This window comes from Methylobacter sp. BBA5.1 (genome assembly GCF_000746145.1).
Taxonomy (GTDB): Bacteria; Pseudomonadota; Gammaproteobacteria; order Methylococcales; family Methylomonadaceae; genus Methylobacter; species Methylobacter marinus.
Map to the genome: position 1 here is coordinate 1 of NZ_JQKS01000012.1, position 57,671 is coordinate 57,671.

45 protein-coding genes and 1 pseudogene (1 of these 46 running past the window's edge) are annotated in these 57,671 nt (G+C 48.3%); 35 read left to right on the forward strand and 11 right to left on the reverse strand.

Translation table 11 applies throughout. The annotated features are described in order from the left end of the window. Positions 1–289: 289 nt before the first annotated feature. The 3 genes from EK22_RS08285 to EK22_RS08295 form a co-directional block, all read right to left on the reverse strand. Positions 290–673 carry a hypothetical protein gene (locus EK22_RS08285; RefSeq protein WP_036249843.1) on the reverse strand — a complete coding sequence of 128 codons (384 nt, stop codon included), beginning with the start codon at positions 671–673 and terminating at the stop codon, positions 290–292. Then, positions 673–1,383, reverse strand: a complete 711-nt coding sequence (locus EK22_RS08290; protein WP_036249844.1) for a hypothetical protein — start codon at positions 1,381–1,383, stop codon at positions 673–675. Before EK22_RS08290 ends, EK22_RS08285 begins: the two co-directional genes overlap by 1 nt. A gap of 578 nt (positions 1,384–1,961) precedes the next feature. Beyond that, a complete protein-coding gene (locus EK22_RS08295; RefSeq protein ID WP_051961781.1) occupies positions 1,962–3,050 on the reverse strand; it encodes a hypothetical protein in 1,089 nt (362 codons plus the stop codon). Positions 3,051–3,429: 379 nt separating this feature from the next. Here EK22_RS08295 and EK22_RS24670 point away from each other — a divergent pair, with 379 nt between their 5' ends. From EK22_RS24670 to EK22_RS08395, 20 genes and pseudogenes are all read left to right on the forward strand, one after another. Then, on the forward strand, positions 3,430–3,570 hold the full coding sequence (locus tag EK22_RS24670; RefSeq protein ID WP_161786403.1) for a hypothetical protein: 141 nt from the start codon (positions 3,430–3,432) through the stop codon (positions 3,568–3,570). A gap of 73 nt (positions 3,571–3,643) precedes the next feature. After that, positions 3,644–4,066 (forward strand): single-stranded DNA-binding protein, encoded by a 423-nt coding sequence (gene ssb, locus EK22_RS08305; RefSeq protein WP_036249850.1) that lies wholly within the window; start codon positions 3,644–3,646, stop codon positions 4,064–4,066. A 125-nt stretch (positions 4,067–4,191) separates the two neighbouring features. Further along, a pseudogene (gene bet / locus EK22_RS08310) lies at positions 4,192–5,016 on the forward strand (phage recombination protein Bet); the annotation flags it as partial. Between the two features lie 622 nt (positions 5,017–5,638). Beyond that, positions 5,639–6,691, forward strand: a complete 1,053-nt coding sequence (locus tag EK22_RS08315; protein ID WP_036249852.1) for a YqaJ viral recombinase family nuclease — start codon at positions 5,639–5,641, stop codon at positions 6,689–6,691. Between the two features lie 88 nt (positions 6,692–6,779). Then, positions 6,780–7,133, forward strand: coding sequence for a hypothetical protein (locus EK22_RS08320; protein ID WP_036249854.1), 354 nt, complete (start codon positions 6,780–6,782; stop codon positions 7,131–7,133). A gap of 73 nt (positions 7,134–7,206) precedes the next feature. Continuing rightward, on the forward strand, positions 7,207–7,704 hold the full coding sequence (locus EK22_RS23075; protein WP_051961783.1) for a hypothetical protein: 498 nt from the start codon (positions 7,207–7,209) through the stop codon (positions 7,702–7,704). A gap of 100 nt (positions 7,705–7,804) precedes the next feature. Next, complete coding sequence (locus EK22_RS08330) at positions 7,805–8,275, forward strand: hypothetical protein (RefSeq protein ID WP_036249855.1); 471 nt, start codon at positions 7,805–7,807, stop codon at positions 8,273–8,275. Positions 8,276–8,361: 86 nt separating this feature from the next. After that, entirely contained in the window at positions 8,362–8,820 is a 459-nt protein-coding gene (locus EK22_RS08335; RefSeq protein ID WP_036249856.1) for a hypothetical protein, read from the forward strand. Then, the gene (locus EK22_RS08340; RefSeq protein WP_036249858.1) at positions 8,810–9,073 is read left to right on the forward strand and encodes a hypothetical protein; all 264 of its coding nucleotides are present in this window, start codon (positions 8,810–8,812) and stop codon (positions 9,071–9,073) included. Before EK22_RS08335 ends, EK22_RS08340 begins: the two co-directional genes overlap by 11 nt. A gap of 2 nt (positions 9,074–9,075) precedes the next feature. Further along, complete coding sequence (locus tag EK22_RS08345; RefSeq protein WP_152565038.1) at positions 9,076–9,309, forward strand: hypothetical protein; 234 nt, start codon at positions 9,076–9,078, stop codon at positions 9,307–9,309. A 92-nt stretch (positions 9,310–9,401) separates the two neighbouring features. Further along, positions 9,402–10,040 (forward strand): hypothetical protein, encoded by a 639-nt coding sequence (locus tag EK22_RS08350; RefSeq protein WP_036249862.1) that lies wholly within the window; start codon positions 9,402–9,404, stop codon positions 10,038–10,040. A 143-nt stretch (positions 10,041–10,183) separates the two neighbouring features. Continuing rightward, positions 10,184–10,552, forward strand: a complete 369-nt coding sequence (locus EK22_RS23080; protein ID WP_051961785.1) for a DUF6876 family protein — start codon at positions 10,184–10,186, stop codon at positions 10,550–10,552. 298 nt (positions 10,553–10,850) lie between these two features. Beyond that, complete coding sequence (locus EK22_RS08360; protein ID WP_152565039.1) at positions 10,851–11,828, forward strand: AAA family ATPase; 978 nt, start codon at positions 10,851–10,853, stop codon at positions 11,826–11,828. Then, entirely contained in the window at positions 11,828–12,568 is a 741-nt protein-coding gene (locus EK22_RS08365; RefSeq protein WP_036249865.1) for a hypothetical protein, read from the forward strand. Before EK22_RS08360 ends, EK22_RS08365 begins: the two co-directional genes overlap by 1 nt. A 78-nt stretch (positions 12,569–12,646) precedes the next feature. After that, positions 12,647–13,939 carry a DUF3150 domain-containing protein gene (locus EK22_RS08370; RefSeq protein ID WP_051961787.1) on the forward strand — a complete coding sequence of 431 codons (1,293 nt, stop codon included), beginning with the start codon at positions 12,647–12,649 and terminating at the stop codon, positions 13,937–13,939. Between the two features lie 75 nt (positions 13,940–14,014). Beyond that, entirely contained in the window at positions 14,015–14,560 is a 546-nt protein-coding gene (locus EK22_RS08375; RefSeq protein ID WP_036249868.1) for a hypothetical protein, read from the forward strand. A 79-nt stretch (positions 14,561–14,639) separates the two neighbouring features. Next, positions 14,640–15,137 carry a hypothetical protein gene (locus tag EK22_RS08380; protein WP_036249880.1) on the forward strand — a complete coding sequence of 166 codons (498 nt, stop codon included), beginning with the start codon at positions 14,640–14,642 and terminating at the stop codon, positions 15,135–15,137. Between the two features lie 95 nt (positions 15,138–15,232). Further along, a complete protein-coding gene (locus EK22_RS08385; protein WP_036250118.1) occupies positions 15,233–17,029 on the forward strand; it encodes a VWA domain-containing protein in 1,797 nt (598 codons plus the stop codon). A 105-nt stretch (positions 17,030–17,134) separates the two neighbouring features. Continuing rightward, positions 17,135–17,947, forward strand: a complete 813-nt coding sequence (locus EK22_RS08390) for a hypothetical protein (RefSeq protein WP_036249883.1) — start codon at positions 17,135–17,137, stop codon at positions 17,945–17,947. Positions 17,948–18,043: 96 nt separating this feature from the next. Next, complete coding sequence (locus tag EK22_RS08395; RefSeq protein WP_036249886.1) at positions 18,044–18,862, forward strand: hypothetical protein; 819 nt, start codon at positions 18,044–18,046, stop codon at positions 18,860–18,862. Positions 18,863–19,162: 300 nt separating this feature from the next. Here the strand turns inward: EK22_RS08395 and EK22_RS24675 are convergent, their stop codons facing one another. Continuing rightward, positions 19,163–19,306 (reverse strand): hypothetical protein, encoded by a 144-nt coding sequence (locus tag EK22_RS24675; RefSeq protein WP_161786404.1) that lies wholly within the window; start codon positions 19,304–19,306, stop codon positions 19,163–19,165. A 227-nt stretch (positions 19,307–19,533) separates the two neighbouring features. Between EK22_RS24675 and EK22_RS08405 the strand changes: the two genes are divergently transcribed. The 15 genes from EK22_RS08405 to EK22_RS08475 all read left to right on the forward strand — a co-directional run bounded on the left by EK22_RS08405 (position 19,534) and on the right by EK22_RS08475 (position 45,758). Continuing rightward, positions 19,534–21,141 carry an ATP-binding protein gene (locus EK22_RS08405; RefSeq protein WP_036249892.1) on the forward strand — a complete coding sequence of 536 codons (1,608 nt, stop codon included), beginning with the start codon at positions 19,534–19,536 and terminating at the stop codon, positions 21,139–21,141. Positions 21,142–21,224: 83 nt separating this feature from the next. After that, positions 21,225–21,593 carry a hypothetical protein gene (locus EK22_RS08410; RefSeq protein WP_036249894.1) on the forward strand — a complete coding sequence of 123 codons (369 nt, stop codon included), beginning with the start codon at positions 21,225–21,227 and terminating at the stop codon, positions 21,591–21,593. An 11-nt stretch (positions 21,594–21,604) separates the two neighbouring features. Next, positions 21,605–21,973, forward strand: coding sequence for a hypothetical protein (locus tag EK22_RS08415; RefSeq protein WP_036249896.1), 369 nt, complete (start codon positions 21,605–21,607; stop codon positions 21,971–21,973). A 37-nt stretch (positions 21,974–22,010) separates the two neighbouring features. Continuing rightward, complete coding sequence (locus tag EK22_RS08420; protein WP_036249899.1) at positions 22,011–22,238, forward strand: hypothetical protein; 228 nt, start codon at positions 22,011–22,013, stop codon at positions 22,236–22,238. Beyond that, positions 22,235–23,305 carry a DUF7146 domain-containing protein gene (locus EK22_RS08425; protein ID WP_051961791.1) on the forward strand — a complete coding sequence of 357 codons (1,071 nt, stop codon included), beginning with the start codon at positions 22,235–22,237 and terminating at the stop codon, positions 23,303–23,305. The genes EK22_RS08420 and EK22_RS08425 overlap by 4 nt, the downstream gene beginning before the upstream one ends. Before the next feature lie 13 nt (positions 23,306–23,318). Then, positions 23,319–23,585 carry a hypothetical protein gene (locus EK22_RS24175; protein ID WP_152565041.1) on the forward strand — a complete coding sequence of 89 codons (267 nt, stop codon included), beginning with the start codon at positions 23,319–23,321 and terminating at the stop codon, positions 23,583–23,585. Positions 23,586–23,822: 237 nt separating this feature from the next. After that, on the forward strand, positions 23,823–30,596 hold the full coding sequence (locus tag EK22_RS08435) for a hypothetical protein (RefSeq protein ID WP_152565042.1): 6,774 nt from the start codon (positions 23,823–23,825) through the stop codon (positions 30,594–30,596). Positions 30,597–30,620: 24 nt separating this feature from the next. Further along, the gene (locus tag EK22_RS08440; RefSeq protein ID WP_152565043.1) at positions 30,621–37,724 is read left to right on the forward strand and encodes an Ig-like domain-containing protein; all 7,104 of its coding nucleotides are present in this window, start codon (positions 30,621–30,623) and stop codon (positions 37,722–37,724) included. A 10-nt stretch (positions 37,725–37,734) separates the two neighbouring features. After that, entirely contained in the window at positions 37,735–38,214 is a 480-nt protein-coding gene (locus EK22_RS08445; protein WP_152565044.1) for a hypothetical protein, read from the forward strand. Positions 38,215–38,413: 199 nt separating this feature from the next. Beyond that, positions 38,414–38,764, forward strand: a complete 351-nt coding sequence (locus EK22_RS24180) for a hypothetical protein (protein WP_152565045.1) — start codon at positions 38,414–38,416, stop codon at positions 38,762–38,764. A 92-nt stretch (positions 38,765–38,856) separates the two neighbouring features. After that, positions 38,857–40,152 (forward strand): TolC family protein, encoded by a 1,296-nt coding sequence (locus tag EK22_RS08455; protein ID WP_036249915.1) that lies wholly within the window; start codon positions 38,857–38,859, stop codon positions 40,150–40,152. Continuing rightward, complete coding sequence (locus tag EK22_RS08460; RefSeq protein WP_036249917.1) at positions 40,149–41,624, forward strand: efflux RND transporter periplasmic adaptor subunit; 1,476 nt, start codon at positions 40,149–40,151, stop codon at positions 41,622–41,624. The genes EK22_RS08455 and EK22_RS08460 overlap by 4 nt, the downstream gene beginning before the upstream one ends. 1 nt (position 41,625) lies before the next feature. Further along, positions 41,626–44,763, forward strand: a complete 3,138-nt coding sequence (locus EK22_RS08465; protein ID WP_036249919.1) for an efflux RND transporter permease subunit — start codon at positions 41,626–41,628, stop codon at positions 44,761–44,763. 63 nt (positions 44,764–44,826) lie between these two features. After that, a complete protein-coding gene (locus EK22_RS08470) occupies positions 44,827–45,183 on the forward strand; it encodes a hypothetical protein (RefSeq protein WP_036249921.1) in 357 nt (118 codons plus the stop codon). 287 nt (positions 45,184–45,470) lie between these two features. Beyond that, positions 45,471–45,758 carry a hypothetical protein gene (locus EK22_RS08475; protein ID WP_036249924.1) on the forward strand — a complete coding sequence of 96 codons (288 nt, stop codon included), beginning with the start codon at positions 45,471–45,473 and terminating at the stop codon, positions 45,756–45,758. Positions 45,759–45,998: 240 nt separating this feature from the next. Here EK22_RS08475 and EK22_RS08480 read toward each other — a convergent pair whose 3' ends face one another. The 7 genes from EK22_RS08480 to EK22_RS08510 all read right to left on the reverse strand — a co-directional run. After that, positions 45,999–48,215, reverse strand: coding sequence for a heavy metal translocating P-type ATPase (locus EK22_RS08480; RefSeq protein WP_081917802.1), 2,217 nt, complete (start codon positions 48,213–48,215; stop codon positions 45,999–46,001). Between the two features lie 89 nt (positions 48,216–48,304). Continuing rightward, on the reverse strand, positions 48,305–51,499 hold the full coding sequence (locus EK22_RS08485; RefSeq protein WP_036249927.1) for a CusA/CzcA family heavy metal efflux RND transporter: 3,195 nt from the start codon (positions 51,497–51,499) through the stop codon (positions 48,305–48,307). Positions 51,500–51,553: 54 nt separating this feature from the next. Further along, on the reverse strand, positions 51,554–51,889 hold the full coding sequence (locus EK22_RS08490) for a YnfA family protein (RefSeq protein WP_200882577.1): 336 nt from the start codon (positions 51,887–51,889) through the stop codon (positions 51,554–51,556). An 86-nt stretch (positions 51,890–51,975) separates the two neighbouring features. After that, entirely contained in the window at positions 51,976–53,460 is a 1,485-nt protein-coding gene (locus EK22_RS08495) for an efflux RND transporter periplasmic adaptor subunit (RefSeq protein ID WP_081917803.1), read from the reverse strand. Further along, entirely contained in the window at positions 53,457–54,821 is a 1,365-nt protein-coding gene (locus EK22_RS08500; RefSeq protein ID WP_036249932.1) for a TolC family protein, read from the reverse strand. The genes EK22_RS08495 and EK22_RS08500 overlap by 4 nt, the downstream gene beginning before the upstream one ends. A gap of 99 nt (positions 54,822–54,920) precedes the next feature. Beyond that, on the reverse strand, positions 54,921–55,376 hold the full coding sequence (locus EK22_RS08505; protein WP_036249934.1) for a hypothetical protein: 456 nt from the start codon (positions 55,374–55,376) through the stop codon (positions 54,921–54,923). A gap of 532 nt (positions 55,377–55,908) precedes the next feature. Next, positions 55,909–57,671, reverse strand: partial view of a copper-transporting P-type ATPase gene (locus tag EK22_RS08510; protein WP_369798200.1) — the 3' portion only. The gene runs 445 nt beyond the window's last position; 1,763 of the gene's 2,208 nt are visible here — the last part of the coding sequence; its start codon lies off the right edge, out of view; the stop codon is at positions 55,909–55,911.

The following is a 57,671-nucleotide window of genomic DNA, read 5'->3' on the forward strand; positions in this document are numbered from 1 at the left end:
GTGGCACGCAATATTCAGCGTTTGGGCGCCATGCTCCGCGAGCAAGAACAACAAGAAGCCGCTCGACGACGAGGCCCTTACAAAAAAGCGGCCTAAAGGCACGACTGGTGGCGGAAAAAAGGACGAAACACGGGAAAGGTGCGGCCAAAATTCGCCCGGAATAGCGGATTTGCACCATTGAGCACCACCAAAAGAGGAAATTGACTGACCTGCGCCGAAAAATGGCTGGAGTTAGGCTCAGTGAGTTGGCAGAATCATGAAAAAAAGCGAGTTTTCTTTCAGGCACTAACTAGGAGTTTTCTAACTCACTCGTCGATTCTTTTGCGACCGGCAATGACGAATCTAACGAGCTTCGAATGACCGCTTCAGGAATCCTGAGTGCCGCCATGTTTTCAACGTCGCCTTCAGTAATCTCTGGGGAATGCGGAAAAACCACCGCGGCATGCGCAAGCAACAAGACCGTAAAAGCCGACATCCCGCCCAATAACATGAGTTTGACTAACCCATCAATGCCGTTAAATACGCCAATGCCCAAGGGTATGAGTCCGAAAACCATCAAGATTGCAGAACCAATGAACATAGTTTTGTGCATTCCATAACGTATTACAGCATCTCGGAAGGCTCTAGTTGCTCGCAATGTGATGACTGTTTCTTTACGCCTGTAAATTTCCATTACCTTGTCTCCTGCATTGGTTTTTCGTTTTTTTCCTTCTCGATGACGAAATCACAATCGAAGGACAATGGTCTCGACGCTGCTTTCTCGCACAGGCATTCGTCTGCTTTCATGTTGCCTTTTTCTTCGTCTGTCACTTTGTACAGCCATTCCTCGTCGAATAATCGAAGGCATTTCGCAATACCATCGCACCGGCATTTCTCGAAAACCGCCAAAGTTTTATCTTTTTCTGCTTCCTGTTCTTTTTTCTCTTCTCGTTCGACTCTTTCCCAGACTTCTCTGTAGTCAACCTCGGGCCCACTAAGATCGACGAGCAGATTGTCTCCATCCCGTACTTGCGCAAGCATCAATCGGCTCATGCAGGCTGAAATGATTTTTTCTGAAGCCTGATCTTGATCCCATTTTTGGTTTGTTAAGGCGGCGTAGTCCGTTCTCAACGGATTGAACAGCTCCCTTAACTCAACATCGTTGACACCAACATGCTTGTAATAGTTGGCTAATGCGTTGATAACGCAATCCACCATATCTGAGAGCCGGATGTGATTAACATACGCGCCTGAATACAAGGCTAGGGTAAAGCGGACATTGTCTTTATGCGAAAACTCAGGATCAGCTACCGCAACTTTCTTTGCAGCCAGCCAAAAAAAGCGGCCTAGTTTGGTTGGTTTATAAGGGATGTTGTTTAAGGATGAGGCGTCGTTCGATTGCATTTCAGATTCTCCTGATTGTGTCTGGGTGATGCTACAAGGAGAATTTGATTTGTATCGGGGTGAAAGGCGCTGTTTTTCTGCTTCTTTCGAGCAATCGGTCGCCTAAGCACGATAACTGGGGCGCCCGTCGGCACGGTCAATCGCCAGGATGTTTAAGAAATTGTGAGATTTTTTTCATTAATTATGAGATCCGACAACAACAATGACGGCAGGGATAATTTTTGGATAAAAATAAGGATAAAAGGATAAGAGCAAAAAAATTGAATTTTTATTCATAGAAATCATTGTCTTATATTTTAAGCCCGTACCCTATACCTACCGAGCAACCAAAAGTTATCCACAGATTTGGCCAAAATCAGACTTAAATTTGATCGGGTGTACCCTATACCTACCGCCTTTTTTAATACCTGTACCCTATACCTACCGCCTTTTTTGATGTCCGTACCCTATACCTACCGACAACTTTTTCAAAAAATGCCTATTTTCCCAACCATTGAACCCCTCCGTACCCTATACCTACCGAGGGTCGTACTCTATACCTACCGAAAAACGCGAGAACCCGTACCTTATACCTACCGCTATTTTTCCAACAATCGGTTCAGGTTTGCATTTGCCTGTTTGGACTCACTCGAAAATTTTCCCGCAGGATAGAGGGTGTAAATAACATCTTCGGTTTGGCCTCTTTCCCCAAGAATCTTGGCTTCTTCGAATGGGATTAGATTTTCTTGGCCGTCAATGCTCAAAAGTTTCGGTTCCAAAATCCCTTTATCCGCTAGTTCAGTTAGCGCTTTGCGCACGTATTGCATCGCTTTTCGATGGTTACCGAAACTTTCAAGCAAGCCGCTGTCACGTTTGATGGTGCTGTACCGGATCTCAAATTTTTGGCCTCTTCCTGCGTAGGTAAATTTGGCTATAAGGTATTTGTGAAGCCATCGCGTGAGCTGCGTATCATGCGACATCATTAATTCGTAATTGAACTGCCGGTAATCAATGGCCTTTAGGGCTTTTGTGATGAGTGGATGGAATTCAACATACCATCGCGCATGCGGGTCTTCTTCGATATCAAAACGAGAAACGGATGACAAACGGCTAAAATAATTACTTACATCGTAAATCTTGGTTTTGTTGTTATTCGCCGTAATCTCTATCGAACTGCGGGCCAGAATTCGTAGACTTAGCACTATTTCTTGGTATGACCGCGCATGCCCTCTGTTTTTCAGTTCTTTTCTAAGCTGATAAATTGAAAAATTAACGCCATACCTAGGAGTCGACTCGTCGTAATACCCGTGGTTTTGTATAGTGGCGATCTTTCGAAGGGCTGCCTCAATCAATTCTTCGTTTGCCCCAGGGTAATATTCAGTTACAACGCCGTTCTCCAATATCCTTGCCGGCTGAATTTCGATCCTGATTTTGCTCCCTTTGTACAGACTATCCCTTATCAATAACTGAGGAAAATTTCCTTCCTTCCTCATCTTGTGCGCCCATTGCCTTGAGACGGAATAAAGGGGTAGGCAATCCCATAGTGGAATCGCATTGGAAAGCTTTTCTCGCTGCTCATCTCTGTTGCACAAAAAGGTCTGAAATAGATCAATTTGTTTGCAGATGTAAGCATTTTGATCTGGTGGCTCGAATTTGATTTCTTTTTCAGGTTTATCGGGTGAAGTCATGACCAATCCGGTTGGCTCTATCATGCACCCAATACTATTTACATTTCCGAAAACGCAACGGGGCGAAAGACGCGGAAAAAACGCCTCTTTTGTATTGCGGCCACCGAAAGACGCGCAAAACAAGTGTCTTTCGAATGAAAAAACCGTGACAGTATTTGGCATAATGCCGGTACCGTCTTCCCAGATCGCTCTTGGTAGAGTGATTCGGAAAGACGATTTTTTGTAGTTCTCTAAGAGAGCTCAAAATCAAGTGCCAGTTCAGCACTCTAAATAAGGCAACCTGTTAAACGCTTCGGCGTGATTCTTACCTTACCCACCGGGGAAACAACTTCTCCCGGTATGGGCGTTGATGTTTCCCTTTCTTTTTAGGAGAAACATCATGAAAACGTTCATCGTCATTGCCGTATTCCTTTACGGCATCGGAACCGCATTGTCTGCAGCCAAGGATTCCTTGGACAACGGCAAATCCCTGCTTGCCAACCGGCACGCTCAAATCGAAGCTGTTTTGGCTTCAAATTAACCCTTTGGGAGACCCTGTACTCCCTGTGGGTATCTTGGTCTCCTTTTTAATTTTTTCCTTTAGGAGATTCATCATGTACAACAAATCTACAATCATCGGCCGTTTAGGAACTGATCCAGAAGTTCGTTTTACTCAAGATCAAAAGGCGATTGCCAATTTGAGAGTGGCTACTACGGAGACCTGGAAAGATCGCCAATCGGGTGAGCGTAAAGAAAAAACGGAATGGCACCGCGTCGTTCTGTTTGGAAAGCTTGCTGAAATTGCTCGTGACCATCTCAAGAAAGGCGCTCTTGTCTTGTTTGAAGGCCCGTCACGCACACGTAAATGGCAAGATAAAGATGGTAAAGATCAATACACCACGGAGCTTCACGCTGAAGAAATGAAAATGCTTGGTTCTAAATCAGGCTCCAATTCTTCTTCTGACTCATCTACATCAACCTCTCAATCAGCCGATTATCCGTCTAACTATGACGATTTCGATGACATTGATTTTTAGGTTACCCACGGCGTTGCTCCGTCTTTTTGAGCTTCGCTAATTCTTAGCTTTTCCCTCTGGGACACCATTTGTCCCATTTGACTCATGGTGTTCCTCTTTTTCTTTTCATTTTTTGGAGAAACACCATGACTGCTAATGCTAAAAATCAATCCAATACACTGGTCAAAAAATTCGCCGATAAATTCAACTTTCCGGACGAAAAAAAATTGATCGATACCTTGAAAGCCACCGCGTTCAAGATCAAAGATGGCGTTGTGACTGATGAACAAATGTCAGCTCTTTTGATCGTTGCCGATCAGTACGGTTTAAATCCGTTCACCAAAGAGATTTTTGCTTATCCCGATAAGCAGAATGGCATCGTTCCTGTTGTATCTGTTGATGGATGGTCTCGTATCATCAATCAGCATCCCGATATGGATGGACTTGAGTTCGTTTATTCTGACGAGGTCATCACCGATTTGCCTGACGCCAAATCTTGCTCATCTTGGATTGAATGTGTGATCTATCGTAAAGGTCGATCCCATCCCGTTCGAGTCAAAGAGTTCTTGGATGAGGTTTATCGTCCACCATTTGAAGGTACCAGTAAAAACAACGGTTCCCCCTACAAAGTCAGCGGCCCATGGCAATCTCATACCAAGCGTATGTTGCGACACAAGTCATTGATTCAGTGCTCTCGTATTGCATTTGGCTTCGTCGGTATTTATGACCAAGATGAAGCTGAGCGCATTATTGAAGGCCAAGCCGAAGTCGTTATTGATCCTGCTGCACCTCAAGAGCCCAGCGAAAATGCCAAGCGCATTCTTCCAAAGCTTGTCAAAAGAGCGACCGAAAATGCTTCATGGCAAGCGGCGCTTGATTATGCCGGCGAAAACTTTTTCGGCATCGATTTGAATTTCATTACGCAGGAACTCAATAAGGCCAAAGCTGCTGCTGATGCCACTTTGCTTCCTGCGCAAAATGAAGCCAAATCGCCTCAATCAAGTTCTGCGGTGCCTAATGCTGCTGAAACTGTGTCTGACAATGCAGCCAACAATGCTGCACCTGGCGCAACCGTAAATAACAAACCGCATAGACAACACTTGTCTGAAGCACGCGATGCTTTAGCTTGATTTGTCTGACTTAGTTCAACCCTAATGGGCATCATTTATGCCCATTTTGGGAATTCATGATGCCTCAACTTTTTTTGGAGAGTCATCATGATAAGAAACTTAATTTTGGCAATGTTTGGTTATCTGTTTTTCGCAATCGTTTTGCTGGCCGGCATGCTTGGCAAGCAAATTTGCACCGAACTTTGGAATGACATGTTCCATGTTTTGATGCAGTAAATTTAATTCACCCACTTGGGCGTCCCTTGATGCTCATTTGGGTTTCATGACGCCCTTCTTTTTCTATTTTGGAGGTCGTTATGAGTTCTATCGTTTTAAATTCGCTTTTCTATTCTCGGGATTACAGTGAATACGACAAGCCAGCTTTCTTGCGTAAACATGGCAGCGTATTCCGGGAAAGATTCTGGAAACCGATTCACCAGCCGCGTAAGAGCCGCTTTACTCGTACTCACTCCGGGGATCTTCAATGAAAATTGTGGATATTCCCCAGAGAACACCTGAATGGCATCAATGGCGAAATACAGGCGTCTCAGCTTCTGAAGCGGACATTGTTCTGGGGTTTAGTCCTTATAAGACAAGGTACCGGCTTTATGCTGAGAAAAAGGGATTGATTCTCCCTGATAACTTTGATCGAAATCCGCATGTTAGACGCGGCATTCGATTAGAACCGGTTGCTAGGCGTGCATTTGAAGGTCGTCACAACACGATGCTGTTACCCGTGTGTGCCGAATCCGATGGCTATCCGTTCATCCGGGCATCGTTTGATGGTATTGACGACAACGGTATTCCTGTTGAAATCAAGGCGCCAACGGAGAAAAATTTTCGTGACGCTCAATCTTCAGAGGATCAAGATGTTTTTTTATCTGAAGAAGACTTTCGCGATGTTCAACAAAATCGGACTGAATCCAAACTTTACAAGCGCTATTACTTTCAGATTCAGCAGCAGATATTGGTTGCCAATTCTGACCGAGCTTGGCTTTCGCTCTATCTCAATGAGCGAGAGTATCTGGACATTCCGATCCCTCGTGATGACGCGATCATCAACACGATCATTTTCGAAGCAAGAAAGTTTTGGGAATGCTTGAAAACCAATATGCCTCCTGAAAGAGACCCAGACCGAGACATTTTTATCCCCTCTGGTTTGCAACTTGATCAATGGAATGCATTGGCATCTTCATACCACCATGCCGAGGAAATGATTTTGGACTACAAGTCAAAAATCAAAGCGCTCGAACAAGAGCAGTCTCACGTTGAGAGCAGTTTTTTGCAACTGATGGGAGATTTTGCTCACGCTGAAAGCGCCGGACTTCGTGTCAGTCGCTATCTGCAGCAAGGCAGTATTGATTACAGGGCTGCCCTGAAATCTTTGGTTCCTGATCATGATCCTGCTCTTTTGGAACAATTCAGGAAAGCGCCAACCGAGCGATCGCGATTTACGCTCAAAGAGGAAGATAAGGCTTCTGTGCCGTATTCCATAGAAGACATTAAGTCTTCAGTCAAAGACGATTTTTGGTTTTAACGACCCAAGAATCACGCCTGTTAACCCACCGGGGAACACTGTCCCCGCTTGGGTGCATGTGTTCCTCATTTTCTTTTGGAGGTGCACCATGCGAAGAACCTATTACAAAGGACGCGATCGCTCGTTCAATCTCGATTGGATTGACGATTGGTCCTGGTTATTTGGACCCGAACCCATTATCGAGGAACTTCCGTCTTGGTCCGAACAAGACATCATGCACATTTGCGAATGTCTTTTAGAGGATTCATTACGGAATTTGTTTGATGGTCGATGCTCGTTGGAAACCGCTGTTGAAATATACAAGTGGATGAACGACATCAAAGATCCAAACCCTTTCAGCTTCATCAACTGCTGCAAGTTGAGTGGCCTCGATCCTGAAGAAGTTCGCGATTCGATTATCTTTCGGCTGCAAAAAACGCGTCGATTGAGTCTTTTACATTAACCCAAATGGGGAAACATCTTTTCCTCATTTGGAGGCATTGGTGTTTCCTCATTTTTGATTTTGGAGAAACACCATGTCTGATTCAAAAAAATTTGCAGTCACTTACACCATCGACTATCAACACCGTGTTGTTGTCGGCGTGACTGCTTCTGACCAAAACACTGCCGTTCAAATTGCCAGCAATGCATTTGATGAAGGTTTGATTTGGGACGATACGCCCGAGATGCCGTTGCTGTTCGATGATTATGAAGAGGTTGACGGCGAAACCCTGGAGTTTTCCGCTGAAGAAATTCGGTCGTTTCCAGAGCCTGATTCTTCCGTCAAACAGCTAAAGGCCAATCAGTTCGCGTTCTATTGCGCACAGGCCTTGTTATCCGGCGAAATGGATTCTGCCCTTGAGTTTGCGAAAAAGGCTTTACCTCAGTTTGCTGCATCTCAACCGGAAGAAACCATTTGGAGCGTTAAGAGCGATAACGGCTGCGATCCTTTTGAAGTGATTGCTGCTAATCGTGAAGATGCCCTTCGAGATGCCTTGTACGCGATTGGCTGGTCCGTTTCTCAAAAGGCGTAATTGGCTTTTTTCATTCCATCCTTGTTTTAGTGGCCCATCAAGGGAGATTCATGCTCCACTGTGGGCTTGCATCTCTCTTTCAATTTTTGGAGAGAAAATCATGCAAAACGAAAACAACGAAAACATTGAAAGCTCCAATGCGTATCGCGCTTGCCAATCTATTTTGGCCGGCGATCAAAAATCGGCCTTGGAATACGCTAAAAAAGCGTTCCCTTCATTGGTTGATGATCCTGAAACCTATTGTTTGACGACTCTGGAGTTGCTTGATCTTGCCAAAGATCATCATCTCGATATGTCATTGTCGATAAACGGAGGTTTTCGCACGGGACTTTATTTGGGTGCCACATCAACGCTTGGTCTTCATACCTATAGAGGATCTGATGGAAGATCTCATCAGATACTTCCGGTGGAGCTTTTGCGCTTTTATCCGAATTCTCTTGGAAAGGTCTGGCGTATTTATCGGAAAACGCCCGCAAAATCCGTTTATCGGACTTTTTGCAGTATCCGTAAATCCATTGTTAAGCAAATGATCAGCCTGTCGTATTTTTCACCGCTGGTTTATTTCAATTAACTGGATTGATTTTTTAACCCATAAGGGGGGATGTCCCATTCCCTCTTTGGGGAATTGGCATCTCTCTTCACTTTTGGAGAGATGTTATGTACAAAAAAGTATTGGTAACAGTAAGCGGTGGTGTACCAACAGTCTTTGCTGATCATGGTGTCAATGTCGTCGTTCTCGATTACGACGATGCGAAGGTCATGCATCCCGATGACATGGTTCCCATTCATCTTGATTTTTTACCTTTGAAGGAGTTTGCAAAGGCTATTGGTGAATGGCCTCTGACGGATGACGGCAGAATCAATGATGCCGAAAATCTTCCAGATATCACCTGGAAGCTTTTATCGAAAGAACGCCCGCCGATCGCTGTGCGTGTCGAATGCGTCATGAAGCCTGAGTTCGCTAATGGTTTGCTCGGTAGAAAATTCCTGTGGCTTCACAATGATGGGTATTGGAGTGGCGAAAGCATTTCCAATCAATCCCAGATATTTCCGATAGGAAGTGTTTTGGCTTGGGCGCCCATTCGTGACTTTTCAGGAGAGCATCATGTCGGTTAATACGCAGACTTCTGTTGCTTCAAAAACGGTCGGATCATTTCTCATTCGAAAAATACCCAGTATTTTTACGAATCGTGATGGCAAGCTCGATATCGTCATTCACAAGGAAACCGGTGAAAGCTGGGGTGCTTTGTATGATGGCAAGCACTATACCATTGCCATGATTCTTGAAGCCGATACCTATCGGCCGTTTCGCTCCAATCTCACCGTTCCGAAAGAATTGCTGGATAACCTCATTGCATGGGGATTTTGACCATGTTGGCCAAGTTAGAAGACGGCTCGATCGTTACCCTGGAAAAGGACTGTAGCTGCCTAGATCATGATGGACCTCATTGGCTTTATTCTGATCGTTTGTTCCACCAACTGAATCTTCAGTTGCTTGGCCCAAATAATCTTCAGACGCAGGCTTTTGCCATCGAAGAGCAAGCCAGGTTAACGTGCAAACTTTCGATCATGAAAGCCAAGCGTATCGCCGAACTGCTCCAATAATCGGTATTTCTTCACAGGAATATTTTTCAACCCTCGCGGACTCATTTCCGCAAGGGAATGAGTCCGCGAATTTTTATTTCAAGGAGTCATCCATGTCTCACACCATTTCTTACAAACATTTGGTTATCAAGTTCCCGCACCAATCGTTGCAGGAGCAACTCGCTGATTTCCCGCATTCATTTTGGCGGGATCAGTTCATCTTGCTCGAACTCTGCGGCCCCAGCAATTGCACAACCTTTCATCCGCTAACAGGACGAGAAGTCTACGCAAGAGGCTGGACTACCAGGGCCAAAGGCGATGCCACTGAAATCATCGAAGAAGCCTGTCGTTCTTCCGCATATTGCGAAGGCCGGAATCTACGATTCTACGGTGAACGGGACACCACCCCAGAGCGTTATATCCGTCGAGTTCGAAATGCATTGTCCGCACCGATTTCTGTTGAAGAAACGAACCATTGGGGATTTTCCTTGCAAGTTCAGATCGATCAGAAACTGGTCAAAGACTATCCGTATGCCATTGATCTCCTCAATCAGCATGCATCATGGGATGAGACCGAGACTGGCGAACGATATTGGCGACTACACCCCCTAATTTCCTTAAAGGATGCTGCCATTTTGTTCAAATTTAGGTTTCTACCTTTGTCGCCTTGGAGCTTCATAGCTACCAGCGGACCTTGTTTCGAGCATGAAGCACGCGGACTTTTGACACCCTCAAATTCACGCGCAGCCTGATGCTTGCGTTTTCAACTTTCTGTTTGACCCTATCAGGGATTTAGTCGTTATTTTTCACCCACGGGATCGTTGTGCTTTGCGCATCAATCCCGTGCATTCTTTTTTTGGAGCTATGTTTTTTTGCGGCCTTGCCAGGAGTTTCCATGCAAACCGAATTACTTGATCGTTGCCAATTGGTTTCTGAGTTGGCTGATTTCTGTGGTACCCATCATTGGTATCCACATCACCTGGTGAACGCCATGACCTATACCGATGGCGTTAAATATTTTGCGAATAGAACAGGCTGCTTTTGGCTGATTGATGTTGTCGCAACAGAGTTTTTTCCACTGCTGGCAGAGCAGCCATTTCTGTCGATCACCGTTACATTCGATGGCCTTTCTTCCGAAATCACAGTTACCGATGGTAATGACAACCAGATAACGGCAAGAAAATTTTCATTTTCAACAATGCCGGCCGGCGAATGGAAGTTCTATTTGACCGACGACGTTTTACTTTTGCCGTCTGAATACTAATTATCCTCCACCGAAAGACGCGCTAAAACAGGCGTCTTTCGAATGCAAAAACCTTGACGGTATTTGGCATACTGCCGGTACTGTCTTTCCAGAATGCTTGGTATGAGTGTTGTGGAAAGACGGAATTTTTGTAGTTCTCTAAGAGGACTCAAAAGCAAGTGCCAGTTCAGCACTGTAAATAAGGCAACCTGTTAAGCGCTTCGGCGTGATTCTTACCTTTACCCACCGGGGAAACAACTTCTCCCGGCATGGGCGTTGATGTTTCCCCTTTTTCTTTTTGAAAACCAGGAGAAACATCATGACTGCAATTGCAAAAAAATTCCCAATCAACATAACTTTTAACATTGCTGCTCCAGCTGCAATGATGGTCGAAGGATTCGAGGACGAAAACCACCCATCGATCCCAGCCAAAAAGGAGTATGTGTTCCGCAATGAGCATCTTCGTGATGTTCTTGCTTTCATTTCCAATCCGCTTGGCGATGCTTTTTATTTGACCGGCCCAACTGGCTCCGGCAAAACCTCACTAATCTGCCAAGTCGCAGCCCGTTTGAATTGGCCTGTTCACCAAGTGACCTGTCACGGTCGCCTTGAACTGAACGATCTCATCGGTCAATTTATGCTGGTCAATGGTTCTATGTCTTTTGTCCATGGGCCTTTGGCTCAGGCCGTCCGAGACGGACATCTTTTGATCTTGAATGAGATTGATTTGATGGACCCGTCTGAGTTAGCTGGTTTGAACGATATTATCGAAGGACAGCCTTTGGTAATCCCTCAAAACGGTGGCGAAGTCATTAAGCCTCACCCAAAATTCCGTTTGATCGCAACCGGCAACTCTGCCGGGCAAGGTGATCAATCAGGTCTCTATCAGGGGGTCATGCTGCAAAACCTGGCTTTCCTGGATCGTTTTCGCTTGATGGAGGTTGGTTATCCTGAAGCATCTGTCGAGCAATCCATCCTCAAATCTATTTTAACTGGAATGGGTGTCCCGTTCGATTCTGTCATGGAAAATTTGACAGAAAAGATGATCAACGTGGCCAACGAAATCCGTCGACTCTTTGTTGGCGGTACTGATAGTGCGGGCGAGTTGAGCGTTACCATGTCTACCCGGACATTGGTTCGCTGGACAAACTTGATGATTGCTTATAAGCGCGCTCCTAATGCGCTGGCTTATTCGCTGGATAGATCTCTTACCTTGCGTGCAGAGCCTTCTCAACGTGAAGCCATTCACAGGATCGCCAAAGATGTATTCGGTGATGCTTGGGGAGATGATGCGTAATGGCAGCATTTACCTTTGAGCTCTATCGCTTCACCAATCCGGATCGCTCAACCAAAGATTGGGCCGTTCGTGATAACGGTGATGGTACCTATACCTCTCGATGGGGCAAAACAGGTACCAGGCTACAATCAAAGACCTTCAATAAAAATATGCTTTCCATGAATGAGCATGTTCGGTCTAAAACCAATAAAGGGTACAGACTGATCGGCGAGGTATTGATTGATGACGATGGCAAGATCACATCTGCTTCTCAAACATCAAAACATCAAGGTCAAGACCCTCATCCTACCCAGGATGAATTGTGTATCTATTGGCGAGTGAAGATAAAACAAACTTCATTAGCCGATACTCAAGCGATTGGTACGTTTCAGTTGAACGCTTTGTCTATGAGCAAGACGATTCAATCATTATTGCCGGATCACGAGTGGATTAAAGGTTTTTCAGAGAAGATCGTCAAAGATCAGCTTCCTTTATCTGGGAAACTCTTTAAGGAATTTGGCGTTTCTTCATTATTGCTGTTCATGGCCATGATGAAAGTATCACCTGACCAAATCAGCATCTATTTATCGCATGATGATGGAGTTGAAATCAGTAACAAAATCAAACTCGAACCTAAAGCCCTGTCATTTTTTGACACGGATCTTGAATCAGTGAGACCAGTTGCTGAAGAACTTGGCCTGATAGAGAAGCGAATCGATTTATCGATCATTGCGTCTTCTCAGGACGATTTTTATTTTTAATTTTTCCTAACCCTAAAGGGGCAGTCTATCGCCCCTTGGGTCGTGTGCTGCCTCTTCTTTACTTTTTTGGCGGCTTTTATGTCACACAATGCAGAAATGATTTTGGACCAAATCGATGTTGTCAAACTCGACATCAACCTTTGGACAAGTTCAAAAAAATTAAGACCCGAGGATCTCGTTTTAGCTGATGGTTCCAAACTTCCACCGGAAGATTTAGCCTATCTCGGCACCAAAAAAACCATTGATCCCGACAAGTTGAAAGAATTCAATCGCATCAAAAAAGAAGCGGAAAGAATTTGTCTTCAATCCGGAACACGCTTTATCGGTGGTTTTGCTAATCCGCGGGCGGAAATTCCTTGTATTACGCAAGAGTTGGATGCGTTATCGAAGACCTTTTACGAGGCTCGCGATCAACTGCTGAATACTTATTATGAGGATACCGAAGACTGGATTGCTCGCCATGCTGAATTTGGCGATGCCATTCGTCGTGCGATTGAGCCTGTTGAATCCGTAGCAGCCAAGTTGCGATTCGATTACGTTGTTTTTCGCGTAACCGTTCCCCAGGCAGATACCACATTGCCTGATGCAACACCGGCCGCCGTCGATTCATTGGCTCGTCGCACCAATTCCATGAGTGAACAGCTTTTCCATGAAATCGCTCAGGAAGCAAGTCAACTTATCGATCGATCTTTCGTTGGTAAGGATACTGTGACTGGCCGATCCCTCAATGCTTTTCGGAGAATGCGGAATAAGCTCGACAGTCTAGGTTTTCTTGATCACCGGTGCATGCCGGTTGTCGATAAGATCGATGCTGTTTTGGACGCCTTGCCCAAACAAGGTCCCTATAACGGTATTGCTTTCAATAGCCTGTTCACGCTTGGTTTGCTGTTGTCTGATCCAGACAAAATCAAACGTCATGGTAGTGGTTTGTTGCAAATGGAATCCATCTCGGTTTCAGATGCTATAGCCGCAGTTGAACCTGATGATGAACAAGATGACGATGCAGCAATGCCCGACTCATCGACCGCTGTAGTTGTAGATGAAGTGCCTGTTGAAGCACCTGTTGCTGATACATCTCCTGTCAATACCGATGACGACAATGATCTTCCCGGTTTTGACGACTTCCTCTCGAACTACAATCCTGCACAGGATGTATTTGATGCAACGCCTTCTGTTGATGCTGGTATAAGTCTCGACAATGTTGCTCAAGATGTTCTGAATCCGGTACTTGAAGCGAGCAGCTTTATGGCTTCTGTTATAGAAACCGTACAAGTTGCCGCTAAAACCGCTTCAATGTCGATTCCTGTTCAATCTGAGGACGATGCTGAAGCTGCAGCTGCTGCAGAAGTAGTTGAGGATTTCTGGTTCTAATTTTCTTACCCGGCGGGAGCAAATTCATCCCGCATGGGATGTTTTGCCTCCACCTCCATTCTTTTTGGAGGCTTTATGGCTAATAAAAACATTATTTCCCTTAGTCCGGAAAAAGCTGTTTCCTATTGTGAGATCGTTCTTTCTGAGCTTGCTTTAAAACCAAGCGATGAGAACTCCATTATTTCACCAACCTATATTCACTTTGGATTTTCTGGTGTTTCGATGCCAGTTATTCAATTTAGTGACTTGGTTAATTTGGAGATTTACCCTCCAGTACGGCCGATTGTCATAATTGATAGTCCATTTTCTTTCGAACAACTTGAGTTCATTGAAAGACTATTTCAGAACAATCGTGATTCTAGTATGTCTCGCTTTGCGAAACTTTTGGGCCATTATCGACGTAAGATTTCAAAATGTCTTAATTCCAGGACTCTTCATTACAAGCAGCATGCTTGGCGGATGGATACTGCCAATGCTGAAGTTGATTTTACCCTAAGCCCGCACGCGATTACTGAGGAACGATTACATAAATGGGCTAAACGAGCTTCAGATAGGTCCGTTCCAGGCCTTGTAGGTAAATCTTATTCGGAATATCTGGACGGCCTTTTTGTTCGTCTTTAACTTTTAATTTATTTAACCCTTGAGGTAAACCTTTGCCTCTCGGGCTCATGGTTTGCCTCTCATTTATTGGAGAAAAACCATGAAAAAAGAATTATTTGAATCAAAACTATCAAACGGCAATGTCATTAAATATATCAGATTGCCTTCTGGTACTTGTTATCACCAAGAAACACCTGAAAAAGTCATTCGCATTTTGGAGCAACTTCGAAACCGCGGTGCTGAAATCAGGATTTTTTACGGTGATACTCAAACAGGCCAGTCCTGGCATGATGAGTTTGATGTCGTTGGTCGTATTGGCCGTTCTACCGGAAGCATTAAAATTCCGTTGTTAGTGCCAATGGGCGATTGTGGTGGACCCGGTTTGTTGGATCATTGCATCATTCGCATTGATTCCCACGACGGAACGCTTTATCAGCACAAGAAATTTCGTGTTGGTGATATGGCCCTAAGCAAAGGCACTACCAAAGGTTATCCATGGGAAGTTTTCATCGATAACGTTTTGCATGCCCGTTTCAAATTAAATTCGCAAGCAGTGAAATTTATGGATTTTATGCAAGGCGATTTGTTCGCCATGTAAAAATCCAGAACCACTGACTTCTTATATTCTTAACCCTTGAGGTGAACCATTTGCCTCTCGGGCTCATGGTTTGCCTCTTCTTTGGAGAACAACCCATGAAAAATCAAACCTTGAATAACGCTTTTCCAATTGTTGCTGCAGCATTGGGCAATAAGTTTGGCGTCAAAATCTCGGTAGGTGGTGACGATGCCTATACTACCGGCGACCGTATTCACCTTCCGGCATTAGACACCGATGATTCCAATATCAAGGATGTTGCCTGGGGCTACCTGGCACATGAAGCATCTCACGTTCGGTTCACTGATTTTGGTGAATTTCGCAATGCTGCTACAAGTCCTCTACGGAAGCATATTGTCAATATCCTGGAAGATATCCGTATCGAGAAAGCGATGCAGGAACCCTATCCAGGTACAAAACGGACGACAGAGAAAGTTACTGAATACTTGGTTCAAACGGATGCTTATGCTTTTGTCACAAAAGATCAAGAACCGCATCCTGCCAGTGTGCTTTCACAATTTCTGTTATTCCGTTTGAGAAACGATGTTCTTGGCCAAAAAGCCTTATCGTCGTTTGCGGATTCTGCTGAGTCTCTGTTGGAAGATACTTTTCCCGCAGGTGCCATTACACGCTTATTTGGTCTTTTATCCGATGTGCCTTCGTTGCGTGAAACCCGTGATTGTGTTCGGCTTGCCGATCAAATTTTGCGGATGATTCAGGAAGAGCAGGAAAAAGCTGAAGAGCAAGCTCGGCAACAATCGTCAAATGGTAATTCTGGCGGACAATCAGATTCGTCTGATGACGCCGGTACAGATGATCAAAGTGATGACTCGTTGTCTGGTACCTATGATTCTCAACCGAATCAATCGACTCAACCCGATGATGCCAAATCACAATCCAATACGTCTGATGCTGATGACGATAATGCCGATCAACAATCTGGACAGGGTGCAACGTCATCCCATTCCGGTGCTAATGATCAATCTCAGGATGCCGAGCAATTGGCACAAATCTTGTCTTCCGTGCTCTCAGCACACCAAGATGATTTGCCTGATGATTTATTTGAAGCAGCTCAAGAGTTGTTGGGACAGCAGCCAAGAAATAGTTACGATTCCGAAATTCATTTGCCCTTGGCGATGGAACCGAATCGTAATCCATCGACTGGTAATGCGATATTGAGCAGGGCTCTTTCGGAATCCGGCAAAATCCGGGCTTCGTTACAAGGCCTGATTCAATCCAGCCGTTATGAACGTCCTGTTAACAAGCGATTTGGTAATCGTATTGATGGTCGTAAATTGGTTCGTTTGTCTCAAGGGGATTCTCGCGTTTTCGAACGTAGAACTCACAAACAGGCGCCAAATACGGCTTTACACTTGTTGGTCGATGCATCGGGTTCTATGAACAACCGCATCAGCCAGAATTCCCCAATTACCTTGGCTCATATTGCCATGGATTCGGCGGTTGCTTTGGCTTTGGCGCTTGAAGGTATTTCGGGTGTCAATCCGGCGATTACACGTTTCCCTCATGGAGATACCAATAACGTCAATCCATTGTTGAAACACGGCCAAAAGGTTCGCCCTAATGCGTCCGCGTTTTCTGCAATTACCAATGGAGGCACGCCGCTTCATACTGCAATTTGGTATGCCGCAGCGAGCGTTATGGCTACCAAGGAAGATCGCAAGGTCATCATGGTTCTCACCGATGGTGAGCCAGATGATTACGATGCCGCCAAGTCAGTAATCCGCCGCTGTGAAGCAACCGGCATTGAATTGGTGGGTGTTGGAATCTGTATCGATACCAGTCATCTGTTTGACAATTCGATTTGCATCAACAATGTGTCAGACCTGCGTTCTGAGCTATTCAGAGTCAGTAAAGATTTTTTGTTGGCTGCTTAACTAAACCTTTGGCGATTCTTCGGGATCGCCATTTTTTCTACCCAGACAAGGAGCATTTCCCTCTGGGGATGCTCCTTGTCTTTTTTTCTTTTGGAGATTATTACAATGAGCAAAGATAAAAAAATGATTCAAGATTTGATCAACGTTTTACAGGAAATGGTTAACGATTATGGCTATAACCGTTGTAATGAAAAGCGTTTGGAAACGATTGGTGATGCCAAGAAATTGATTGAGGATGTCAAATCAAGCCTCGATCTTTACGGTCCTAATATCCATCCTTCTTTGAAGTTGATTACCCTGTCATCAGGTGATTGCGGATTAGTTCTTAATGATCGTGTCATTATGACGGCCGATCCCAATTTTGAACCCGTTGACCAGGTTCAAACTGCTGGTTTCAATTTGGCTAATGCATTTGCTTGCGATATCAGTGTCATCAGTATGCTAACGCCGCCCAAAGATGACTGGAACTGGAGTGATGTTTTGATGCTTCTCCTCAATCCTGACCTCAAGCTTTTCCGCGTTTCTTATCATGATAAAGCTGGTGACAAAACGAACTTGCATTTCGATTGTTTTGCAACGTGTGTTGAACACGCTATGGAACAAGCCGAAGACGCTTATCCTGGTGCAGAGATTCTTCACGCTACGACTTTGGGTGGAAATACTTCTCAATGGTCTATTCGTGAAGCGATTGAACAAGCACGCGCAGCTTTGCCTGATTGGTCTTTTGCAAAGTCTGAAGGGGTTGATCCAGCTTTAATTCAACGCATCAATGATGCTTTGTCGTCGGATGTTTCTGATGATCAACAGCTCAAATCTTTGTTGATTGAATGCAGAAGCGCATTGCCGATTGCTTGGCAAAATCACGGTGGTTGTTCTGAAGAGTTGCTTAATTCAATTGATTTGGCGTTCCAAGGCTAACATCCACATCACTTTTTCTTTCATCCTTCCGGGAAACACTTATCCCGGCATGGGCTTTGTGTTTCCCGTTTAATTACTTTTATTTGGAGAAACACCATGACTACCAGTCAAAAAACCATCAATTTGGTCGTTCACGTTGAAGGCGGTTTAGTTCAAGCCGTTTACACCGACTCACCTCTCAATATTCGTGTCGCTATACAGGACTTCGATATTGAGGGCGCTGATTTAGACGAATTGGCGACTTTGCCCAATGGAATCGAGTTTCTCGGGCACATTGAGCAGGCCATTACCGATAATCAGCATGTTGATGAAGTGTTTGCTGCTTTCGATCAAGCTATTGAGTGTGATCGTAAAGAAGATTCCGCGCAGGAAAATTACCTAAAAACGCACGGTAAATTCTGTCCAAACTGCGGTTCTATGAACATTGAGTCTCCCGGCTCGATGGAGGCAGATGGCAATCTTGTTTGGTCGTTCGTGACCTGCATGGATTGTTCATCTACCTGGCAAGACAATTATCGTCTCGAATCATTTTCTGATCTCGACGCTACGACATTAAAGGTCATTAAATCTGATTCTGAGCGTGGTTATTGGTCAAATCAAAATAGATGGGGTTTTGATGTTGCTTCGGCTTCCAAGTTTTCCCTTGCCGGGGTTCTTGCTGCCAATCTTCCCATGTCATTAGGCAATGATGCCGAATTCATCGATCTCGCTGATGCTCAGGACTATTTGTCCACTGAGCTAAGCGTTGGTGACGAGGTATTTTGGAACGATCTTGACCAGGGAATAAGCATCGGCATCTACAAGATCCATGCTATCCATACAGAATCAGGCAAATTGCATCATCCAAGCGATGTCTGTTTTCTGAAAAATGCTGCTGGTTCAGAGGCTGAGGTTTTAGCCCATGAGCTAAGCTAACCACCAAACGAAAGACGTGCTAAAACAGGCGTCTTTCGAATGTAAAAACATTGACGGTATTTGGCATACTGCCGGTACCGTCTTTCCAGAATGCTTGGCATGAGTGTTGTGGAAAGACGGATTTTTGTAGTTCTCTAAGAGAACTCAAAAGCAAGTGCCAGTTCAGCACTCTAAATAAGGCAACCTGTTAAGCGCCTCGGCGTGATTCTTATCTTTACCCACCGGGAAATCTTTATTCCCTAGCTGGGCAATGATGATTTCCCTCTTTTTTAGGGAGATTGTCATTTGTAAATTCTATTTTCAAATTTCGCCCGCCAATAGCGGCGACAATATCGATGTCGGACTTGTTCTTAACGAGGACGAATCCAGTTCCTTGGCCAAGGTATTTTCTGTTTCGGATGATTCCGAATTCATCAATACCACCGACCATAACACTTGCCGCATTATTCTCACGTCATTGAAAGAATACGCGCAAACCCGTAGATTTTTTAAGTTTGAAAGCTTTCTTCAGGACTGCCTCTTCAGCTTGAAAGACTGCAAACCGTCAGGATTAAGTTACTCGCTTAAACTGATCCAATTCATTAAGACATACCTTACTTAACCCAACTGGGAACAAAATTTCCCATTGGGATTGTTTTGTTTCCGGTGATTTTCTTTTTTGGAGACAAAACATGAAACAAGTTGCAATGAAAGTTAACCAATCCAACCTGGTCAAAAGCTTGAAGTTCAGCTTTACCAATAAGACCACGGTATTGGGTGAGCTCATGCAAAATGCCCGTCGTGCCGGCGCAACTTCGGTAAATTTCGAATTTGCACCCAAGACCAAGATTCTTCGCGTAACTGACAATGGCTGTGGTATCGATTCTATCGAGACCTTGCTTACTGTAGCTGAATCCGGTTGGGACGCCGATGTGGTTGCACAAGAGCATCCTTTTGGCATTGGTTTTTTGTCGGCGTTATTTGCCTGCCGTCATATCACTGTCGTCAGTAAAAGCGGAAGAATTTCCGTCGATACCGATGATGTTCTGTCATTCAAGCCGGTCAATATTACGCCTGTCCCAGAATGGGACAACGTAACAACCATTACCATGGTTGGCGTTGACCTTGAATTGGGTCGCATCGAACATGAACTAAAACGTCTTGCCTCGGCATTTCCAATTCCAGTTCTGTTCAATGGTGCCGAACTTGATCGTCCTCATGCGATAGATTCAGGTCTTGAATTTGTGAATACTGAGGTTGGCTTGGTTTCTCTTGCCGGCTTTGATAAGCCGACTTTGAACAACTATGCCTATGTGATGTATTTGCAGGGCTTGCCAATCTACAAGTCTTCTAACTACGGTTCCTTTGGGCAAGCTGGTTTTCATATCGTTCATCTTGACTCGTCTAGATTCTTCGGACGGTTACCGGATCGTGATGAGTTGGTCGATAAAGATGACGCAGCAAGTCTGGTGAAGGCCGTTTTAAGATGCGAAATCGAGAAACGTCTGACCGAAATGAAGTCCAGGATGTCTTCTGAGGAATTTGTGGGCTATTACGACATGATCAGTGAATGGGGTTTATTACCTATTCTCAACGATGTGCCTGCCATTCCCATTAAAGCGTTAACAGAATATTCAACCTATCCAAATTGTTCTGAAGAGAGCTTTGGAGAATTTGAAGCTCGCCCTGAAAAACCAGTTCATCAGGAAGATGTCATGTCTGGCCGAGCCCGGTTAGTGACTTTCGACGAGTATATTCAAGATGAAGGCTCTGCTTTGTCGATGTATGTATTCAAAAATGGCTTCTACGTCTACCCAGCAGGCTCTAAAAAGTTGGATGACGGTCACTGGATGCACAACCATCTTCGTAATTTGAATAAGGAGTCGGTTCGAATTGAATTCATCAATGAAACTCACCGTGCTTGTTTTGATGGCCAGTGGATTTCTCTTGATACGCTTTTCTGCCAATCTTATCGAATTTGGGTTGGCGATGATTCAATTGAAATTGACGATGACTCCATGTTTGATGGAACCAAAGCCATAGTTCCCCAAAAGGATGGCTCTGGTTCGGTTGTTACGCAGGCTTCTTCATTTAGGGATGAATACGACTTTCAACAGTCAGTTTACGACACAGATGAGTATGATTATTCGCAATTTGTGGTTGCGAATACATCCTCTGATACTGCTGAAGCATTGAAACGATTGCTGCCTAGTTTTGGTGGCTGTCCTTCTCTGTATGGGAAGTCATTCGTTATCACGCTTGATGAAAATGGCCGTGTTGCTTCTGTAACTTCAGCCTGATTCATTTTTTTCTAACCCGACCGGGAAACTCATTCCCGCTCGCGGATTGTGTTTCCTGGTCTCATTCTAAGAGGAAACATATCATGTCTATTGGACGACCTTATCAAAACCCTAACGGCGATACCCAATGCGATGCCAAAGGCATTTTGGGTGATTACGTCATCCGCAAAACGGCTGACCACACCTGGATTGCCATTCAGTTATTCGGTGCGGTTGGAAGCATTGCAGCAACTGCATTAACACCGGAAGCCGCTTTCGAACAAGCTGAAAATCATTATTCAGCCAAGAACCAAAAGCGCCTGAAAATGACGCTTGAGATTGAAGGTGTCGAGACCTTTGATCTGGAATTGGCTTTGAATGAAGCTCTCAAACTGGTTTCTGAAGGCTATACATCCGGCTTTGATCGTAATGACACCGGTAGGTATCAGTTCTCGATAACTGCTATCAATTAAGTGGTGGTGGCATGTGTGAGGCTGATGAAATCAATACCGAAGATTTGGAAACTGCTGCCGAGTATTTTGGCCAGTTAACTTCTGGATCATTGCCGCAGCAAGAAGCTTGTAGGATTGCTCAAGAGCAATTTGGTATATCGATTCAAGGTACGGTACTTCTGGACCGTATTTTGATGAGTTATGCCACGACGTTAGCTTCGATAGAAAGCTGTGTTTTAGGTACCCTGAAAAAAACAGGCTACCAACCTTTAGGCATTTTTTTACCCCATCTGGGAGAAAACATTCTCCCAGATGGGGCTTGGTTTCTCTCGGGTGGTTTTCTTTTCCATCCCGCCTGCCGGGACTTCCTCGATTCTCTCCCGGACTGGTGGGGCATCTAGTAAGTCCCGGCGGTCGGGGCATTACTAGGAGAAAACCATGTTTGCTGTAAAAGTTAAAGTTGGAACCAATGTACGTCCCGTTTGTGAAGACGCGCTTCCTGATGTGACCAAAAACTCTTTGGGTCAAGTTGTCAATCTCAAAGAAGTCGGTCGTTATGGCAGTGATTTTTATGTCACTATCCGCTGGGACAATGGCTGTGAATCTTTCTTGAATGCGCTGTTTTTCGTCAAGACTGTAGCCATTGTTGATGAGGTGCTCGCATGAACGCCTCAGCCATTGAATCTGACGTTGTAAGAAATGCCGCTCGCGGTTCCTGGTTATCCGTTTTGGATGATTTGGCGCCCGAGATTGACAAAGCTATCGAGAAACCGGGTCAAAGGCATATCGCTTGCCCTGTCCATGGTGGAAAAGATGGTTTCCGTCTGTTCCGTGATGCCAATCTGTCTGGTGGAGGCTGTTGCAATACTTGCGGCCCCAAGCCTGATGGATTTTCGTTGTTGATGTGGTTGAGAGGCTGGACATTTCCAGAAGCGCTTTCAGCGATTGCTGGCGTCCTGGGATTATCCTCTGATTCTCATCAGCCACAGCGGATCGTTCACAGAAAAGCGCACTTTGATCAATGTAAATCGTCGATCAATGACGATAAGATCAGAGCGCTTTTAAGAACCGTTTGGCAAGAGTCAAAATCGATCCATCATCCCGATGCCGAACCTGTAAGGCTTTACTTACAATCGCGCGGTTTGGATGGTTGGCTTCCCAATTGGCCAAGCCTTCGTTTTCACCCGAAGATGCAGTATCGAAACGAAGACAACCAAGTGATTAGTTACTTTCCGGCCATGTTGGCTTTGGTCGAAAAGGACAACCGAGCCATTACGATCCATCGCTCGTTTTTGACGGGTGATGGTCGCAAAGCACCGGTTGAGTCTCCAAAGAAGTTAATGCCAGTGCCCGCGGATCATTTGATTGTGGGATCTGGTATTCGTCTTGGAAACCCCGGTCGTGTTCTCTCTGTTACCGAAGGCATCGAAACAGCTTTGTCTGTTATCGAGGCTACGGGAATGGTGACATGGCCATTGATCAGTTCCACGTTGATGAGTCACTTTATCATTCCGCAAGGGGTGGAAAAGCTCATCATTTGGTCAGATCTGGATCGAACGCATGCAGGAACCTTCGCGGCTCAAAAACTTGCCGAACGTGCCAAAACGCAAGGCATTCAAGTTGAAATCCGTGAACCGTCAGGACCGTTACCCATTGACGCCAAAAGCATCGATTGGCTGGATGTTCTCAATCAAAGCGGGCCAAATGCGTTTGTCTTTCGGTCTCTAAGTTAGGCAGGAGGTTGCTATGTGTCAGTATGTTTTCGACGCCAGTCGAATTGATACATCTCCTGGCAATCCGCTGTCTCCTTTTTCACCACCCCAGGGATGGGACGGCGGAAAGGAACATTATCGCGACTGGCTCCGCAGCGAATTCCGTGTCAATCCGAATCTTCGGCAAAGACTTGGAATTGCTTTGCGCGCCAGAAGCTTGAACAGAGAGATCAATATTTTCGGCAGCTTCAGAATGGAACTGCTTGAGATCATCGAAACTTTCGGACAAAAAGGGCGTTAGCTGCAATGTTGACGCCAATTCCAACCAAAAACCGAACCTGATTTTTTTCAGTGTTCGGTTTTTTCTTTTTTTCACTGAAGTTAGACATGGATGTTTAATGTCACCGCCGTAAAGTATCGATCACAACAAGCTTTCATAATGGCTCGTTCTTAGTGGATATCTGGTCTTTCCACCGAAGCGAATTAAAAGACACGCCTATTTTGCGGCCTTTTGAAGTTATCAAGCAGGCTTAATTTTGTGTTAATGATCAGAAATTCTGGACGGATCATTTTCATGCGCATCTATACATTTTTTACGTTATTTTCATTTTTCTTGACCGCATGGGGAGCCCAGCCTGCTCCGTCTCAGGTAACAGGTGTAACAGCAACTCAAGGCACATTATTACAACGCGTAACGATTTCATGGTCATCGGCGCCGCGGGCTAATGCCTATGATGTCTATCGCTCTACATCATCCGGAACAAAAGGCACTCTCCATGCTTCGAATTTAACAGTACTCACCCTGGACGATCCCACCTCTGATACGACCCACTTTTTCTATACGGTAGTTGCTAAAAATGCAACGGGGGATTCACCCGATTCTGCTCAAGCTGAAGGATGGGGGAATATAGTACCTCCTGTGGGCACATTAACCGCCACTCAGGGTACTGTAGTTAATGCTGTTCAATTGACATGGAGCCCAATTGTTAATGCAACAAGCTATAACATCTATCGAGCAAACAGCTCAGGTGGAACGCTGAGTCTTGTTGGTGCATCAACAACACCTTCTTATAATGACACATCGTCAGGGTTTGGAACAGCCTATTATTACAAAGCAACGGCAATTGTCGGTGGAGCTGAGGGGGCGCTGGGTAATGAGGCAACCGGCTGGGGTAAGCAACCCGCTCCACAGCAAGTCTCAGGAGTCACTGCTTCACAAGGTGCTTTCTATGACAAGATCAGCGTTTCATGGCCCACCTCTAGCGGAGCGCTAGTTTACGACCTGTATCGCTCTATAAGCTCTGGCGTCAAAGGAACTGCAATTGCAACAGATTTATCAGGACTAAGCTACGATGATTTAGCTGCAACCGGTGGCACTCACTATTTCTACACAGTCGTTGCAAAGAATGCCATGGGCAATTCACCAGACTCCACCCAATCCGAAGGGTGGATGAATGTTCCTGGTGCTATCAGCACACTCTCGGCGACGGAAGGTACCGGACTCAACGCGGTCAACTTGTCTTGGTCGGCTGTAATCGATGCGACAAGTTATAACATTTATCGCGCTTCCAGTTCAGGCGGTACATTAACTCTGATTGGAAATTCACCAACACCAAGCTTTACAGATTCGACATCTACCTTTGGTATTGCCTTTTATTACAAGGTCTCAGCTATGGTTGATACCGTTGAGGGTTCTAAGAGTAATGAGGCAGTAGGTTGGGGACAGCAACCCGCTCCTATCCAAGTCACGGGGGTTTCTGCAACTCAAGACACTTTCTATGACAAGGTAAGGGTTTCCTGGTCTTTTTCCCTCAATGCGGGATCCTTTGATCTTTTTCGTTCGACGGCTTTAGGCGCTAAAGGGACTCTAATCGCATCCAGCCTATCTATCCTTGCCTACGACGATACAACGGCAACGGGTGGCACTCACTACTTCTATACGGTTGTGGCTAAAAACGGCACCGGCAGTTCTCCCGATTCTTCCCAAGCCGAAGGCTGGGGTAAGCTTCCGGCAACCATCAACACGCTTACTGCTACGCAAGGCACAGTCATCAATGCCGTCCAATTATCCTGGTTAGCCGTGCCCGATGCGACTAGCTATAAAGTTTATCGTTCGGATTCTTCAGGTGGCGCATTCACTTTGCTAAGTGCTTCATTAACAGCAAGCTATACCGATTCCACATCAGGATTTGGTAATGCTTACTATTACAAAGTGACGACCCTGGTGGGCACGGTTGAAGGTCAGGCTGGTAACGAAGCCGCGGGTTGGGGGAAACAACCGGCCCCAGTTCAGGTAACCGGACTCACAGCCTCACAAGGCACCTACTATGACAAAGTGACTGTCTCTTGGTCCTCGGCCACCGGTGCTCTTAATTACGATGTCTATCGATCATCGACCGCCGGTACCAAAGGCAGCGTTATCGCTGTAGACCAAACAGGCAATAGCTACGATGACGGCTCTGCATCTGGTGGCACTCACTACTTCTATACGATTGTGGCCAAGAACGGCACCGGTAGCGCTCCCGATTCTTCTCAAACCGAGGGTTGGGGTAAGTTGCCCGCGGCAGTCAATACGCTTTCTGCCACACAGGGAACTTTAACTGCCAAGGTTAAATTAACTTGGGTCAGCCTTCCTGATGCAACCGGGTATGAGATTTATCGAGCAACCTCTTCCGGAGGCGCCAGCTCTCTAATAGGAACCGTCAGTACGACTACTTCCTACGATGACAACAATGCGCTCCCTGGAAGCGCCTATTACTACACCATCAAGACAAAAGTTAGTGCGCTTGTTGGACCCGCAGGAAATGAAACTGCTGGGTGGTCCAAGCAGCCAGCGCCAATTTCCACATTAACCGCAAGCCTTGGGACCGTCACTGGTGCCATATCATTAAGCTGGACAGCAGATCCAGAAGCTTCGAGCTACGAAGTTTGGAGAAGTACCGCAAGTGGTGGTTCAGCGTCTCTGATAGGCAATCCAACATCGTCAAATTTTGTTGACTCAACAACGCAGGGTGTTGCGTATTACTACTACACCGTTAAAACGAAGGTTGGAGAAGCCGTTGGGCCAGTAGGGAATGAGGCAAAGGGATTCGCAAATGCAGCCCCAACATCGGCATCAGTCACTCTATCCACAACATCCTATGTTCCCAGCACGGAAACATCGCCCATCGTCGTCGACCCTAATATTGATGCTGGACAAGGCGAAAATCTTTCGTTCGCTATTACTGAACAAACTACTTCCGGAATGGTAAGTATTAATAATGGGAAATTTAAATATACACCTCCTGTGGATGGTTTTTTTTCAGGCACATTGTCGTTTAAGTTCGTTGTTACTGATCGAGGTGGTCAAACTTTTACCGCGAATGGTTCTGTAAATGTTTCGTGTACAGCGCCTTCTATTTCAGCGCTTTCACCAACAACACCTGTTCTGATTGCAACGGAATTTTCTTCTTCAATAACTTACTCAATCCCGGCATGTTCAAAAACAAAACAGATTGATATCAATATCCTTGATAATAATAATGTTTCCGTGTCGTCTACGGTTTTACAAAATATAACCACTGGCATAGGTAATGTTGCCTTATTCAATACTAAAGGCTTATCTAAATCAGGTACTTTTTCCGTTAAGGCTCATATATCAACAGATATAGGTGAAGACGTAAAATCCGCTCAACTGGTTGTGAAACCGGTTAATTTGCCGGTTATGGGAATATTGCCGTCAACCTCCGTAATTGATGGCCAGGATACTATTGATGTTTCCTTGCAGAACCCATCAGTTGTTAATTGCCAATTTACAAATGATAAAAATACTGCTCTGACAGATGCATCGAAATGCGGGGTTGAGTTATCAACTCCGCCTGATGGATTAACGCTAGATAATTCCGGCGCACTCCCTTCGCTTCATGGCATTATTCAAAACTCAGGTCAATATGCTATTGATGCCACGGTTAGTAAGTTCAACGGCCAAGAATTATTGGTCGTCGGCAAGGTATCAAAAACTATAACTGCTTCGTGTCCTCAGCCAACAATTAATTCATTTTCCACGACATCCAACTTACTGCCATATATAAAACCTACCTATAAATTCAATTATGATGCGCTGGCTTGTAATGATGCTTTATCCGCTAATTTTGTCCTAACAGCCAATAAGGATGGAAGTACAGTTGAGTCACGTCCAATTACCCTCACAGAATTTGGTAGTGATCTTGATTATTCATTGATTGGTCAGGGTTTGCCAGAAGGTGGTTATACCGCTAACTTATCAATTCAAGGTGCAGAAGGAGCTGCAACGAAGACATTTGCTTTCAATGTTAAACAAACCCCATTGCCATCTATTTCAATTTCGCCTTCACTTATTGATCAAGGGGAAACCAAAATTTCAATCGGGGTAGTTCCTTCTCAGGACAAAAGCTGCCCGCTTACCTCTACACAAAGCGATGCGGAAAACGATCCGAGAAAATGTTTTGTTTATTTCAACTATTCGGTTCCAGGGCTTCAAACTGTTATCGATAGCAATGGGTTGCCGTCAGTAATTGGATACACTTCGCAGTTGGGGAGTTTTGATATTGGCTTGAATGTGTCACGTTGGGTTGATGGTCAACGATACGATTCAAAGCCTGTAACAAAAACGCTTGTAGTTAGAGGTTATAGCATTCCAGTCTTTGCATTTTCTGGAGCCACAGAAATGTTTACTGGCGTTTCCAAGTCTGATTTAGAGCTTAAACAGACTGACGGTACCAATTGTTATTTGTTTTTGAACTATAACGATGCATTAAAAAATGCCATTGCTGGCAAGAAATCTTGTCTCGCAACATTCACCATTCCTTATGATTTAAAGCCAACAGTTAATTTAAACTCTATTCAACTGAATGGGACTTTTGCGGCAGTCGGCGAAAAACTAATTTCTTATTCAGTAAGCAGAATATATGCGGATGGAATGGCTCTTCAATTGGGGACTGGTTCTCATACTATTCAGGTGACAGAACCACCAGCTCCTGGAATGGCTTTTTCCAGAGGTGCCAAAATTGCTGAGGACAAATATTTTCTTCAGTCCGGTTCTGCCTTCACACGCCTAACCGTATCCACAAATCCAATCCTTTCAGCCAAGGTAAAAATTACTTCCGATGATGGCGTTCAACCCATCACTAGAAATAACGTAACTAATGGCAGTTCCTTTTGGTTAGCCACAGAAAATCTACCGTTACTTCAGGAACGTGAGGTCAAAGTTCGAGTTGCATGGATGGATTACCCATCTGTCTTCAGTGAAAAGTTGTTAAAAGTTGTTGGTGGGCCACAAGGAACTCCGAAGCTCCATGTCGAAGTTCCGCAGAGAGCCAATAGCACAGACGAATTAGTAGCCAAGGTAAAAATTGGGCAATACACCGCTGCCGGATTTGTTTATGACAAAACAATGCTGAGTGATTGGAAAGGTCAATTATTCGTTGAAACAAATAATTCAGCTAGATCACCTGTATCTGATGTCGTTGATTTAGTGAATGGCGAGGCCGAGTTCAAATTAAATCCAGCTAATAAACTGTTTATGAAGATATCAGCGTCAGCCGATATTGTCTCGTCAATCGATGGATTACATTACCCAATTCAGTCACCAACTAAATATGTTGGCATAGTCAATACTGCGCCTTTGGTTGGAATCATTATCGCGAAACAACTCGAAGCGCCTGCTCCGAAGGTGTTCACGCTCGATCTTGATTTGTCTGTCGATAACAAGGTCGCATTAAAAGAAACCCACTGGGAAGAAAGTATAGATAACGGCGACACGTGGCAAGAAATTGAAGCGTTGAGCCCTGTTAGAGTTAGAGTCAGTATCGGAATGCGAACACCCGGCCGCAAATTGATTCGGGTAAAAATGGCCAGTAAAACTGGCATTGAAAGTTACACCACACCTGTAGAGGTTTGGGCATACTCTAAGCTCGACGTAAACATTATTGGCCCAAGCCATGTTGCACCTGGTTACCCAGTAACAATTGGTGCTGAACTCTATCGCGATGGAAAAGCAACCGCCGCCGCAATTTATGACTGGGTTGTTGAGTATCACGATAGAGCCGAAACAACGTCTGGACCAACCGTAACCATCAATGACAGCACTGAAAATAAAATCCTTATTTCGTTAAGAGCCAGACCGTCTGATACCAATGCAAATGATAAATACGCATGGACTATTGATCGCCACGTCATAACGACAAAAATCCCCAGTTATCCCTCTGTTTCAGCAAGTGGTCCACGAGATGTGGAAGTTGGAAAGACCTATCACTATGTAGGTACAACACGTCCTTCCTGGGGCAATGTTCCTAGTGTTCACACGATCGGGTCGGAATGGGAGTTGCCTGATGGTCGCATAGTTACTGGTAATGAAGTTGATTGGTCGCCTTCGCAATCTGATTTGGTCGATCCAAAGCCTTTGAAATTTAGAGCTTGGGTTAATGAATTCAAGGAATCCACAATCAGGGAATCCACCGTTTCCTATGTGCCTTGGGAATATGTTTGGCCTAACTTCTCGGTTGCGCTTAAACAATTAACTGTCCAGGCGCCGGCGGATTTGTTCTTCATCGTAAGTCATGATCGTCCTGAAATGAATAGGCGCTTTGAGGATTTGAAGTATGAATGGATTTTCCCTACCAATGTCAATGCCCGCCAAAACGAAGCATTCCCAAACCGTGCGGCTGGGCAGGCGGTATACGCAGGTGAATATGACATCACGATCAAGATTAGCGATTCCAGAGGGAACCAAACTCAATTGACCCAACATGTCGTTGCAGAGCCAGCCGTTCCCTATGCACCAACAATTAAAGTTGGAAAGTCCAATTACTATGATCGTGTACCAATGACTGTAACAGTCCGTCCAACCATTTATGGAGGACATCCTCTTGATTCAGTTGTTGGCCAAATATGGAAAGTCGATGGCTTGCAGATTGATGATTACACCAATCGAAGCTATATGGTCTCCACCATTACCGAACCAGGTGATCATACCATCAGTTACACGCTGAATAGCAAGATGGGTGAAACAGCTACCGTGAGCCACTCGCTGCATTTAGTCGCCAACCAAAAGCCCTCCTGCCAATTAACTGCCATTCCAAACGCCTATGTGGTTTATGCGGAGGCCAAGTGCACGGATGCGGATGGAAAGATTGTTGGCTATGCCTGGCGGGTCAATGACCAGCCAATCAGCGCGACATCTTACCGAATAAGCTTTGGCAAAACCGGTACGCCTCAATCAGCCAAAGCCACTATTACCGCCATTGATGATGCGAAAGACCCATCGGTCCCAGTATCCATCACTATCGACTACTAATTTCTCATCAAAGGTTTATCGGCTATGCCATCTAAAATCAGAAAAGTTTTTTCTGCTTTACTGCTACTGTTTGCAATACTGTTTGCTGGGAATGCAAAGGCGATTATTAACTCCACTGCGACTGATGGAACCCAGATTAATAAGGTTATTCATTCGTTTGTTTCAGGAGGTAGTTGTACCTATGTAAGTTACAACCATTATGAGTTGCATTATAGGAAGCTCCCTACAGCCTCTACGTGGACGCTTTATTTCTCTAGATATGTTCCCGGTGGATATTATTACCTGTATGCGGAAGATACCGGTGGAACTCCTGGTCAAAGTTACGACTATTACATGGAAGTTGCAAGTCCATCACTCTATTTATGGTGCAATGGCTATACCGACCGTGGCTGGGCCAACAATCCTCCAACGGCATTAAGTGCCTCAATGCCGGGGTCTACTATTGGTGGCGGCACGGTATGTACTACGATAAGCGTCTCTGATCCAAACCAGTACCAACCAAACACTTCAGTTCCAGAAGTCCTTACTTACTCTTTGGTTTCTCAACCGGCCGTTGGTAGTGCATACGTATCCGGCAATCAGGTTTGTTATACCCCTCCCGCTTCAGGCCCAACACAGAGTTACAGTTTCACCATCAGGGTCACTGATAAAGCGGGTAGCGTTTTGAATGGAACGGCTTCCGGAACGGTGACCAATCCAACACCGCCACCCTCGCAAATCTCAAATCTTAGTGCGACTGACGGAACAATTACCAATGCGATCAATTTGTCGTGGTCACCATCAACTTCGACTACAAGCTATGACATTTATCGCTCGATAGCATCTGGGACACTTGGGGCTCTGATTGCAAATACGACTACCAATAGTTACTCCGACACGCAATATACAGCTACGCTTTACTATTACACCGTTATCCCAAAGAACATTAATGGCCCCGGCCCTTGGAGTAATCAAAACGTTGGCCATGCCAACCTTGCTCCAACCGCATCTTCTGCAAATATTTCCACTGTGGTCGGCGGTGCACGGCAGTGTGTGACACCATCCGTCACGGATGCTAATACTTCGCAAGGCGATACATTCACATTCTCGATTATTACTCAGCCAACTGTGGGTACGGCTTCAATTGTTTCAAACAAGGTTTGCTACACCCCTATTTCGAGCGGTACCGGCGGCAGTTACTCATTTACCTACCGCGTAACTGATATGGCAGGTGCTACATTTGTTGCTTCTGCGACCGTTAGCGTCCTTGGCCAACCTCAAAATGTAACCGCAACCCAAGGTACGCTTTACGGGAAATCAACGGTTAGCTGGACTGCCGTTGCTTCTGCTACCAGTTATGACATTTACCGGTCTACTTCGGCTGGAACCAAGGGCAGCATCATCAGCGCCGGCTTTACTGGAACGGCATACGACGACACGACCGTTTCTGGATCAACCCATTACTTCTATACGGTTGTAGCAAAGAATGCTTTGTTCACGTCTCCTGACTCGGCTCAGACAGAAGGTTGGGGGAAAGTTCCAACCAACATTACCGACTTAACGGCCACAAAAGGCATTTTGCAGAATAAGGTTGGTTTGAGTTGGTCTAAAAATCCAGATGCCACCGGCTATCAAATCTGGCGAGCAACAACGTCAGGCGGTGTTGCCACTCAAATTGGCACAGTCGGTGCTATGGCTGTTGGTTATTACGAAGACACGACGACTGTCGGAATGACGCGCTATTACTACACGGTTAAAGCCGTAGTTGGGACTACGGTTTCGGCTCCAAGTAATGAAGCGATGGGGTATGCGATCGTCCCAGTCTCACAAGTAACCGGCGTTACGGCAACACAAGGGACTCTCTACGGAAAATCTACAGTCAGCTGGAAAGCCGATTCCGCTGCGGCAAGTTACGACATTTACCGTTCTACAACCTCGGGTACCAAAGGGACACTTTTTGTTACCGTTGGGACGAATACCTACGACGATACATCCGTCTCCGGATCAACCCATTACTTTTATACCGTCGTTGCTAAAAACCTGATCAGTACAGCGCCCGATTCCGCCCAGGCCGAAGGCTGGGGGAAAGCTCCAACAACAATTACCGATTTGACGGCAACGAAAGGTACGCTTCAATCAAAAGTTGGGTTGACTTGGACTAAAAACGTCGATGCTACCGGCTATGAAATCTGGCGAGCAACGTCGTCCGATGGAACCGCAACGCTGATCACTACTACCGGTGTCCTGGCGACAGGTTATTATGAAGATACCACGACTGTTGGCATGACCCAGTATTTCTATACGGTTAAGACTGTTGTTGGTACTGTCAAATCACTACCCAGTAATGAGGCCATGGGTATTGCGGTAATTCCGGTTTCTAAAATTACCGGGGTAACGGCTACTCAAGGTACTCTGTATGGCAAATCGACTATTACCTGGAATGCTGATTCTGCCGCATCAACCTATGACATTTACAGGTCTGCTTCTGCCGGAACAAAAGGCTCTCTCATCGGTTCTTCCACATCGCCAACCTATGATGACACGACCGTTTCAGGTATTACCCATTATTTTTATACGGTAGTAGGTAAAAACATCTTGGGTGTCTCGCCTGATTCAGATCAGGCCGAAGGCTGGGGAAAAGTTCCTGGTGTTGTATCGGACTTGGTGGCAACTCAGGGGACGGTTACCGATCTAATTAAATTGGATTGGTCTGCCGTTGCCGATGCTACATCCTATGAAATTTGGCGTTCAGCAACATCAACAGGTGCCACTACTAAATTAGGCACTGTCACCGCGCCATCCATCACCTACGCTGACAACAGCGTATCCGGTGTTTCCGTTTATTACTACACTGTAAGAGCCACTGTTGGAGCTCTAGTCGGCGCTGACAGCAATCAAGTATCTGGTTATGCCAATCGAGCGCCAACAGTGACATCGCTGATATTGACATCGCCAACCTCGACCACTGCAAGTTCAGCTCAAGTGCCTGCAGTAACAGATCCTAATAAAGAGGCGGGACAGGATGATAATTTCACTTTTGCAATTCTGACGCAGCCCAGTAAGGGGCTAGTGTCCATAAGTGGTGGCGACAAATTTACCTATACCCCGCCAAGTGATGGTGCAACATCAGGTCACTTCACATTTACTTATAGTGTCAGTGATAAAGTCGGGGCAATGCTTAACGGAACTGGGGATATTTATATCTACTGCAAAAATTACATCAACGGTGTCAGTCTTGCCTCTAGCAATTTAGAGCAAACACCCATAAATGTCATTGTCGACTATAGTGTTCCGCAATGTGCTACGGGCGTTACTACTAATCTGGATATAAAAGATGGAAACGGTACCCAAGTTTTCTTGATTGATAATCTTTTCTTGCCTGGAATTGGGAATAACCTTACCAAGACGTTTACGATCAATCCTTTGCCTGTTTCGGTGGGTGGGCCATATATCTTTAATCTGAATATGGTTAATGATGTGATTACCTATGCAGATGGTGATTCATGGCAGCAAAGTTTTTCTGTCGATCCAGTGGCTTTGCCGATCTTAACTATTACGCCTAGCCTAAATATTACAGTAGGCCAGGATACTCAGGTTAAGGCTTCGCTTTCTAATCCTCCAGCGGCTAATTGTCCATTCACGACCGATCTTGCTGCAGCCCTAGCCGATCCAAGTTTGTGTTATGTCAAGTTCATGAGCATTCCTCCTGGAATGACCGAGAATAATTCCGGTTCCTTACCTTATTTGACGGGCATTATCACCGACGGTGGCAGTTTTCCTGTCACTGCGGAAATCCAAAAATCGAATGGAACGCAAATGCTCAAAATGGGCGTAGTTACTCAAACCATTGAAGTTGCATGTGTCCCAGCTGTTATCGCTTCCCTAAATGTCCCAAGTGTCTTGTCATATGAGGACATAACCTTTGATACAACCTATAAGGGGTATGGTTGTAATGCGCCAATGACTAGTTCCCTGGTCATAAAAAAAGGAACATCAGTTGTTGATACGAAAGATCTCGGTTCGCTTGTTCCAGGCCTCGATCTGCCGATATCAGTTACCACAAATGGTTTGCCTGGAGGTTATTACACTGCAGAGCTAAGCATTACAGGAAACAGCGGCACGAAAGTTCAAGCCAAATCATTTTTGGTCAAAGAACCGCCTATGCCTAATTTGATGGTTTCCCCAACTTCTGTATTCCAATCTGAAGGTCGTGTCGATGCATCATTACAACCATCAGCAGATACGGCTTGTCCTCTCACTGTTATACAAGCAGAAGCAGAGGCAAACCAGAGAAAATGCTATGTGGTTATGACCACGACTTTATCAGATATGGCGCCGGGGATAGACACCAACGGATTGCCAACGTTATCAGGTCATCCTGGTACTCCAGGTGATTTTGAGGTCAAGGTCATAATATCGCGTTGGATAAAAGGGACTCGTTACGATTCGGAGCCTTTGGTTGAAACTGTCCATGTTGATCCCTTGATCCAGCCGACATTCAAATTTACAGGCGATACCAACATTTATGTTGGCGTTGAAAAGCTAAGTCTTGTTTTTACCCAAGACTCGGGGACTACTTGTACCTTGTATTCTGATGTATCAGCTGCACAAGCTGAAGCGGCAAAAAGTAAAAGGACTTGCATCGCCGAGTTCCAGGATGACTTCGGATTAACGAAAACTTTGGCGTTCAATCAGTACAAAGTTACCGGCACGATTGGGACAATTGGTACTCAGACCATTTCATACGCTGTCAGTCGTGTTTTCGCCGACGGCCTGAAGTCTGCTGTTGTATCAGGCGAACAGCTCATCACTGTCAATGATATTCCTCCGCCTACCATCAAGCTGAAGGGTGGATATCCGATCAGCGACGGCAAATATTACGTTCCGTTAAATCAGCCGATTACCAGAGCCACAATTTCTGCCGGTGTGCCGACAAACGCCAAAATTAAGCTTACGGTCACTGATACGCAACAAGACTTTGTTCGTAACGATATTGTTAGCGATAGCTCATATTGGATCTATACGCCAAACCTTGGCCTACTGGAACAAAGGCCGGTTACGCTTCGGATTGCCTGGCAAGATTATCCGTCGGTTTACACCGAAAAAGTGATCACCGCGGTTGGTGGCGCCGAGAGCAATATGAAGTTAACCCTAGATGCGCCTAAAGTTACTCCGGATACCGAGAACATCACAGTGCGCGTCAATGTCGGTAAATACATCAATAACGTGATGAGTTATTCCGCTGCTACGATGGGCCAGTGGCGTGCCCAAATTGTTGCTCAGACTAATACGCAAAGCGTAAAAGTCCCTGTTACAGACATGCTGGACTTAACAGATGGGGTGGCGGAGTTTCAAATCAATCCTGCCGGCAACCTCTTTATGAAGCTGACAGCTATAGCCGAATTAGTGACTAATGTGAATGGTCTGAATACTACATTAAGCTCACCAACTCGCTATATTGAAGTTGTTAAGGGTTCACCAATCGAAGGTCAAATTACCAGCACGTCGCTGGATGGCCCAGCCCCAAAAACTTTTACCTTGAACCTTATCCTGACTCAGGACAACCGCGTTGCCTTGAAGGAGATCGCCTGGGAAGAAAGTGAAGACGATGGTTTGACCTGGACAGCGATCGAAAAGTCCAACACGACTCGCAGAACGGTGTCCATGCAATCACCGGGCAAACGTCAGGTTCGCGCCAAGATGATCAACAAGAACACACAGGTGGAAAGCTACACCACTCCTGCAGAAGTTTGGGCTTATTCGAAGCTGGAATCAGCGATAACAGGGCCTCGACACGTATCGCCAGGCTATACCGCATTGTTGACAGCTGAACTGTTTCGAGATGGGCAGCTTACAAATGACACTGTCAATGAATGGATCGTTGAAGCGCCAAGCGGCAAAACCACAACCGATGGTTCTTCTGTTGCAATTACCGAGGAGTTGGAAGGCAAAGTAAATATAACCTTGAGGTCTAGACCTTCAGATACGCGTGCAGATGACAAGAATGCCTGGTCCGTAGCTCGACATTACTTGGTGGTTAAAACCCCTGTTGCGCCTGCAGTAATGTTAAAAGGTCCTCGTGATGTCGAAGTTGGAAAAACCTACCAATACGAAGGCGTTGTAAAACCTTCCTGGGGGGCGATGGAAAGTGTTCACGCCATTAAGTCAGAATGGCAATTACCCAATGGCAGTACCGTACCAGGGGATACTTTAAGTTGGTCTCCTTCCCAATCTGATTTGGCCAATCGCAAGCCCCTCTTGTTCAGAGCTTGGGTTGATGGGTTTAAGGACACAACGACCAAGGAAGCCACGCTCAACTATGTCCCTTGGGAATACGTATGGCCGAATTTCTCGATTGCGCTCAAACAGCAAACGATACAGGCTCCATCGGATATCAATCTGATCGTTACACATGATCGGCCTGATATGGGACGTCGTTTTGAAGGTCTAACTTATGAATGGTCTTTCCCGCAAAATGTAGATGGACGCCAAAACGATGCATTCCCAAATCGTGCAACTGGACAGGTAATCTTTGCCGGAGAATATGATGTGACAGTAACGATTCGCGATACTCGTGGACATCAAACCCTATTGACCCAGCATGTCATTGCAGAGCCTGCCGCTCCTTATGCGCCAACGATTAAGATTGGGAAATCGAACATCTATGAACGTGCCCCAATGACTGTGACTGTTCGCCCGACCATTTACGGTGGACACCCGTTGGATTCGGTAGTAAATCAGATTTGGAAGATCGATGGTACAACGATCGACGAGTACACCAATCGAAGCTATATGGTCTCCACCATTACCGCGCCAGGTGATCACACCATCAGTTACACGCTGAATAGCAAGATGGGTGAAACAGCTACCGTAACGGAGCAGTTGCAACTAGTGCCGAACCAGCCACCTTCCTGCCAGTTAACTGCCATTCCAAACGCTTACGTGGTTTATGCGGAGGCCAAGTGCACAGATGCGGATGGAAAGATTGTTGGCTATGCCTGGCAGGTCAATGACCAACCGATCGGGGCAACATCTTACCGAATAAGCTTTGGCAAAACCGGTACACCTCAATCAGCGAATGTCACTATCACAGCTCTTGATGATGCCAAGGTAGAGTCAACCCCAGTTTCAATTGTCGTTAATTATTAAGGGGATGTTGATGAGCAAAAACTTGTCCTTCTTGATTCTATTGTCAACAGCCTTAGCCTTGGCTCCTGATTGTGTTGTTTATGCGGGCTCATCGAAATTGGTTATTCATGAAACTAAGCAAGACGTTGGTTCGAACAATAGCTGGGGAAAGAATGCCCAAAATCAAAATCAGGGCGAAACTGGAAATCAATTTGATCCACCGGGCAAAAATGCTCAGGGAGAAATAGAGCAGGCCGCCGAAAGTTTTGATGCCTTTGCCTTACTCTTGCCAAAGGTAATTAGAGCAAGATTCCAGGCGTTCATGACACACGGATTTAAGGCTGTACTTTTGCCAAATAACGAAACAGAACCCAATGAAACTCGGATGATTGATGCGCTAATTAGAGGCCTGCAGGCATTGGGCAATTCATTGGCTCAGGACATGCCTCCAAAATCTCAGCCGCTAGATGAGCAGCATTCTGCTGAAAAACAGATTCGAGCAAGACATTAATAATAGAGGTCCCCTGAATACAATCCAGTTGCGAAGGATAGCTTTAAAACAATATGTTTGATGTCAAAAGGCCGATGTGGTAGTGTAGATCACTCAGTTTTCACGGTATGATTCCTTTGTGCTGATTCGGTTGCGTTCCCCCAAAAACCGACCTTATTTGGTCTCACTCATCCTCGTATTGATGGTGAGCTGGCTTTCTATGCTGATCTCGAATACCTGCATGATGCCGGAACCGGTCTTCAAAAGTTCAGTCAGTACTATGCCTGCGGGATGCGGGGAAATGGACCATTCTGCTTTACAACATGGCGGACATTCAGCCATGCCCCATCAGGATTGCTCTTTCAAACCCTGTCTTGATTCTCATCCTAATCCGGTTTTTGAGGTTAAGATCGATAAACCGCAAATACCGATCTTCGTTCTCTGCCTGATTGGGCTGATCGGCTACCTTTTTCAGTGCCTTTTTTCCACTCCACTTATTCCGCGCGCGAAAGCGCCGCCGATCGGCAGACGCGTTCTGTTGATCTATCGTTTCTGTACGCTTCTGAATTAGCCTTTCACTCAAAATCAAACCGCGCTTTTTAAAGCGTTAGGGCGGTTCCGCGCCGTGCGGGGCCTTATTTTCGTTTGTGAAAGGAAAATCTCATGGTTTCCGTGATATTTCGGCGACTGCGGCGCATCTTGGTGATGCCGGTAGTCTGCTGGTTCGTACTATTTTCAAATTCCCCCTTGGCCGATGAGCCCCTTACGCCTGAGCGGGCGGTCGGCATTGCTCTGGAAGACAACCCTGGTCTTGCCGAGATCAAGGCACGCGCCGAAGCAATGGCGGCAATTCCTTCGCAGGAAGGCAGTTTGCCCGATCCGACAGTCAGTTTTGGAGCGCTCTGGCTGCCGGTCGCGTCCGGACTGAATCTTCACAAAGACGATTTCACCATGATGGAGGTCGGCATCAGTCAGGCCGTGCCGTTTCCGGGCAAATTGGCGCTAAAGGAAAAAGCCGCGGTCTTCGAGGCGGAAGCGATAGCGGAAACGGCGGAGGAAGCGCGGCTTCAACTCGTTCGCGAGGTTACCCTGCAATGGTGGCAACTACTTTTCATACACCGTTCGTTGCTAATTATCGACGACGCCGAACACCTGCTAAAGCAACTGGCCGAGATTGCCGATAGTCAATATCGGGTGGGAAAAGGACTTCAGCAGGATGTTCTGTCGGCGCTTCTGGAACAGACCAAACTGGCCAAGGAAAAGGCGCAGCATATTGGCATGCATCGTGCGGCAATGGCGCGCCTGAACGCCTTGCTCAACCGGCCTGCGGATCATGGTATTCGGCTGCCTGACGAGGTAGCGACTGAGTTACCGGATATCCGATCTGCCGGGGACTTGCAAAAGCAAAGCGAGCAATCGCGTCCTCTGCTGGCCGAGCGCAAGAAAGCCATCGACGCCGCACAAACCCGGCTGGAGCTGGCTAAGAAAGATTATTATCCGGATTTCACGGTGGGTACTGCCTATTCGTTCCGGCAAAACAATCCGAACGGCCAAAGCCGCAGCGATTTCGCTAGTTTTCAGATCGCTGTGACGTTGCCGATTTATACCGACCGTAAACAAGCCAAAGCCGTCGATCAGCGGCAAAGCGAATTACTCAAGGAGCGATATGCGCTGAATGACGCGGAACGGAAAATCCAGACCGAAATCAACGCCTCGCTGGCGCTTTACCAGGGCAGTCGAGAACAGTTTGAGCTGTTGAAGAATAGCGCTCTGCCGCTCGCCGAACAGACGATCACCGCCGCTGTTGCCGCTTATCAGGTCGGAAAGACCGACTTTCAGAGCGTAATACGGGCTGAAAATGCTTGGTTTGACTACCGGAATCAGTACTGGCAGACGCTGGCCGAAGCACATCAGGCATTGGCGCAATTAGCCGCTGCCGTCGGCAAGGAGGCATTGTGAACAAAACCATACTATGGACAGCGCTCGTGGCCTCCGGCCTGGGCGTCCTCGGCGGTTATTGGCTGACTTCAAGGCTTGCTCCCTCTACCCCGCCCCCGGTGGTACAGGCCGAAAAGAAACCGCTCTTTTACCGCCATCCAATGAACCCGTCGATCACTTCGCCGGTACCGGCCAAGGATGAAATGGGCATGGACTATGTTCCAGTCTACGAACAATCCGAAAAAGAGACAAAACCGGCCGCCCCTTCCGAAAGCAGTTCTCGAAATCAGGAAGGCAAAATTTTGTACTATCGCAACCCGATGGGCCTTCCGGATACTTCGCCGGTACCCAAAAAGGATTCGATGGGCATGGATTACATACCCGTCTATGCGGAAGAAAACACAGAGAGCGAAGTTTCTGTACTGCATGTGAGCACGGAAAAAATCCAGCGGCTCGGCGTCAAAACAACGTTAGTGCAAAACATCGACATTGCGCAGACGGTGCGCAGCGTCGGGATTATCGAGGCCGATGAACGCCGGCTGCATAACGTGACGCTCCGTTTCGACGGCTTTATCGAGAAACTGTATGTGAACGCCACGGGGCAATGGGTAGCGCGTGGTCAACCTTTATTTGAACTGTACAGCCCGGATTTGATTTCCGCCCAGCACGAATATCTGATTGCACAAAAAGGCCAGACGATGCTCTCCCAGGACCAGGACTGGCTGCAAGAGGGCATGAAGAGCCTGGCGGACAGCAGTATGGAGCGTTTGGAAAATTGGGGCATCTCGGCAGCCGATTTGGCGCGGCTTCGACAGGGTAAGGCTGTCAAAACGGTGGTCGTGCGTTCGCCTGCTTCCGGCGTCATCATCGAAAAAACGGCTATCGCAGGCGCACGGGCCATGGCTGGAGATACGCTGTATAAAATCGCCGATCTTTCCACGATATGGGTAATCGCCGAAATCTACGAGCAAGATATCGGCTCGATCAAGCTCGGCCAGAGGGCGCGTGTGACCCTCGACGCTTATCCCGGCAAAATCTTTACCGGCAAAGTGGGATTTATCTATCCCACGCTCAATGCTTCGACACGAACGGTCAAGGTACGCGTCGAACTCGCCAATCCCGGTCATCTGTTAAAGCCGATGATGTATGCCCAGCTTCAGATCGATGCCCAAATGCATCGGGCATTGGCGGTGCCGAAATCCGCGGTTCTGGAAAGCGGCCGTCGCACGCTGGTGCTTGTCGATCGCGGCGAAGGACGTTTCGAACCCCGTGCGGTTAAGCTAGGTCTTCGCGGTGAGGAGATGACCGAGATTCTGGACGGACTTCATGAGCAGGAAAGCGTCGTGGTCGGAGCAAACTTTCTGATCGATGCCGAGAGTAACCTGAAGGCTGCAGTAAGCGCATTCGAGCCGGCTGATGCAAAACAAAACAGCGCCGTCTCATTCGAACCGTCATCGCCGACCGGAGAACGGGCCCATCAAGGAGGAATGTAACATGTTGGGACGAATCATTGAATGGTCGGCGCGTAACGGTTTCCTGGTGGTGTTGGCAACAGGCTTTATCGTGATCGCCGGCGTTTATGCCGTACTGAAAACCCCGCTCGACGCCTTGCCTGACCTGTCGGACGTGCAAGTGATCGTCTATACCGAATATCCCGGCCAGGCGCCGCAGGTGGTTGAGGATCAGGTCACTTATCCCTTGACTACGGCGATGCTGAGCGTCCCTCACTCGAAGGTAGTACGCGGTTTTTCATTTTTCGGCGCCTCTTTCGTGTATGTGATATTTGAAGATGGCGTCGATGTGTATTGGGCGCGATCGCGCGTGCTGGAATACCTGAATTTCGCTTCCGCCCGTCTGCCGAAGGGGATCACGCCGAGTCTTGGGCCTGATGCAACCGGCGTCGGCTGGGTTTTTCAATACGTGGTGCAAAGCGCTCGGCATTCGCTGGCGGAACTTCGGACATTACAGGACTGGTTCATCCGTTACCAGCTGACCAAAGCGCACGGTGTAGCGGAAGTCGCAGGTGTCGGTGGCTTCGTACAGCAATATCAGGTGATCGCTGATCCGCGCAAACTCCAGGCTTACGCCGTTCCGTTGTCAGCGATCGGCCGTGTGATCGCCGAAAGCAACCGTGACGTTGGCGGGCGCGTGGTCGAAATGACGGAAACCGAGTACATGGTGCGAGGCAAAGGCTATCTGCGAGGCATCCGGGATATTGAGGATTTGGTGGTGAAAGCCGAAGGGGGAACTCCGGTACTGATTCGCGATGTTGCTCGTGTGGAACTCGGACCTGACGAGCGCCGCGGTGTTACCGAATTGAATGGCGAAGGTGAGGTGGTATCCGGTATTGCGATTGCCCGTTACGGTCAGAATGCGCTGGAAGTGATCGAGAATGTGAAAGCCAAACTCCAGGAAATTGCTCCGGGGTTGCCGGCGGGTGTTTCGATCACTCCTGTTTATGACCGCTCCCTGTTAATTTTGAAAGCCATTGAGAATCTCCGCGACAAACTGCTCGAAGAAAGTTTGGTCGTGGCTTTTGTCTGCATCGTGTTTCTCTATCATATACGTAGTGCTCTGGTCGCGATTGTGATGCTGCCGGTCGGCGTGCTGATCGCCTTCATCGTAATGCACGGTCTCGGCATTAATTCGAATATCATGAGTCTCGGAGGCATTGCGATCGCGATCGGGGTAATGGTGGATGCGGCGATCGTGATGATAGAAAACGCGCACAAACATCTGGAGCGCGCCCCGCCTGACGCCGACCGTCTTGGCCTGATAATCAGCGCCGCCAAGGAAGTCGGTCCTGCATTATTCCTGAGTCTTTTAGTGATTACCATCTCATTCCTTCCTGTTTTCGTGCTCGAAGAACAGGAAGGCCGGCTATTCAAACCCCTGGCTTACACCAAGACCTTTGCGATGGCCGGAGCGGCCATTTTGTCCGTGACTTTGGTGCCGGTATTGATGTGGCTGTTCATCCGGGGCAACATCGTGCCGGAGCATCGCAATCCGCTGAATCGACTGCTGATCTGGCTGTACCAACCGGTGATCGAGGCGGTATTGCGCTGGAAAAAGCTGACCATCAGTATTGCAATGGCCATTCTGCTCGTCTCGGCTTATCCGGCGTCGAAATTAGGCAGCGAGTTTATGCCGACACTGAACGAAGGCACTTTGCTGTTCATGCCGATGAGCCTGCCCGGTTTGTCGGTCACTAAGGCGGCGGAAATCATGCAAACCCATAACCGGATTCTGAAAGGCTTTCCGGAAGTCGAATCGGTGTTTGGCAAAGCCGGGCGCGCAGCCACCGCGACCGACCCTGCGCCGCTCGAAATGTTCGAAACCGTGGTCAACCTCAAACCGGAAGCCCAGTGGCGTCCCGGCATGACCACCGACAAGCTAATCGCGGAAATGGATCGGGCTACCCAGATGCCTGGCGTCACGATCGCCTGGACCATGCCGATCAAAAACCGCATCGACATGCTCTCGACCGGCATCCGGACACCGATCGGCATCAAGGTGTTCGGTACCGACCTCACGCAAATGGAACGGCTCGCAACCGAAATCGAAGCCGCCGTCAAAACCGTGCCGGGTACCACCAGCGCCTATGCGGAACGGATTACAGGCGGCTATTACCTCAACATCGAGCCGGATCGAAAGCAATTGGCTCGCTATGGGCTGAGCATCGGCAATTTTCAGGAGGTGATCGCGACCGCATTGGGCGGCGAGACTGTCACTACTACGGTGGAAGGCCGAGAACGCTTCAATGTGATTGTGCGCTATCCGCGCGAACTGCGCGATTCGCCGGAAATGATTGCAACACAAGTTCTGGTTCCTATTGCGGGAGGAGCGATGGTTCCGCTCGGACAACTGGCGCAGGTCAGCCTCGATAAAGGCGCGCCGGGCATCCGCACCGAAAACGCGCTGCTTTCCGCTTACATCTTCGTCGATATCCGGGGTCGCGACATCGGCGGTTATGTGGTCGACGCGCAACAGGCCGTGCTGGAAAAAGTTAAGTTTCCGCCCGGCTATTACGCGACCTGGAGCGGCCAGTTCGAATATATGGAGCGCGCGAAAGCCAAGCTGGCCGTTGCCGTTCCAATGACATTGTTCATCATTTTCCTGCTGCTGTACCTGAATTTCAAGCGCATCACCGAAACGCTGATCGTGATGCTGTCATTGCCGTTTTCGCTGGTCGGCGGCATCTGGCTCTTGTACTGGCTCGACTACAATCTCAGCGTCGCGGTCATGGTCGGCTTCATCGCCTTGGCCGGCGTGGCGGCCGAAACCGGGGTCGTGATGCTGATTTATCTGGATCAGGCGCTGGAAAGGATCAGGACGACCCGAACGGCGGAAAACCGGCCGCTGGTCAAATCCGACCTGTACGACGCGATCCGGGAAGGCGCCGTCGAGCGGGTCAGGCCGAAGATCATGACCGTGGCCGCGATTATGGCGGGTCTCCTGCCGATCATGTGGGGAACGGGAACCGGTTCGGAGGTGATGCGCCGCATTGCCGCCCCGATGGTGGGCGGGATGGTGTCATCGACATTGTTGACGCTGATCGTCATACCGGCGCTTTACGCTCTGTGTAAACAATATTCTATCAACAACGAAACTTGCTTAAGGAGGCAAAACTGAACGATATATTGATCATATGAAAAATAATTTCATTAACCTATTGAGATATTTTGGAGAAAACCCATGAAAACATCATTGCTGATCATCTTGTTTTTAGCACTTGGTCTGTTGACTTCATGCGCTGAATATAACCCGCACTCGATGGACATGGATCAAGCGGTTCATAACGCAAAATCCAAAGCCGATCACGAGGTGCTGGCACAACACTATGAAGAAGTGGCGAAAGAAATGCAGAATAAGGTTGAGGAACACAAGAAAATCCTGAGCCATTACGAGCGCGAGCCGTGGTTGTGGGGTAAGCGGGCAATCGGATTCGACGTCCATTGCAAAAATCTGATTCGAATCTACAGTCAGGCCGCGGAGGAAAACCTGGAAATGGCGAAAATGCATCGTGAATTGGCGGCAGGGGAAAAGCCATAGCGAAATAGTGAATTTAGGGACGCCATCAATCTGTCAAGCAGATTGATGGCTAATTCCTTTTTTATCTAAATGTATGGCTGCTTTGATTGAGTATTTTCAGAATCAAAATTGATTTTCGTATTACCGATGGGGATCAATATAAATAAATTTAGGTATTTGTACTAATTGAACTATTACTAAAATTGTAATCTCTAATGAATTAGAATGCAGCCGGATATTTCAACTGTGGTCTAGGTGGGCACGAGTTATAGCGCTCACTTTTCTAATCAGCCCGTAAGGAGGTTAACATGAAAACATTCACCCTATTATTCATGATGATTTTTATTACATTGAACAGTCCCTTCACGGTTGCCGCTGAAGAACAACAGAAGAAAATGACCGAAAAGGAAATGCAGGAACAGCTGAAACAAATGGAAAAGGAATTAGCCGAAATACGCCAGACAAAGAAACCCCAAGAGCGCAGGCAGATGATGGATCAACATATGCAGCACATGCAGCAAATGCACAACATGATGATGGATGACGGATGCTGCGCTGGGGACATGCCTATGATGGGGCATGAGCCCAAAAAATAGCTTGGCGTACAGCAAAATGAAGGAATGCTTTGTCTGACATCTTAGCCTAATCATTGACTGTAGGGAAAAATCTAGAGAGGGCGGTCACAGGCTTTGTGCCCATCCGAAATTAGGGGCAGCTATCGACAAAGGCTGCATGGAACACGGTAATGGCCGGAAAGGATGGGTAAAACCGCATAGCCATCCCTCCGGTCATCCAAAACCGGATACTTTTTTGGTTGCGATAGCTCAAAGAAAATCCTATTTTGAGTGTAGCAGCCGCAACCCATTGGCAACGACCAGCAGAGAAGCTCCCATGTCGGCTGCAATGGCTTCCCATAAGGTTGCAAGCCCTGCAAAAGCTAACAGGGCAAAAACAGCTTTGATCGTGAGCGCGAAAACAATATTTTGCCGAATAATCGCCAGTGTTCTTTTGGAATGTCCGATCAGCCAAGGAAGCTTGGAAAGGTCGTCGCCCATTAAGGCGATATCCGCTATTTCGATCGCCGCATCCGAGCCCAATACACCCATCGCAATCCCCAGATTGGCCCGGCCCAGGGCCGGTGCATCATTTACGCCGTCGCCGACCATCGCAACCTGGCCGTATTTTTCGACCATTTGACTGACAATCTCAACTTTATCGGCCGGCAGCAATTCGGCATGTACTTCATCGATACCGATCTGTGCCGCGATGTTGTTAGCCGTAACTCGATTATCGCCGGTCAACATGACCAAATGTTTGATTCCCTTTTGTCTCAGGGATTGCAAAATCGATTTGATTTGCGCGCGGGGCTGATCGGCGACGGCAATCAGGCCGCAAATGTGCCGGTCATTGCCAGTCGCGATAACGGTTTGGCCGTTCTGTTCAAGCGCGATCGCTTTTTCACTGATTTCCGGTACTTCCCGGCTACGTTCCAATAGATAACGGCGCGATCCCAACCAGAAATCAGCGCCATTAAAGAGTCCGGTGACGCCTTTGCCGGGCAGAACCGTCACGTTGTCGGCGCCGGCAACACGGATGCCCCGGTTTTCCGCGTATTGTAGAATGGCTTTAGCCAGCGGATGATTGCTGCGAGCTTCCAGTGCCGCAGCACGGCTTAACAGTTCTTCTTCGCTATGACTATTAAACGGGTAAACACCGGTGACGATCGGCTCGCCGCAGGTCAGCGTACCGGTTTTATCAAAGGCAATCGCATTCAGACGGGCCGGCGCTTCGATATAAATGCCGCCTTTGATCAGAATGCCTTGCCGGGCGGCGCTGGCCAATGCCGCGACAATACTAACCGGTGTTGAAATGACCAATGCACAAGGGCAGGCAATCACCAGCAACACCAAGGCGCGGTAAAACCACTCGTTCCAGATGCCCGCTAAAAACAACGGCGGAATGATAAACATGGCCAACGCCAGGATCATCACCACCGGCGTGTAAACGCGGGCAAACTTATCCACCCATTGTTCGGCTTCCGCCCGCTTATTATGGGCTTCTCCAACCATACGCGTGATCTGCGCCAGCGTGGTATTCGCGGCGAGTTTGCTTGACCGGATTTCCAGTGTTCCTTCACCATTGATACTGCCGGCAAACACTTCATCGCCGGCTTGCTTAGCAACAGGAATGCTTTCACCGGTAATCGGCGCCTGATTGACCGAACTGAAGCCGTTAATCACCTCGCCATCCAAGGGGATTTTATCGCCTGGCGCTACGATGAAACTGCTGCCGATGCCGACTTCTGCGGCGGACATGCGGCGTTCCTGTCCGGTTTCATCCTTGACCGTCACCGTCGAAGGCGCTAAATCCAGCAATGCTTCGACGGCATGACGGGCACGGCCGATACTCCAGCTTTCAATCGCCAGAGACAGGGAAAATAAAAAACTCACGGTGGCCGCTTCAAACCATTCGTCAATGAACATGGCGCCGATGACGGCCACCGTCATCAACAAATTCATATCGGCACGCAATCGTCTCAGCGCGTACAAAGCTTTAACAACCACATGCCGGCCGCCGAAAATCACCGCCAGGCCAAAGGCGATTTTTTCAGGCAAAGGCATGGCTTGCCGGGTGTGTGTGTTCAATAAACTAGTGAGATAGTCAGTGATAACCTCCCAGTTTAGAGACCAGTTTTCAGGATGGCTGAGAAACGTTTGTACATCACTAAAACCACCGGCCATAGTGATATGAATCAACATGCCGGCAACGATAAACAAACCGCTAAGCGTGGTATAAACGGTCTTCGAACGGTGAAGCTGTTTTACATCAGCTTGCGCCTGACCTGCTTGCCAGCGTGTAGCCTTCATGCCAGTTGCCGCAATCGCTTTAATGATGTTTTTTTCAGCCACAGGTCCGGCATCGGGCAAAATCGTCATTCGCCCATTTAAAATATCAAAAACCAGCTTGTTACTGCCACCCACTATCGGGCCTAACGCGCTTTTTAAAGTGGCGACTTCTTCGGCGCAGTCCAGACCTTCGATCTTGAAAGTCATGCCACTCGCAAGTATTGATGCGACTGACTGACTGCTATCCGGTTTGTCTTCTGCACAACCGCAGGATTTTTTTGATTGATTGCATGATTTCATCTCTTTCTCTCCTCATCAAACCCAATCTGCATATTTCCCGGTATCACGGAACCTGCTTGTTGTTTATCATTGCGATGCGCGAGCCAGTATAGGATAGGTAACACCAACAAAGTCAACATCGTTGACGACAAGATGCCGCCGATCACCACGGTGGCCAGTGGCCGCTGCACTTCAGCCCCGGTTCCCGTAGCAATTGCCATCGGCACGAAACCGAATGACGCCACTAATGCCGTCATCAGCACCGGCCGGAGACGCGTGAGAGCGCCCTCAACAATCGCCTTATCCAACGACATGCCTTGTTCGCGCAGGCTACGGACGAAGGTAATCATCACCAGACCATTGAGCACCGCCACACCGGAGAGCGCGATAAAGCCGACCGCTGCCGAGATCGACATCGGAATATCGCGCAGCCAGAGCGCGACCAAACCGCCCGTCAACGCAAAAGGAATGCCGCTAAAGACCAGTAAACCGTCTTTGACGTTGCCAAACATCATGAACAGCAGTGTAAAGACCAGCAGTAACGCCACCGGCACCACGATCTGCAAGCGTTGCGTGGCCGATTGCAATTGCTCGAACTGCCCGCCCCATGTGCTCCAGTATCCCGCCGGGATCTTGACTTGCTGCTGAAGCCGCTGCCCGGCCTCGGCAACAAATGAACCGATGTCACGACCACGCACGTTGGCGCTTACAACGATCCGGCGTTTGCCGTTCTCCCGGCTGATTTGGTTGGGTCCTGGGGCTAATTCAAGATTTGCGACTTCAGCAAGCGGAATATAGGTGGCTCGACCGTCGCCGCCTTGCACTCGCGGCAATGAAATCGGTAATCGTTTGATCGCTTCCAGATCGCTGCGCAGGTTCTCCGGTAGGCGAACAATAATGTCGAATCGACGATCACCCTGGAACAAAGTTCCTGCCTCTGTCCCGCCAATCGCGGTGGCCACTGCATCCTGCACATCGCCTACGTTTAAACCATAACGAGAGGTTTTGTCTCGGTTAATGTTGACAGTTAGCATAGGCAAGCCTGTCGTTTGCTCCACTTTAACCTCAGAAGCGCCTGGAATCTTCTCCGTTAACGATGAGATTTTAGTCGCCGTGTCGTTCAGCACAGCCATATCGTCGCCGAATACTTTAATCGCGACATCGCTACGTACGCCTGAAATCAGCTCATTGAAGCGCAGTTGGATAGGCTGGGAGAATTCGTAAATGTTGCCGGGGAGTTTGTTTGCTGCTGTCTGTATAGCAGCGAGCAGTTCGTCCCTCGATTTCTCCGGATCGGGCCATTGCCCTCGCGGCTTGAGCATGATGTAACCATCCGAAATGTTGGGCGGCATCGGGTCTGAGGCGATCTCGGCGGTACCCGTCCGCGCAAACACCCGGTCGATTTCCGGGAATTGCTGTTTCAGAGAATGTTCAATTTGTTGCTGCATGGCGACCGATTGCGACAAACTGGTACCGGGGATCCGCAGCGCCTGAATAGCGAAGTCTCCTTCGTTCAAACTAGGCACAAATTCACTGCCCATACGCGTCGCCAAGAGACCTGACAGGATTACTGTGACGACAGCGAACGTCAACACCACAGGTTTGTTAATCATGACCTGATCCAGCGCTACCGCATAAAGACGCTTAGCCGTCTGCATCAGAACATTTTCTTTCTCTGGTACTTTGTCGCCGATAAACAGCGCTACGGCCGCCGGAATAAACGTGACTGACAGAATCATGGCACCCACTAAGGCAATCACGACCGTGAAAGCCATTGGATGAAACATTTTTCCTTCCACGCCGGTCAGGGCGAAGATCGGCAAATACACGACCATGATGATAAGCTGGCCGAACAACAGCGCCCGCCGCGCTTCTTTCGAGGCTATAAACACTTCCTGAAAGCGTTCGCTACGGGTCAACGAACGCCCCTGTTGTTCCTGGGCATGGGCGAGCCGCCGCACGCAGTTTTCCACGATTACCACAGCACCATCAATGATGACACCGAAGTCGAGTGCACCTAAACTCATCAGGTTCGCGCTAACCTGGTAAGTCACCATGCCGGTGAAGGTGAACAACATCGACAATGGAATCACCAACGCCGTGATGATGGCCGCGCGGATGTTGCCGAGGAACAGGAACAGAATCACGATCACCAGGATCGCGCCCTCGGCTAAGTTCTTCTTGACGGTGTTGATGGCCTTATCGACCAGTACCGTCCGGTCGTAGACGGTGACTACCCGCACGCCTTCGGGCAGTGTACGGTTAATCTCCCCCATTTTTTTGTCGACCGCCTGCGAAACGCTACGGCTGTTCTGGCCGATGAGCATGAAGACCGTGCCCAGCACGACCTCGCGGCCATTTTCGGTGGCGGCGCCGGTGCGCAGTTCGCGGCCGATTTCGACCTCGCCCACATCGCGAATCCGGATCGGCACGCCCTGCACATTGCCGAGAATGATGTTGCGGATATCCTCCATCGAGTGCACTTGGCCTGGCGCACGGATCAAATACTGTTCGCCGCGCTTTTCGATGTAGCCGGCGCCGACATTGTTGTTGTTGCGATCCAGCGCCGTCACGATATCCTGCAACGTCAGGCCGTAGGAAGCAAGTTTTTCCGGAACCGGCGCGACCTGATATTGCTTGGCAAAGCCGCCGATAGAATTGATTTCGGTCACGCCCGGCACGTTGCGCAGTTGCGGCTTGATGATCCAGTCCTGAATCTCGCGCAGGTCGGTTGCCGTGTAAGGCGAACCGTCAGGTTTTTTGGCGCCGTCTTTGGCTTCGACTGTCCACAGATAGATTTCCCCCAGGCCGGTCGAGATAGGCCCCATCGCCGGTGTGATGCCGGCAGGCAGTTTATCCTTGGCTTCCTGGATGCGCTGATTAACCAACTGCCGGGCAAAGTAAATATCGGTGCCGTCCCGGAAGATCACCGTCACCTGCGACAGGCCGTAGCGCGACAGCGACCGGCTTTGCTCCAGATGGGGCAGACCCGACATGACAGTTTCGATTGGATAGGTAATGCGCTGTTCGGTCTCCAGCGGCGAATAGCCCAGCGCTGAGGTATTGATTTGCACCTGGACGTTGGTGATGTCCGGGACGGCGTCGATCGGCAGGATTTTGTAATTGAAGATGCCGAGCGCCGCCATAGCGAGCACAGCCAGGATAACCAGCCAGCGGTGCTCGATGGATAAGCGGATAAGTCGTTCAAACATGATGGGGGGCCTCCTGCACTGTAGTTTTCCTTACGAAATCAATAAAATCATGGCCTAAACTTCGCTGCGCCAGCCCAGCACAATGATCGCCATTCCGAACAAAGCGATTCCCGCCCCCATCCAATCCAATATAGATAACCTTTCTCCATCCACTACTCTTAGCCAAACCAGAGCGGTAGCCACATAAACACCGCCATAAGCAGCGTAAATACGGCCACTGGCGGCCGGATGTAAAGTAAGCAGCCATACGAACAGCGACAGGCTGAGCACTGCCGGTAGCAGCAACCATGGGGATCCACTCTTGCGGAGCCACAGATAGGGCAGAAAACAGCCGATGATTTCGGCAAGTGCGGTAACGAGGAAAAGAGCGGTGGTTTTCAGTATCAACATAATTCTTTCCATTGCGTATGAATAATAATGATGCGCCCGCTTCCCGGGGCAGTGGCAAGCCTAAACGACCTAAACTGGCTATTGCATTAATGCTCATGTGAGGCTCCTTCTTTACCCTGTTCGGATTTGAGCACGAAGCTGCCATTGAGAGCATATTCAGTGCCAGGTTTGAGTCCTTTCACAATCTCCACAAACTTGCCATCTGAAAGCCCGGTAATGACCGGTTGCGCAATAAATCCACCCGGCACGCGGACAAAAATCGTGGGCTCGTCGTTGACATTCTGGACAGCATCAGACGATACGGCGACCGGCACCTCGGTTTCGCTGGCTACGATCTCGACAGTGATAAACAACCCCGGTCGCCATGCCATCTGCGGATTCGCCAGCGTCACGCGCGCCGTTGCGGTACGCGTTTGTTCGCCCATCAGTGCGCCCACATAGGACACCGTGCCGGATGCCGTGGAGTCGAGTGCCGTGGCCTTGATCATAACCTTCCCGCCGACCCGGATCACGTTGAGATCCTTCGCCGATACGATGATCTCGGCCCACACCGACGACAAATCGGAAATGGTGAAGATGCTCGCATCTTCTTTGACCGCTTCACCCAGGGCAATATGCTTTTCGACTATCATGCCGTCGAACGGCGCACGAATCTCGTAGCGGTTGAGCGAACCGGAGTTGACCGATACATTTGGACTTGCGCCAAGCGCCATCAACTTCTGTTGAGCATTATGTACGTCGATTTCCGCCTCGTTCATTACTTGTCGGGCTTGCAGGTAGTCCTGCTCCGCCGAGATCTTTGCCCCCCACAAGTGCTTTTCCCGCGCAAAGGTGGCACGAGCCAGTTCCAGACGTTTTTGTGCGGAGAGCAACTCGCTACGTTGTTCCGCCAGTCCGGTACTAGCAATCACTACCAGCACTTGACCTTTCTTAACCGGGTCTCCGAGGTTGGCGGATATAACCTCGACCACACCGGCTAGACGAGGGACGACGTGAGACGTTTTATCTTCATTGAAGCGAATTTCACCCGGCAGGGTCACTACGTTTTTGATGCGCGCGCCACCTGCTGTCTGGGTCTTTACACCTGCTTCCTTGACCTGCTGATCGGTCAGATTGATTTTCCCCTCTTCTTTAACCCAGGAAAATTGCAGCGACTGGCTATCATGCTGCGCAATCACGGTTGCCTCGAATACGTGCGGCTCCTCGATTGGCTGGGCGCTCTGCAAAAAATTCTTTTCCGACACAAAGTCGATGTTCTGCTTCTCGCCATCCGGCCGCGTCACTATCGCCGACACCTGGGCGGCATTCGGCGACAGAGGCTTATCCTGATTAAACAGATAAATGCGGAAGCGCGGTTCGCCTTCGTCTTCCGCGAGCAGGATTTCCAGTTCGAAGTCGCCTTTGACGAAAAGCTTGCCGCCGTGCGGACCTCCGTTATCATCAGTTTTTGCTTCATGCGACTCGCTTTCTTCCTCTGTATGGGTAGGCGGCTCTAGGCGCAGGATCAATACGGCAAGCACGATGCCGACCGCGATCAATCCGGAAATAATCAAACTCTGTTTCGTTTTCATTGCGATGCCTCCTGTTTAAGACTGGCCAAGGCACCGTCGTCCAGACCGCCGCCGATCAATCGCTCTACCTCGGCTACAGCCTTGTGATAATCCGCCTGCGCCAGCAGGTACTGGGTTTTGGCTCCGAACAGGGTGCGCTGCGCATCGAGCACGTCCAGAAAGCCGAACTTGCCTAAACGATAGCCTTCGCGGGCGGCAGCGTAGGCGCTTTGCGCGCCGGGCAAAACTTCCTGCCGCAGCGCCGAGACCTCGGCATGTGCGGCGCTTAAGCGCTGATAGGCGGTGTTCAATGCGGTCGCAATCCTCACCTCTGCGCTGCGGCGGTCTTCCTCCGCTTTGGTCAGCAGATGCTCGGCTTCGAGGATGCCGCCCTGGTTGCGGTTGAATGCCGGCAGCGGTATCGAAAAACCGACGACGAGCGCATAATCATTAGGCATCAGGTACTTGCTCGCCCCTAGCGTTGCCGTCACATCGGGAATGGCCTTGGATTTTTCCACCGTAATCAGCGCCTGCCGCTGCGTGATTTCCGTAGCCCAGCGGGCCAAATCCGGATTGTTGGCGAGCCGCTGCAGCAGCGACTCTAAAGATGGCGGGGGACGAATGGCGTTCAGATCGCCGGCGACCGCCTCGAAGCGGGGAGCGGCGCTGCCCCAACTCGCGGCGAGACGCTTTCGGGCCGCTTCCAATTCTCTTTGGGCGCGCATCAGTTCAATCTGCACCGAAGCGCGGGCCGTTTTGGCCTTGGTCTCTTCGACGGGCGAGACCTTGCCGGCCTGGACCCGCGCGGACGTCATCACCAGCATCTGATTCGCCAGTTCCTGAATTTGCTGCGTCAGCGACAGACGTTGTTGCGCCGCCAGCACCTCAATGAAGGCCTGGGAGACCTGGGTTAGGACATCAATGCGCTTGGATTCGTAATCCCAATCGGCCAATTCTTTGGTCAGGGCGGCGGCCTCCGTTCGAGCCGCGCGCTTGCCGCCCAATTCGATCAACTGGCTGAGTTCCAAGGTCACCACATCGCCGTCGAAGCCTTGAATCGAGCGGTTGCCGAAGTTCGCCGCATTCGCGCCGAAAGTCGGATTCGGGAAAAAGCTCGCCTGCAAAGCGGCCGCTTCCCGTGCGCGGGTCTCCCAGGAAAAGGCGGCGAGTTCTGGGTTTTGGGTCAAGGCCAGGGCCAGCGCCTGCGGCATAACCAAAGTTCCGGCCGGTTCGTCGGACGCGCTTGGATCGCGCTCCGCCTGATTCTGGTTTTCCAGATGGACGAGCGGCGTTTTCTGGTCTGTCGGATCGGCGCCGGCTGGACCGGCTGCAATGATGATACTGAGGGCGATGCCGAACGGCAGCGCATAATTCGAGCACATGGATAGTCTCTCCGTAGCGTGGATTGGAACGAACGCCGAGCAGACAAGCAGGCGCAAACCTGCGCCATCGGCCGGCGGGTTACGGCTATGAAGAGCGGGCTAAATCAGAAGAACGGTACTGCGTAGGCTAAGCAGCCGGGAATCCGTGAAAAGAGGATCGGAAAAAAAATGTCGCTGTGGAATTACCCTGGCGTAGGGTATGAGGAAAAAAACAAGGAAAAATAGGGGCAACAGCCCAAGATCGAGCGATATTTTAGATAAAACTGATAAGGGAACATGGGCGCCATGGTCATCGCCGGCTATGGGGATATCGGTGCAAGGCGACGTGCAGGGTGAATCGCCGTCCGTGATATAGGCGTTAGCCTCGTCCTTGTGCTGGGTAGCTTTATCCGCATTGGCGCCATGATCTTGACTGATGCGCTCTACGGCGACATGACCGTCAGCACCAAAACACAGCACAAAGGCCGACTCCCCATGACTAAGGCCGAAATGACCAAGTACCGTAAGGATTAGCACAAAAGAAAGCCAAGTTTTGGAACGTCGTAAAGTATCCATAATTGGTCGTTATACCATATAAAGTCAAAAACACAAGCTTTCTGGCATATATGGAGGTATTTGCGCCCCGACCAGATGGGCATGAGCATTTGAACGGAGGCTTTTCCAAACTATGAATGTCTGCAATCTATAGATGTGCAGCCGTATAGAAATATAAAGCGAATGTCGCCATAGGGCCCTGACCGTGTCAAAACTCATCACTAAACTTGCCTGACATGTAAAATACTCCACCGATCAGCCTGAGAGGGGCAACAGATCAATGATTGGCTCCACTAAGGCTAATATTTTGTCCGAAATTAGGCATTACCAAACCACAGGCTTTTGGATTTTTGCGTTTTGACACAGCCTCGGTCGAAAGCGCCAATTCGTCTTACCTAAAAACCGACATTCACTACTGGCGTAATTGTATCGGAATCAATGGCCTGGGTTTGAATCGGAACTGTTGGCGGTTTTCAATCGGAAGGAGCGGCTGGTTTGTGATGGAATATGAATATGCACTCTTCTCCCCCCCTTTGCCCTGTCAATCTCTCATTTATAGTGTGATACGCCTTAGCCGCAACGCATTGCTGATGACCGAAACCGAACTCAGACTCATTGCTGCCGCCGCAATCATCGGCGACAAGAGAATACCGAAAAACGGATAGAGCACGCCGGCGGCAATAGGCACGCCAAGGGCATTATAGATAAACGCGAAGAACAGATTTTGGCGGATATTACGTAAAGTCGCTCGACTTAAATGGCGGGCTTTGACCAGCCCCATCAGATCACCTTTCACGAGCGTAATACCGGCACTTTCCATCGCGACGTCCGTGCCCGTACCCATCGCGATCCCGATATGGGCCGCCGCCAACGCCGGTGCATCGTTGATGCCGTCGCCCGCCATCGCGACGATACGGCCTTCGCTCTGTAGTTTTTTGATCACTTCGGTTTTTTGCTCCGGCAACACTTCTGCCTGCACTTGATCGATCCCCAGACTTTTGGCCACAAACTCGGCCGTCGTGCGATTGTCGCCGGTCAACATCACCACCTGAATGCCTTCTTTATGCAAATCAGTTAAAGCCTTGAAGGTGGTGGGCTTAATCGGATCGGCTACGCTGAGCAGGCCGGCCGCTTGGCCGTCTATCCCGATAATCATTACCGTTTGCCCTTGCTGACGCAGCGCCTCTATCGAGTTTGCCAATAAGCCTGTCGTAATGCCCTCTTCCGTCATCAACTGCGCATTACCCAACGCCACGCGTCGGCCATTGATCAGCCCTTTCACTCCTCTTCCGGTTAGAGATTGAAACTCAGTGACAGGCAATGCTTTTACCCCCTGCTCTTCTGCGCCTTGGCCGATCGCCGCGGCAAGCGGATGTTCACTGGCTCGTTCCAGACTGGCCGCATAAGCCAAGACCTCGTCCTTCGTGAAGTCATTGACCGCCTCGACCGTGACCAGTCGAGGTTTTCCTTCGGTGAGGGTGCCGGTTTTATCCACTACTAAAGTATCCACTTTTTCCATCACCTCCAGCGCTTCGGCATTTTTAATCAGGACGCCCGCCATTGCACCGCGGCCGGTACCGACCATGATCGACATCGGGGTGGCCAATCCCAGGGCGCAGGGACACGCAATGATCAATACCGCTACCGCATTCACGACCGCGTGAGCCAATTTGGGCTCGGGTCCCCAGGCCCACCAAACCACGAGCGTGATCAGGGCCGTCAGTACCACCGCGGGCACAAAGTAGCCAGAAACTGTATCGGCCAGTTTTTGGATCGGCGCCCGGCTACGTTGCGCTTCACTGACCATGTGCACGATTTGGGCAAGCAAGGTTTCGCTGCCGACCCGCTCGGCACGCATCAACAAACTCCCAGTGCCGTTAATCGTCGCACCGATCAGCGGCAGATCCGCCACTTTTTCAACCGGAATCGGCTCACCAGTTACCATCGATTCATCGACCGAACTCGCCCCTTCGAGTACGACACCGTCCACTGGCACTTTTTCGCCGGGACGCACCCGCAAGATATCGCCGGGTTTCACCTGTTCCAAGGGAATATCCGTTTCGCTGCCGTCGGCATGATGAAGCCGTGCGGTTTTGGGAGCCAGACCCAACAACAGTTTAATCGCCGCGCTGGTACGGCTTCTTGCCCGCAATTCCAGCACTTGGCCAAGCAAAACCAGCGTCGTGATCACGGCTGCGGCTTCGAAGTACACCGCCACCACGCCATGTTCATCGCGCAGCGACGGCGGAAAAATCGGCGGAAGAAAAATGGCCAGTACGCTGTAAATCCAGGCCACGCCAACGCCTAACGCAATCA

Coding starts and splice junctions, on each gene's coding strand:
- EK22_RS08440 (WP_152565043.1), top strand. CDS start 30,621: ATGCCATCTAAAATCAGAAAAGTTTTTTCTGCTTTACTGCTACTGTTT.
- EK22_RS08370 (WP_051961787.1), top strand. CDS start 12,647: ATGTCACACAATGCAGAAATGATTTTGGACCAAATCGATGTTGTCAAA.
- EK22_RS08315 (WP_036249852.1), top strand. CDS start 5,639: ATGAAAATTGTGGATATTCCCCAGAGAACACCTGAATGGCATCAATGG.
- EK22_RS24675 (WP_161786404.1), bottom strand. CDS start 19,306: ATGCGGCAAGTGTTATGGTCGGTGGTATTGATGAATTCGGAATCATCC.
- EK22_RS08345 (WP_152565038.1), top strand. CDS start 9,076: ATGTTGGCCAAGTTAGAAGACGGCTCGATCGTTACCCTGGAAAAGGAC.
- EK22_RS08285 (WP_036249843.1), bottom strand. CDS start 673: ATGGAAATTTACAGGCGTAAAGAAACAGTCATCACATTGCGAGCAACT.
- EK22_RS08405 (WP_036249892.1), top strand. CDS start 19,534: ATGAAACAAGTTGCAATGAAAGTTAACCAATCCAACCTGGTCAAAAGC.
- EK22_RS08365 (WP_036249865.1), top strand. CDS start 11,828: ATGGCAGCATTTACCTTTGAGCTCTATCGCTTCACCAATCCGGATCGC.
- EK22_RS08350 (WP_036249862.1), top strand. CDS start 9,402: ATGTCTCACACCATTTCTTACAAACATTTGGTTATCAAGTTCCCGCAC.
- EK22_RS08475 (WP_036249924.1), top strand. CDS start 45,471: ATGAAAACATTCACCCTATTATTCATGATGATTTTTATTACATTGAAC.
- EK22_RS08360 (WP_152565039.1), top strand. CDS start 10,851: ATGACTGCAATTGCAAAAAAATTCCCAATCAACATAACTTTTAACATT.
- EK22_RS08320 (WP_036249854.1), top strand. CDS start 6,780: ATGCGAAGAACCTATTACAAAGGACGCGATCGCTCGTTCAATCTCGAT.
- EK22_RS08330 (WP_036249855.1), top strand. CDS start 7,805: ATGCAAAACGAAAACAACGAAAACATTGAAAGCTCCAATGCGTATCGC.
- EK22_RS24175 (WP_152565041.1), top strand. CDS start 23,319: ATGTGTCAGTATGTTTTCGACGCCAGTCGAATTGATACATCTCCTGGC.
- EK22_RS08470 (WP_036249921.1), top strand. CDS start 44,827: ATGAAAACATCATTGCTGATCATCTTGTTTTTAGCACTTGGTCTGTTG.
- EK22_RS08415 (WP_036249896.1), top strand. CDS start 21,605: ATGTGTGAGGCTGATGAAATCAATACCGAAGATTTGGAAACTGCTGCC.
- EK22_RS08375 (WP_036249868.1), top strand. CDS start 14,015: ATGGCTAATAAAAACATTATTTCCCTTAGTCCGGAAAAAGCTGTTTCC.
- EK22_RS08420 (WP_036249899.1), top strand. CDS start 22,011: ATGTTTGCTGTAAAAGTTAAAGTTGGAACCAATGTACGTCCCGTTTGT.
- EK22_RS08500 (WP_036249932.1), bottom strand. CDS start 54,821: ATGTGCTCGAATTATGCGCTGCCGTTCGGCATCGCCCTCAGTATCATC.
- EK22_RS08465 (WP_036249919.1), top strand. CDS start 41,626: ATGTTGGGACGAATCATTGAATGGTCGGCGCGTAACGGTTTCCTGGTG.
- EK22_RS08385 (WP_036250118.1), top strand. CDS start 15,233: ATGAAAAATCAAACCTTGAATAACGCTTTTCCAATTGTTGCTGCAGCA.
- EK22_RS24670 (WP_161786403.1), top strand. CDS start 3,430: ATGAAAACGTTCATCGTCATTGCCGTATTCCTTTACGGCATCGGAACC.
- EK22_RS08390 (WP_036249883.1), top strand. CDS start 17,135: ATGAGCAAAGATAAAAAAATGATTCAAGATTTGATCAACGTTTTACAG.
- EK22_RS24180 (WP_152565045.1), top strand. CDS start 38,414: ATGCTGATCTCGAATACCTGCATGATGCCGGAACCGGTCTTCAAAAGT.
- EK22_RS08340 (WP_036249858.1), top strand. CDS start 8,810: ATGTCGGTTAATACGCAGACTTCTGTTGCTTCAAAAACGGTCGGATCA.
- ssb (WP_036249850.1), top strand. CDS start 3,644: ATGTACAACAAATCTACAATCATCGGCCGTTTAGGAACTGATCCAGAA.
- EK22_RS23075 (WP_051961783.1), top strand. CDS start 7,207: ATGTCTGATTCAAAAAAATTTGCAGTCACTTACACCATCGACTATCAA.
- EK22_RS08505 (WP_036249934.1), bottom strand. CDS start 55,376: ATGGATACTTTACGACGTTCCAAAACTTGGCTTTCTTTTGTGCTAATC.
- EK22_RS08290 (WP_036249844.1), bottom strand. CDS start 1,383: ATGCAATCGAACGACGCCTCATCCTTAAACAACATCCCTTATAAACCA.
- EK22_RS08425 (WP_051961791.1), top strand. CDS start 22,235: ATGAACGCCTCAGCCATTGAATCTGACGTTGTAAGAAATGCCGCTCGC.
- EK22_RS08480 (WP_081917802.1), bottom strand. CDS start 48,215: ATGACTTTCAAGATCGAAGGTCTGGACTGCGCCGAAGAAGTCGCCACT.
- EK22_RS08455 (WP_036249915.1), top strand. CDS start 38,857: ATGGTTTCCGTGATATTTCGGCGACTGCGGCGCATCTTGGTGATGCCG.
- EK22_RS08335 (WP_036249856.1), top strand. CDS start 8,362: ATGTACAAAAAAGTATTGGTAACAGTAAGCGGTGGTGTACCAACAGTC.
- EK22_RS08410 (WP_036249894.1), top strand. CDS start 21,225: ATGTCTATTGGACGACCTTATCAAAACCCTAACGGCGATACCCAATGC.
- EK22_RS23080 (WP_051961785.1), top strand. CDS start 10,184: ATGCAAACCGAATTACTTGATCGTTGCCAATTGGTTTCTGAGTTGGCT.
- EK22_RS08490 (WP_200882577.1), bottom strand. CDS start 51,889: ATGTTGATACTGAAAACCACCGCTCTTTTCCTCGTTACCGCACTTGCC.
- EK22_RS08395 (WP_036249886.1), top strand. CDS start 18,044: ATGACTACCAGTCAAAAAACCATCAATTTGGTCGTTCACGTTGAAGGC.
- EK22_RS08445 (WP_152565044.1), top strand. CDS start 37,735: ATGAGCAAAAACTTGTCCTTCTTGATTCTATTGTCAACAGCCTTAGCC.
- EK22_RS08380 (WP_036249880.1), top strand. CDS start 14,640: ATGAAAAAAGAATTATTTGAATCAAAACTATCAAACGGCAATGTCATT.
- EK22_RS08495 (WP_081917803.1), bottom strand. CDS start 53,460: ATGAAAACGAAACAGAGTTTGATTATTTCCGGATTGATCGCGGTCGGC.
- EK22_RS08485 (WP_036249927.1), bottom strand. CDS start 51,499: ATGTTTGAACGACTTATCCGCTTATCCATCGAGCACCGCTGGCTGGTT.
- EK22_RS08295 (WP_051961781.1), bottom strand. CDS start 3,050: ATGACTTCACCCGATAAACCTGAAAAAGAAATCAAATTCGAGCCACCA.